The 53,271-nt window shown below is 66.5% G+C and carries 58 protein-coding genes, 3 tRNA genes and 1 riboswitch (2 of these 62 running past the window's edge); of the genes, 31 read left to right on the top strand and 30 right to left on the bottom strand.

The window, feature by feature from the left end; genetic code table 11:
• Positions 1-122, bottom strand: partial view of a tetratricopeptide repeat protein gene (locus PKE80_RS07595; RefSeq protein ID WP_271182147.1) — the beginning only. Its footprint begins 781 nt before the window's first position; the window shows 122 of its 903 coding nt (coding positions 1-122); it begins with the start codon at positions 120-122; the stop codon falls past the left edge of the window.
• A gap of 214 nt (positions 123-336) precedes the next feature.
• Here PKE80_RS07595 and PKE80_RS07590 point away from each other — a divergent pair.
• The 3 genes from PKE80_RS07590 to PKE80_RS07580 all read left to right on the top strand — a co-directional run bounded on the left by PKE80_RS07590 (position 337) and on the right by PKE80_RS07580 (position 1,071).
• Positions 337-411, top strand: a tRNA-Gly gene (locus PKE80_RS07590).
• Between the two features lie 125 nt (positions 412-536).
• Positions 537-881: a VanZ family protein gene (locus PKE80_RS07585; RefSeq protein WP_271181959.1), complete on the top strand. Its 345-nt coding sequence runs from the start codon at positions 537-539 to the stop codon at positions 879-881.
• A 115-nt stretch (positions 882-996) separates the two neighbouring features.
• Positions 997-1,071, top strand: a tRNA-Gly gene (locus PKE80_RS07580).
• 166 nt (positions 1,072-1,237) lie between these two features.
• Here the strand turns inward: PKE80_RS07580 and PKE80_RS07575 are convergent.
• A complete protein-coding gene (locus tag PKE80_RS07575; protein WP_271181958.1) occupies positions 1,238-2,584 on the bottom strand; it encodes a TldD/PmbA family protein in 1,347 nt (448 codons plus the stop codon).
• A gap of 197 nt (positions 2,585-2,781) precedes the next feature.
• Positions 2,782-3,090: a hypothetical protein gene (locus PKE80_RS07570; RefSeq protein ID WP_172705148.1), complete on the bottom strand. Its 309-nt coding sequence runs from the start codon at positions 3,088-3,090 to the stop codon at positions 2,782-2,784.
• Positions 3,091-3,433: 343 nt separating this feature from the next.
• On the opposite strand from PKE80_RS07570, the gene lptB reads away from it, so the two are divergent.
• The 3 genes from lptB to PKE80_RS07555 all read left to right on the top strand — a co-directional run bounded on the left by lptB (position 3,434) and on the right by PKE80_RS07555 (position 6,727).
• Positions 3,434-4,219, top strand: coding sequence for an LPS export ABC transporter ATP-binding protein (gene lptB, locus PKE80_RS07565; protein ID WP_271181957.1), 786 nt, complete (start codon positions 3,434-3,436; stop codon positions 4,217-4,219).
• Positions 4,220-4,350: 131 nt separating this feature from the next.
• The gene (rpoN, locus tag PKE80_RS07560) at positions 4,351-5,859 is read left to right on the top strand and encodes an RNA polymerase factor sigma-54 (protein ID WP_271181956.1); all 1,509 of its coding nucleotides are present in this window, start codon (positions 4,351-4,353) and stop codon (positions 5,857-5,859) included.
• Between the two features lie 181 nt (positions 5,860-6,040).
• The gene (locus PKE80_RS07555; protein ID WP_271181955.1) at positions 6,041-6,727 is read left to right on the top strand and encodes an energy transducer TonB; all 687 of its coding nucleotides are present in this window, start codon (positions 6,041-6,043) and stop codon (positions 6,725-6,727) included.
• Positions 6,728-7,025: 298 nt separating this feature from the next.
• On the opposite strand, the gene dinB is transcribed toward PKE80_RS07555, so the two are convergent.
• Positions 7,026-8,153 (bottom strand): DNA polymerase IV, encoded by a 1,128-nt coding sequence (dinB, locus tag PKE80_RS07550; RefSeq protein WP_271181954.1) that lies wholly within the window; start codon positions 8,151-8,153, stop codon positions 7,026-7,028.
• Between the two features lie 91 nt (positions 8,154-8,244).
• On the opposite strand from dinB, the gene PKE80_RS07545 reads away from it, so the two are divergent.
• The gene (locus tag PKE80_RS07545) at positions 8,245-9,510 is read left to right on the top strand and encodes a multidrug effflux MFS transporter (RefSeq protein WP_271181953.1); all 1,266 of its coding nucleotides are present in this window, start codon (positions 8,245-8,247) and stop codon (positions 9,508-9,510) included.
• Positions 9,511-9,528: 18 nt separating this feature from the next.
• Here PKE80_RS07545 and PKE80_RS07540 read toward each other — a convergent pair whose 3' ends face one another.
• From PKE80_RS07540 to crtY, 6 genes are all read right to left on the bottom strand, one after another.
• Entirely contained in the window at positions 9,529-9,675 is a 147-nt protein-coding gene (locus PKE80_RS07540) for a lmo0937 family membrane protein (protein WP_008829807.1), read from the bottom strand.
• A 79-nt stretch (positions 9,676-9,754) separates the two neighbouring features.
• Complete coding sequence (locus tag PKE80_RS07535; RefSeq protein WP_271181952.1) at positions 9,755-10,711, bottom strand: phytoene/squalene synthase family protein; 957 nt, start codon at positions 10,709-10,711, stop codon at positions 9,755-9,757.
• 156 nt (positions 10,712-10,867) lie between these two features.
• The gene (locus PKE80_RS07530; RefSeq protein WP_008829805.1) at positions 10,868-11,461 is read right to left on the bottom strand and encodes an LOG family protein; all 594 of its coding nucleotides are present in this window, start codon (positions 11,459-11,461) and stop codon (positions 10,868-10,870) included.
• A 1-nt stretch (position 11,462) separates the two neighbouring features.
• Positions 11,463-11,900 carry a hypothetical protein gene (locus PKE80_RS07525; RefSeq protein WP_271181951.1) on the bottom strand — a complete coding sequence of 146 codons (438 nt, stop codon included), beginning with the start codon at positions 11,898-11,900 and terminating at the stop codon, positions 11,463-11,465.
• A complete protein-coding gene (locus tag PKE80_RS07520; protein ID WP_008829803.1) occupies positions 11,897-13,375 on the bottom strand; it encodes a phytoene desaturase in 1,479 nt (492 codons plus the stop codon). Before PKE80_RS07520 ends, PKE80_RS07525 begins: the two co-directional genes overlap by 4 nt.
• Positions 13,372-14,571 carry a lycopene beta-cyclase CrtY gene (crtY, locus tag PKE80_RS07515; RefSeq protein ID WP_271181950.1) on the bottom strand — a complete coding sequence of 400 codons (1,200 nt, stop codon included), beginning with the start codon at positions 14,569-14,571 and terminating at the stop codon, positions 13,372-13,374. Before crtY ends, PKE80_RS07520 begins: the two co-directional genes overlap by 4 nt.
• A gap of 74 nt (positions 14,572-14,645) precedes the next feature.
• Between crtY and PKE80_RS07510 the strand changes: the two genes are divergently transcribed.
• From PKE80_RS07510 to PKE80_RS07500, 3 genes are all read left to right on the top strand, one after another.
• A complete protein-coding gene (locus tag PKE80_RS07510) occupies positions 14,646-15,203 on the top strand; it encodes a GNAT family N-acetyltransferase (protein WP_271181949.1) in 558 nt (185 codons plus the stop codon).
• Between the two features lie 23 nt (positions 15,204-15,226).
• The gene (locus PKE80_RS07505; RefSeq protein WP_370424428.1) at positions 15,227-15,802 is read left to right on the top strand and encodes a DUF2585 family protein; all 576 of its coding nucleotides are present in this window, start codon (positions 15,227-15,229) and stop codon (positions 15,800-15,802) included.
• Between the two features lie 120 nt (positions 15,803-15,922).
• On the top strand, positions 15,923-16,726 hold the full coding sequence (locus PKE80_RS07500; RefSeq protein ID WP_271181948.1) for a MipA/OmpV family protein: 804 nt from the start codon (positions 15,923-15,925) through the stop codon (positions 16,724-16,726).
• Here PKE80_RS07500 and PKE80_RS07495 read toward each other — a convergent pair.
• From PKE80_RS07495 to PKE80_RS07485, 3 genes are all read right to left on the bottom strand, one after another.
• Positions 16,714-17,322 carry a uracil-DNA glycosylase family protein gene (locus tag PKE80_RS07495; RefSeq protein ID WP_271181947.1) on the bottom strand — a complete coding sequence of 203 codons (609 nt, stop codon included), beginning with the start codon at positions 17,320-17,322 and terminating at the stop codon, positions 16,714-16,716. The genes PKE80_RS07500 and PKE80_RS07495 overlap by 13 nt on opposite strands.
• Before the next feature lie 46 nt (positions 17,323-17,368).
• Positions 17,369-18,238: a DUF1838 family protein gene (locus PKE80_RS07490; protein WP_271181946.1), complete on the bottom strand. Its 870-nt coding sequence runs from the start codon at positions 18,236-18,238 to the stop codon at positions 17,369-17,371.
• Positions 18,239-18,335: 97 nt separating this feature from the next.
• Positions 18,336-18,962, bottom strand: a complete 627-nt coding sequence (locus PKE80_RS07485; RefSeq protein WP_271181945.1) for an SOS response-associated peptidase family protein — start codon at positions 18,960-18,962, stop codon at positions 18,336-18,338.
• A 43-nt stretch (positions 18,963-19,005) separates the two neighbouring features.
• Positions 19,006-19,116, top strand: a riboswitch (TPP riboswitch).
• A gap of 63 nt (positions 19,117-19,179) precedes the next feature.
• Between PKE80_RS07485 and thiC the strand changes: the two genes are divergently transcribed.
• Complete coding sequence (gene thiC, locus PKE80_RS07480) at positions 19,180-21,039, top strand: phosphomethylpyrimidine synthase ThiC (protein ID WP_271181944.1); 1,860 nt, start codon at positions 19,180-19,182, stop codon at positions 21,037-21,039.
• A 138-nt stretch (positions 21,040-21,177) separates the two neighbouring features.
• Here the strand turns inward: thiC and PKE80_RS07475 are convergent, their stop codons facing one another.
• A complete protein-coding gene (locus PKE80_RS07475; protein ID WP_271181943.1) occupies positions 21,178-21,486 on the bottom strand; it encodes an alkylphosphonate utilization protein in 309 nt (102 codons plus the stop codon).
• 120 nt (positions 21,487-21,606) lie between these two features.
• On the opposite strand from PKE80_RS07475, the gene PKE80_RS07470 reads away from it, so the two are divergent.
• From PKE80_RS07470 to PKE80_RS07445, 6 genes are all read left to right on the top strand, one after another.
• Complete coding sequence (locus tag PKE80_RS07470) at positions 21,607-21,891, top strand: hypothetical protein (RefSeq protein ID WP_008829356.1); 285 nt, start codon at positions 21,607-21,609, stop codon at positions 21,889-21,891.
• Positions 21,888-22,631 (top strand): DUF72 domain-containing protein, encoded by a 744-nt coding sequence (locus PKE80_RS07465; protein WP_271181942.1) that lies wholly within the window; start codon positions 21,888-21,890, stop codon positions 22,629-22,631. Before PKE80_RS07470 ends, PKE80_RS07465 begins: the two co-directional genes overlap by 4 nt.
• Positions 22,632-22,758: 127 nt before the next feature.
• Complete coding sequence (locus tag PKE80_RS07460) at positions 22,759-23,352, top strand: hypothetical protein (RefSeq protein WP_211149765.1); 594 nt, start codon at positions 22,759-22,761, stop codon at positions 23,350-23,352.
• 39 nt (positions 23,353-23,391) lie between these two features.
• Positions 23,392-23,694, top strand: a complete 303-nt coding sequence (locus PKE80_RS07455) for a YciI-like protein (protein ID WP_271181941.1) — start codon at positions 23,392-23,394, stop codon at positions 23,692-23,694.
• Positions 23,691-24,071 carry a DUF4440 domain-containing protein gene (locus PKE80_RS07450; RefSeq protein WP_271181940.1) on the top strand — a complete coding sequence of 127 codons (381 nt, stop codon included), beginning with the start codon at positions 23,691-23,693 and terminating at the stop codon, positions 24,069-24,071. The genes PKE80_RS07455 and PKE80_RS07450 overlap by 4 nt, the downstream gene beginning before the upstream one ends.
• 183 nt (positions 24,072-24,254) lie before the next feature.
• Positions 24,255-24,551: a hypothetical protein gene (locus PKE80_RS07445; protein ID WP_036529573.1), complete on the top strand. Its 297-nt coding sequence runs from the start codon at positions 24,255-24,257 to the stop codon at positions 24,549-24,551.
• Positions 24,552-24,579: 28 nt separating this feature from the next.
• Here PKE80_RS07445 and PKE80_RS07440 read toward each other — a convergent pair whose 3' ends face one another.
• Entirely contained in the window at positions 24,580-25,074 is a 495-nt protein-coding gene (locus PKE80_RS07440; RefSeq protein ID WP_271181939.1) for a hypothetical protein, read from the bottom strand.
• 203 nt (positions 25,075-25,277) lie between these two features.
• Positions 25,278-25,550, bottom strand: coding sequence for a hypothetical protein (locus PKE80_RS07435; RefSeq protein ID WP_036529531.1), 273 nt, complete (start codon positions 25,548-25,550; stop codon positions 25,278-25,280).
• 140 nt (positions 25,551-25,690) lie between these two features.
• Here PKE80_RS07435 and PKE80_RS07430 point away from each other — a divergent pair, with 140 nt between their 5' ends.
• A complete protein-coding gene (locus tag PKE80_RS07430) occupies positions 25,691-26,299 on the top strand; it encodes a COG3650 family protein (protein WP_271181938.1) in 609 nt (202 codons plus the stop codon).
• On the opposite strand, the gene PKE80_RS07425 is transcribed toward PKE80_RS07430, so the two are convergent.
• Positions 26,296-26,724, bottom strand: coding sequence for an OsmC family protein (locus PKE80_RS07425; RefSeq protein WP_008832148.1), 429 nt, complete (start codon positions 26,722-26,724; stop codon positions 26,296-26,298). The genes PKE80_RS07430 and PKE80_RS07425 overlap by 4 nt on opposite strands.
• A 453-nt stretch (positions 26,725-27,177) precedes the next feature.
• On the opposite strand from PKE80_RS07425, the gene PKE80_RS07420 reads away from it, so the two are divergent.
• Positions 27,178-27,483, top strand: a complete 306-nt coding sequence (locus PKE80_RS07420) for a hypothetical protein (RefSeq protein WP_271181937.1) — start codon at positions 27,178-27,180, stop codon at positions 27,481-27,483.
• A 130-nt stretch (positions 27,484-27,613) separates the two neighbouring features.
• Here PKE80_RS07420 and PKE80_RS07415 read toward each other — a convergent pair whose 3' ends face one another.
• The 3 genes from PKE80_RS07415 to PKE80_RS07405 form a co-directional block, all read right to left on the bottom strand.
• On the bottom strand, positions 27,614-28,765 hold the full coding sequence (locus tag PKE80_RS07415) for a glycosyltransferase family 4 protein (protein WP_271181936.1): 1,152 nt from the start codon (positions 28,763-28,765) through the stop codon (positions 27,614-27,616).
• A 147-nt stretch (positions 28,766-28,912) separates the two neighbouring features.
• Entirely contained in the window at positions 28,913-29,443 is a 531-nt protein-coding gene (locus PKE80_RS07410; RefSeq protein ID WP_271181935.1) for a hypothetical protein, read from the bottom strand.
• 387 nt (positions 29,444-29,830) lie between these two features.
• A complete protein-coding gene (locus tag PKE80_RS07405; protein WP_008832144.1) occupies positions 29,831-30,205 on the bottom strand; it encodes a hypothetical protein in 375 nt (124 codons plus the stop codon).
• A 268-nt stretch (positions 30,206-30,473) separates the two neighbouring features.
• Between PKE80_RS07405 and PKE80_RS07400 the strand changes: the two genes are divergently transcribed.
• From PKE80_RS07400 to PKE80_RS07375, 6 genes are all read left to right on the top strand, one after another.
• Positions 30,474-30,737, top strand: coding sequence for a hypothetical protein (locus tag PKE80_RS07400; RefSeq protein WP_271181934.1), 264 nt, complete (start codon positions 30,474-30,476; stop codon positions 30,735-30,737).
• A 164-nt stretch (positions 30,738-30,901) separates the two neighbouring features.
• Positions 30,902-31,630: a response regulator transcription factor gene (locus tag PKE80_RS07395; protein ID WP_008832142.1), complete on the top strand. Its 729-nt coding sequence runs from the start codon at positions 30,902-30,904 to the stop codon at positions 31,628-31,630.
• A complete protein-coding gene (locus tag PKE80_RS07390) occupies positions 31,630-32,955 on the top strand; it encodes an ATP-binding protein (RefSeq protein ID WP_271181933.1) in 1,326 nt (441 codons plus the stop codon). Before PKE80_RS07395 ends, PKE80_RS07390 begins: the two co-directional genes overlap by 1 nt.
• 137 nt (positions 32,956-33,092) lie before the next feature.
• Positions 33,093-33,782 carry a carbonic anhydrase gene (locus PKE80_RS07385; RefSeq protein ID WP_008832140.1) on the top strand — a complete coding sequence of 230 codons (690 nt, stop codon included), beginning with the start codon at positions 33,093-33,095 and terminating at the stop codon, positions 33,780-33,782.
• A complete protein-coding gene (locus PKE80_RS07380; RefSeq protein WP_008832139.1) occupies positions 33,779-35,320 on the top strand; it encodes a SulP family inorganic anion transporter in 1,542 nt (513 codons plus the stop codon). The genes PKE80_RS07385 and PKE80_RS07380 overlap by 4 nt, the downstream gene beginning before the upstream one ends.
• Before the next feature lie 360 nt (positions 35,321-35,680).
• Positions 35,681-36,526: a TorF family putative porin gene (locus tag PKE80_RS07375; RefSeq protein ID WP_008832138.1), complete on the top strand. Its 846-nt coding sequence runs from the start codon at positions 35,681-35,683 to the stop codon at positions 36,524-36,526.
• A gap of 58 nt (positions 36,527-36,584) precedes the next feature.
• On the opposite strand, the gene PKE80_RS07370 is transcribed toward PKE80_RS07375, so the two are convergent.
• Both PKE80_RS07370 and typA read right to left on the bottom strand, forming a co-directional pair.
• Positions 36,585-37,211 carry a YitT family protein gene (locus PKE80_RS07370; RefSeq protein ID WP_271181932.1) on the bottom strand — a complete coding sequence of 209 codons (627 nt, stop codon included), beginning with the start codon at positions 37,209-37,211 and terminating at the stop codon, positions 36,585-36,587.
• 124 nt (positions 37,212-37,335) lie between these two features.
• Positions 37,336-39,168 carry a translational GTPase TypA gene (gene typA, locus PKE80_RS07365; RefSeq protein WP_271181931.1) on the bottom strand — a complete coding sequence of 611 codons (1,833 nt, stop codon included), beginning with the start codon at positions 39,166-39,168 and terminating at the stop codon, positions 37,336-37,338.
• Positions 39,169-39,482: 314 nt separating this feature from the next.
• On the opposite strand from typA, the gene PKE80_RS07360 reads away from it, so the two are divergent.
• Both PKE80_RS07360 and PKE80_RS07355 read left to right on the top strand, forming a co-directional pair.
• Entirely contained in the window at positions 39,483-42,182 is a 2,700-nt protein-coding gene (locus PKE80_RS07360) for a TonB-dependent receptor (RefSeq protein ID WP_271181930.1), read from the top strand.
• 283 nt (positions 42,183-42,465) lie between these two features.
• Positions 42,466-42,948, top strand: a complete 483-nt coding sequence (locus tag PKE80_RS07355) for an RDD family protein (protein WP_008832133.1) — start codon at positions 42,466-42,468, stop codon at positions 42,946-42,948.
• A 124-nt stretch (positions 42,949-43,072) separates the two neighbouring features.
• On the opposite strand, the gene PKE80_RS07350 is transcribed toward PKE80_RS07355, so the two are convergent.
• Together PKE80_RS07350 and PKE80_RS07345 are read right to left on the bottom strand one after the other, a co-directional pair.
• Complete coding sequence (locus PKE80_RS07350; RefSeq protein WP_271181929.1) at positions 43,073-45,598, bottom strand: ABC transporter permease; 2,526 nt, start codon at positions 45,596-45,598, stop codon at positions 43,073-43,075.
• Positions 45,591-46,349: an ABC transporter ATP-binding protein gene (locus PKE80_RS07345; protein WP_211149782.1), complete on the bottom strand. Its 759-nt coding sequence runs from the start codon at positions 46,347-46,349 to the stop codon at positions 45,591-45,593. Before PKE80_RS07345 ends, PKE80_RS07350 begins: the two co-directional genes overlap by 8 nt.
• 50 nt (positions 46,350-46,399) lie before the next feature.
• Here PKE80_RS07345 and PKE80_RS07340 point away from each other — a divergent pair, with 50 nt between their 5' ends.
• A complete protein-coding gene (locus PKE80_RS07340; RefSeq protein WP_211149776.1) occupies positions 46,400-47,095 on the top strand; it encodes an arylesterase in 696 nt (231 codons plus the stop codon).
• 102 nt (positions 47,096-47,197) lie between these two features.
• Here PKE80_RS07340 and recF read toward each other — a convergent pair whose 3' ends face one another.
• A complete protein-coding gene (gene recF, locus PKE80_RS07335; protein WP_271181928.1) occupies positions 47,198-48,298 on the bottom strand; it encodes a DNA replication/repair protein RecF in 1,101 nt (366 codons plus the stop codon).
• Between the two features lie 105 nt (positions 48,299-48,403).
• Positions 48,404-49,156, bottom strand: a complete 753-nt coding sequence (locus tag PKE80_RS07330) for a queuosine precursor transporter (RefSeq protein ID WP_008832128.1) — start codon at positions 49,154-49,156, stop codon at positions 48,404-48,406.
• Positions 49,157-49,254: 98 nt separating this feature from the next.
• Here PKE80_RS07330 and PKE80_RS07325 point away from each other — a divergent pair.
• From PKE80_RS07325 to PKE80_RS07315, 3 genes are all read left to right on the top strand, one after another.
• Positions 49,255-49,331: transfer RNA gene (locus PKE80_RS07325), tRNA-Arg, on the top strand.
• A 111-nt stretch (positions 49,332-49,442) separates the two neighbouring features.
• Entirely contained in the window at positions 49,443-49,757 is a 315-nt protein-coding gene (locus tag PKE80_RS07320; RefSeq protein ID WP_211149779.1) for a PilZ domain-containing protein, read from the top strand.
• Positions 49,758-49,905: 148 nt separating this feature from the next.
• Complete coding sequence (locus PKE80_RS07315) at positions 49,906-51,159, top strand: MFS transporter (RefSeq protein WP_271181927.1); 1,254 nt, start codon at positions 49,906-49,908, stop codon at positions 51,157-51,159.
• Position 51,160: 1 nt separating this feature from the next.
• Here PKE80_RS07315 and PKE80_RS07310 read toward each other — a convergent pair whose 3' ends face one another.
• From PKE80_RS07310 to PKE80_RS07295, 4 genes are all read right to left on the bottom strand, one after another.
• Complete coding sequence (locus PKE80_RS07310) at positions 51,161-51,955, bottom strand: NUDIX hydrolase (RefSeq protein ID WP_271181926.1); 795 nt, start codon at positions 51,953-51,955, stop codon at positions 51,161-51,163.
• A 442-nt stretch (positions 51,956-52,397) separates the two neighbouring features.
• Positions 52,398-52,727, bottom strand: coding sequence for a Grx4 family monothiol glutaredoxin (gene grxD, locus PKE80_RS07305; protein WP_271181925.1), 330 nt, complete (start codon positions 52,725-52,727; stop codon positions 52,398-52,400).
• 31 nt (positions 52,728-52,758) lie between these two features.
• Positions 52,759-52,992 (bottom strand): BolA/IbaG family iron-sulfur metabolism protein, encoded by a 234-nt coding sequence (locus PKE80_RS07300; protein ID WP_008832123.1) that lies wholly within the window; start codon positions 52,990-52,992, stop codon positions 52,759-52,761.
• 10 nt (positions 52,993-53,002) lie between these two features.
• On the bottom strand, positions 53,003-53,271 hold the 3' portion of the coding sequence (locus PKE80_RS07295) for a DUF1476 domain-containing protein (protein ID WP_036529513.1). The gene runs 49 nt beyond the window's last position; 269 of the gene's 318 nt are visible here — the last part of the coding sequence; the start codon falls outside the window, past its right edge — the gene reads right to left on this strand; its stop codon occupies positions 53,003-53,005.

Here is a 53,271-nt window from a genome sequence, read left to right as displayed (position 1 = left end):
GCCTTGCAGGGGCCGCACCACTCGGCCCAGAAGTCCAGGATCACGAGCTGGGTCATCGAAGGTTCGGCGACCGCCTTGCGGAACCGGTCCACGGCCTTCTGCTCGTCGAGGTTGAGACCCATGCTGGCCAAGATTCGTGCTCCAATTACGAAAAATCAGTTCCCTAGATTGGCCTTTCGCGCGCGTTTGTGAAGGGAGAATGCGCCAATTCGGCCCGTTTCCGAGGCTGTCGCAAAAACTTTGTCTTTTATGCTTGCCGACCTTTCGAACCGCTGCTAGTGGGCCGCCTCCACACCGGACGGGCCGCTTTCCAGCAGGCCTTTTCGAAACGCCAGAGCGGGCGTAGCTCAGTGGTAGAGCACAACCTTGCCAAGGTTGGGGTCGAGGGTTCGAATCCCTTCGCCCGCTCCAGTTTTCCCACATCGCAAAACTACCTCCTGCAAAGGACCGGCCTCAAGGGACCGACGGTGTTCTGCGCGTCCGGGATCGGGCAAGTTCAGTTTGAATTTGCTGCGCCGCACCACGATAGTGGTGCCATGCAGAACCTCTTCCGAATCCTTTTCTGGCTGGCGCTGGTCTTTGCGGTGACGATGGCCGTGCTGCCGCATCCACCGCACTTTCCCGGTGAGCCCAGCGACAAGTTCCAGCATATGATGGCTTTCGCAACGCTCGCGGTGCTGGGCGTGCTCGGCTATCCGCGCGTGCCCAAGCTGGCAATCGCGGCAGGACTGGTGCTGCTCGGCGCGGGGATCGAGGTGGTGCAGATGATCCCCGCGCTCCACCGCGATGCGGAACTGATGGACCTCGTCGCCGACACTTTCGCGATCCTCGTCATGCTCGGCGCGATCAGCCTTGTGTTGGGGCTGCGCAAGGCTCGGTAAAATTTGTGACGCATTTTTTGTGACGTGGGGCTCTTGCAGAGGTCGCGAACCGCTGCTAGTGGCCCCTCCACCCGGACGGAAGCGGTCTTCATCGCACTGTCCGTCAAACGCCAGAGCGGGCGTAGCTCAGTGGTAGAGCACAACCTTGCCAAGGTTGGGGTCGAGGGTTCGAATCCCTTCGCCCGCTCCAGTTTGACCTTCCAGCCATCGCTATCCCGCCGGATCCGAAATCGCGCGTGCCCGGCTGTTTTCGGCCAGACTTCGTCATTGCGAGCGCAGCGAAGCACTCCAGGGCGGCTTGCGCGACTCTGGATTGCTTCGCTGCGCTCGCAATGACGAAGTGCAAGGCGAGGGAATCAATCCCCCGCCACGGTCATCCCGTCCACGCGCAGCGTCGGCACGTTGATCGCGCGGTGCCATTCGAGGTCGTTCGCCGCCGTCAGCTGAGCGAACATGCGCAGGAGGTTGCCCGCCACGGTGAACTCCGCCACCGGCCCGGCCAACTCGCCATCGACGATGCGGAAGCCCGCGGCGCCGCGGCTGTAGTCGCCGGTGACGCCGTTGACGCCCTGGCCGATCAGTTCGGTCACGTAGACCCCGTCCTTCACGTCCGCCATCAGTTCTTTGGGCGACAGCGTCCCCGCCGCGAGGTGGACGTTGCCGGTCGATACGCCCGGGGCGCCGCCGCCGTTGCGCGCGGCGTGGCCGGTCGGCGCAAGGTTCAACTGCCGCGCTGAGGCCGAATCGAGCAGCCAGCCGGTCAGGCGCCCGTCCTCGACAATATTGCGCGCCGAGGTGGCGAGGCCCTCGCCATCGAACGGGCGCGAGCGCAGGCCGCGCGGGGTGTGCGGATCGTCGGCGATCAGGATGCCGGGGGCGAAGATTTGTTCGCCCAGCTTTTCCAGCAGGAAGCTGGAGCGGCGCGTGATGGCGCTGCCTGTGATCGCGCCGAGCAGGTGGCCGACCAGCGAACTGGACACGCGCGGGTCGAAGATCACCGGCATGGCGCCGCTCTTGAGCTTTCCGGAGCCGAGCTTGGCGACGGTGCGCTCCCCGGCAAGGCGGCCGATTTCGGCGGGGGAGGGCAAGTCTGCATGGTGGTGCGTGCTGCGCCAGGCATTGTCGCGCTGCTTGTCCGAGCCGTCGCCGCCGACGACCGAAGCGCTCAGCGAATGGCTGGTCGAGCCGTAGGCGCCGGAAAAGCCGTGGCTGGTGGCGAGCGCGAAGACGCCGTGCCCGAAGCTGGCGGTGCCGCCGTCGGAATTGGTGATGCCGGATACCGCGCGCGCGGCGTCCTCGGCCTCCAGTGCGGCTTCGCGCAGGGCCTCGGGGCTGGGTTCGTGCGCGTCGATCAGGTCGAGCTCGGGCCAGGGGCCGCGCGTCAGCAGTTCATCGGGGGCTAGGCCGGCATAGGCGTCCTCGGGCGCGGCGCGGGCCATGTCGATGGCGCGGGCGGCCAGTTCGTCGAGCGCGGCGGGGGAGAGGTCGGACGAGCCGATGCTGGCCGAGCGCTTGCCCACGAAGACGCGCAGCGCGATGTGCTCGCTTTCGGAGCGTTCAACTTCCTCCAGCTTGCCGAGGCGGACCTGTATGCCTTCGGAGGAACTGGCGCCATAGACCGCGTCGGCGGTCTCGGCCCCGGCGCGGCGGGCGCGCTCCACGAGGTCAAGCGCGCGGTCCCTTGCCTGATCCGGACTGAGCATGACCTGTGAAACTCCCGATAAAAAGCCGAACTTGCGGCCTTGCCCTAGTCGCGGTGCAGGCGAAGGGCAAACGGGAGTTATCCGCGCTCTCGTCATTGCGAGCGCAGCGAAGCAAGCCAGAGCGGCTCAAGACTGCCCGGGATTGCTTCGCTGCGCTCGCAATGACGAAGAGGTGGGGCAGGGGGGAGGTCAGGAATTCAGGCGAAGAGCAGAGCCAGTCCCTTGAACAGCGCGGTGAGGGCGAAAGGCAGGCCGATCGCCAGAAGCCACAGCGCCAGCCGGTCCCGCCGGTAATAAGGTGCGAGGGCCGGGTCGTGCGCCTGTTCGTCGGTCAGCCCGTTCCAGCGCGCTTCGAAGCGGCGGCATGCCGGGATGATGGCGACGACGAGGATCACCAGCGCGAAGTACGGCAACAGCGAGCCGCCATGCGCCTTGAGCGCGCCGATGGTAACGAAGATCTGCAGCGCCGTGTAGACCAGCAGCGCATAAGCGATGTGGTCGCTCATCTTGCGGCGCCAGTCGCTGACCTGAGCGCCTGCAATTGGCGAATCCGTCACGGGTCCGCCGTATGATCCCGAGTGCGACTGCTCGGGGTGGGAACTGGAACCTCGCACCGGCTGGTGCGCTGCATGGTCCGTCATCCTGTCCATAAGGGCGATTCTCCTCGACCTCTTGATGCTGAGTACATCACCGAAAGGCGTTCATGACAAGTTCAGTTCCAGATTCCGCAAGTGCGAAGGGCTCCGCAGTCCGATTTCCCCCGAGTCATGCACGAATCCTGCCAGTCGCGTCGCCTAAGCGGAAATGCCGTCTTGCGGGGGCGTGCCTGCCTGCGGTAAGTGCCCGGCGATGACGGCAGAATTTCAGCAGGATCACGGCCCCGCAGCCACCGACTCCGCACTTCTGGCGGAGCGTGGCGGGCTGGAGGTCATCTCGATCGCCAAGAGCTACGACAAGCGCGCGGTGCTCACCGACATTTCGCTTTCGGTCGCGAAGGGCGAAGTGCTGGGCCTGCTCGGGCCGAACGGCGCGGGCAAGACGACGTGCTTCTACTCGATCATGGGGCTGGTCCGGCCCGACTCCGGGCGTATCCTGATGGACGGCGTCGATGTGACCCGCCTGCCGATGTACCGCCGTGCGATCCTGGGTCTGGGCTATCTGCCCCAGGAAACCTCGATCTTCCGAGGCATGACGGTGGAGCAGAACATCGGCGCGGTGCTTGAACTCAACGAGCCCGACCGCGACGTGCGTCAGGCCGAACTTGACCGCCTGCTCGACGAATTCGGCCTGACCCGCCTGCGCACCAGCCCGGCGATGGCGCTCTCGGGCGGTGAACGCCGCCGCTGCGAAATTGCCCGCGCGCTGGCCGCCAAGCCCTCGATCATGCTGCTCGACGAGCCGTTCGCGGGCATCGACCCGCTTTCGATCTCGGACATCCGCGACCTCGTGCGCGATCTCAAGACGCGCGGCATCGGCGTGCTGATCACCGACCACAACGTGCGCGAGACCCTCGACATCGTCGACCGCGCCTGCATCATCTACGGCGGCCAGGTGCTCTTCGCCGGCAGCCCGGAAGCGCTGGTGGCGGACGAGAACGTGCGGCGCCTTTATCTGGGCGAAGGCTTCACGTTGTGATTCTTCGGCGTGCCGGGGCCAATCGTGGTGCAGGTGCTTCGACAAGCTCAGCACGAGCGGGGGTGGGGGTGGATTTCCTTTTCCCGCTCATCCTGAGCTTGTCGAAGGATCACAGCACGGACCTCTGATCGATGGCGCTGGGGCCGCGCCTCGATCTCAGGCAGAGCCAGTCGCTGGTCATGACGCCGCAGCTTCAGCAGGCGATCAAGCTGCTGGCGCTGTCCAACCTCGAGATCGAGACTTTCATCGGAGAGGCGCTCGACGCCAACCCGCTCCTCGATGTGGGCGCGCAGGCGCCTGCCGCCGAGACGGTGGAGGCACCCGCCGAGGCGCGCGTAACGGCGCTGGAGACGTCCGGCGTGGATCGCCTGATCGGCGAGGGCCGCGCTGCCGACGATCGCCCGCTCGACATCGATACCGGCGCTCTCGACCGTGACCGCGACACCGGCGACGGCGCCGTCCGCGACGAGACATGGGGCGCGGACCTGCGGCTCAGCGGAGCATCGGGCGGCGAGGAAGGCCCCGGCATCGACGAACGCGCGGCCCTCGGCGGCACGCTGGCCGAACACCTCGAAGCGCAAGTCGGCGCGGTCGCGCGCGATCCCTTCACCGAGGGCGTCGCGCGCTACATCATCGGCCAGCTCGACGAGGCGGGCTACCTGCCGGTGAGCCTGTCCGAACTTGCGGGCGACCTCGGCGTCGATCCCGGCGAGATGGAGGAAGGGCTGGCGCTGGTCCAGGCGCTCGACCCCACCGGCGTCGGTGCGCGCAGCCTGTCCGAATGCATTGCCCTGCAGGCGCGCGAGGCGGATCGCTACGACCCGCTCATGGCCAAGATGATCGACAATCTCGACCTTCTGGCCAAGGGCGAATTGCCCCGCCTCAAGCGCATCTGCGGCGTGGACGACGAGGATTTCGCCGACATGCTCGCCGAACTGCGCGGCTACGACCCCAAGCCAGGCCTGCGCTTCGGCGGCGAGCCGAGCGGCGCGGTGACGCCCGATATTCTGGTGACGGCGCGCAGCGATGGCGGCTGGGACATCGCGCTCAACCAGGCGACGCTGCCGCGGCTGATCGTCAATCGCGGCTATTACGTGGAAATGAAAGGCGAGTGCGACGACAAGGCGTCGCGCGCGTGGCTGTCGGACAAGCTGGCGGATGCGAACTGGCTGATCAAGGCGCTCGACCAGCGGCAGAAGACCATCCTCAAGGTTGCGGCCGAACTTGTGAAGCAGCAGGACGGCTTCTTCCGCAAGGGTGTCGCGCACCTTCGGCCGCTGACCCTGCGCGCGGTGGCGGAAGCGATCGGCATGCACGAATCGACCGTCAGCCGCGTGACCTCGAACAAGTTCCTCAACTGCCCGCGCGGGACTTACGAGCTGAAGTACTTCTTCAGTTCGGGCGTCGCCTCGGCGGACGGCGAGGGCGGGGCCTCGGCCGAGGCGGTCAAGGCGGCGATCCGTCAGCTCATCGATGCCGAGGATGCGAAGGCGATCCTGTCCGACGACGCGCTGGTGGACCTGCTGAAGGGCAAGGGCTTCGAACTCGCCCGGCGTACCGTCGCCAAGTACCGCGAGGCGATCGGGCTCGGCAGTTCGGTGCAGCGTCGCCGCCAGAAGGCACTCGCAGGCGCGCGTTGATTTCGCACGCTATTGCAATGCAGCGCATGCTAACCACGCTGATCATGTGGGCGCCCTGTTAAATACTTGGCATGTTTAGTAAAAAGTAATTTGCAAGAATTATGACTGTGTTATCTTCTCGCTGACCGGTGCCGTACCTGCGGTGAACGGCAGGATACGGGCCGCTGTTGAGGAGAAGCCCATGTCTTATGTCGACGGGAATTCCGGAAGTACACGCAAGGCCCTGACTGGTGGTGTCGTCGTCCTGATCCAGGGCGGTCTGGCACTGGCGCTGATCAACGGTTTCGCGGTGACCTTCTTCGAGAAGGAGAAGCCGCCGCACCTTGCCAGCGAGTTCTTCCCCACCAAGCCCGTCACCCCGGACCTGCCGCCACCTCCGACCGCAGAGCCGGACCAGAAGCTGGTGCGCGACATGCCGATCAGCGCGCCGCTGCCGCGCTTGGACATCACGCCCAAGGCCGCGATCACCGGCGTCACCGTCGATCCGATGCCGGTAAGCGGCGCAACCGAGTTCAGCAGCGACTTCGTGCTGCCCTCCACCGCGCCGAGCGAACCGGCGGCCCGTTTCACGCCCAAGGTCGCCCGGCCGCGTGGAAATGTCGCGGGCTGGGTCACCACTGCCGACTACCCGACCGCCGACATTCGTGCAGGGAATACCGGGACGGTGCGCTTCCGCCTCGCCATCGATGCCGATGGCCGCGTGTCGGGCTGCACGGTCACGCAGTCGAGCGGCTTTCCCGGCCTCGATGCGGCGACCTGCCGCAACGTGACCCGGCGCGCCCGCTTCGATGCGGCGAGCGATGCCACCGGCGGCAGGGCTGCAGGGACTTACGACGGGACCATCCGCTGGGTGATCCCGAACGACTGAAGCGCCCTTGGCGGCCTTCGGGTCGCCCGGCCGGGGTGTGGCTCGTTCCGCCAACCAGAGCCCGCTCCGGCCGTCAATTATGGCGGGAACTTGTGGGGCGGACGCGGGTTTAGTGATTGTGTCCCCGGTCAAGGGCGGTCCTCAGGGGCCGCCCTTCCATTTTTTGGGGCCGCTTATCCTCCCTGTCGCGCAGCGATGGGGAGGTGGCAGCCCGCAGGGCTGACGGAGGGGTTCTCCCCCTCCACCACTCGCTACGCGAGCGGTCCCCCTCCCCATTCCTTCGGGACAGGGAGGATTCCTACAACAGCGATAACTGCCCGTCCTTCGCGGGCCGCGCGTCTTCCTCGCGCTGCTCCAGCGCCGAAAGCGTCAGGCCCATCAGGCGGATCGGCTGGGGCAGGGGCAAGTGGTCCTCCAGCAAGGCATGGCCGATCGTCGAGAACTCCGCCTTGTCCGCCACGAAATGATGCAGCGAGCGGGCGCGGGTGAGGGTCTGGAAGTCGGCGTAGCGCAGTTTCATCGTCACCGTCCGCCCGCGCGCGCCGGAGCGTTCGATGCGCTCCCACACCGTATCGACGATGTGGTCCATGGTTTCGCGCAGGGCCCCCGGGTCCTCGATGTTCTCGAAGAAGGTGCGCTCGCCGCCTACCGACTTGCGCGGGCGATCGGCACGTACCTGGCGCAAGTCGACGCCCCGTGCGGCGCGGAACAGGTACTCGGCGAAGCTGCCGAAGTTGGCGCGCAGGAAGGCGAGGTCCTTGCCCGCAAGGTCGGCGCCGGTCTCGATGCCGAGGCGCGCCATCTTCTCCGCCCCGCGCGGGCCGACGCCGTGGAAGCGGCGCACCGGTAGCCCGGCGACGAACTGCGCGCCCTCGCCGGGGCGGATGACGCAGAGGCCATCGGGCTTGTTCTGGTCGCTGGCGAGCTTGGCGAGAAACTTGTTGTAGGACACCCCGGCGCTGGCGGTCAGCTGGGTATCGGCCCTGATCCGGCGACGGATCTCCTGCGCGATGCGGGTGGCCGAGCCGATGCCCTTGAGGTCGGCGGTGACGTCGAGATAGGCCTCGTCGAGCGAGAGCGGTTCGACATGGGGGGTATAGTCGAGGAAGATCGCGCGGATCTGCTGGCTGACCTCGCGGTAGACCTCGAAGCGCGGCTTGCGGAACACGAGGTCCGGGCAAAGGCGAACGGCGCGGGCCGAGGGCATTGCCGAGCGGACGCCGAACTTGCGCGCCTCATAGCTCGCCGCCGCCACCACGCCGCGCCCGGACGAGCCGCCGACCGCTACGGGAAGCCCCCGGATCGAGGGATCGTCCCGCTGCTCGACGCTGGCGTAGAAGGCGTCCATGTCGACGTGAATGATCTTGCGCAGGCCGTCGGCCTCGTCCTCTCCCGATCCGGGGCGATGATCGTCCTGCGAAAACATGTGATATCATATAGCGCTGTTCGGGCCGAATGCGCCATCCGGAGCGGGATTTCACTGGCCATCCAATGCCAAGTGCGGCATGCGCCAGCGCATGACCTCCCCCGCACCACGCTCCGAGAAGTTCCCGATGGGGGAGCTGGAATTCGTCGTCATGATGGCCTCTTTCCAGGCCCTGCAAGCGCTGGCGATCGACGTCATGCTGCCCGCGCTCGGCGCGATCAGCACCGACCTGCATCTTGCCGATCCCAACCAGCGGCAGTTGATCGTCGGCGTGTTCCTGATCTGCTCGGGGCTGGGCTCGCTGTTTCCCGGGGCGCTGGCCGACCGCTTCGGGCGGCGCCCGGTGGTGCTGACGGCGATCACGACTTACGTGCTGCTCTCCATGGTCTGCGCGGTTTCGGCCAGTTTCGAGCTGCTGCTGATCGCGCGCGGGGTGATGGGCTTCGTGACCTCGGCGATGATCGTCATGCCGATGACCATCCTGCGCGACCGGTTCGAGGGCGACCGCATGGCGCGCAGCCAGTCGCTGATCGCGATGACCTTCATGGTGGTGCCGATGATCGCGCCGATGCTGGGGCAGACGGTGCTGCTGTTCGCGGGATGGCGCTGGATATTCGGGATCATGGGCGTTCTGGCGGCCTGCGTCTTCACCTGGGCGTGGATGCGCCTGCCCGAGACACTGCACCCCGATTTCCGCCAGCCGGTAAGGCTCAGCGTGATCGCGGGCAACATGGGGCTGGCGCTGAAGGAGCGGGCGGCCTTCGGCTATTTCCTCGGCGCGGCCTTCGTGCAGGGGGCGCTGTTCGGCTATATCAACAGCGCGCAGCAGCTGGTGGGCGAGCACTTCGGAGCGGGGACGATGTTCCCGGTGATCTTCGGCTGCATGGCGCTGGTCATGGCCTGCACCAACTTCGCCAACGCGCGCATCGTCGAACGCTTCGGCGCGCGGCGCGTGTCGCACGCGGCGCTGCTGGGGTATATCGTGCTGGGGAGCATCCACCTCGTGCTGGCGATGCGGGGCGAGGGGCTGTGGACCTTCCTGCCGCTGATGACGCTGTCGATGTGCATGCTCAGCTTCATCGGCTCGAACTTCCAGGCGATCTCGCTGCAGCCCTTCGCGCGGATCGCGGGGGCGGCGGCCTCGGTCATGGCGTTCGTGCGGATGGTGCTGGGGGCGACGCTGGGGTCGCTGATCGGACAGGCTTACGACGGCACCGCGCGGCCGATCATGGCGGCCATGGTGATCTGCGGGCTCATCGCGCTGGTGCTGGTGCTCTATTCGGAGGGCGGACGGCTGTTCCGCCGTCTCAACCCGCCGGAGTATTACCGCAATGCGCCTCCGCCAGTCGGTCACTGACGGGGCGCACGCGCTTTTTTATACCCTGCGGCCGCGGAACAGCTGCACGAGACCCACGACGATGGCGATCACCAGCAGCACGTGGATCAGCGCGCTGGAAACATGGAACACGACGAAGCCGAGCAGCCAGAGCACGATGAGGATGGCGGCGATGGTGAATAGCATGGACGTAGCTCCCAACAGTTGTGTGCGTGGGTAACGCCGGGTCCTACGGATTTGTTTCCGGTCTATTGCTTAGAGGGTTTCACGTCGTCCGGGACGACGAAAGGCGTGCCAGTTCGCGGCGCGATGGCCGGGGTATCGGCGCGGGTACGGGCTCACGCTTGGCCTCGAAGAAGGCGCCTGCGATCAGCCGCAGCTTCTGGAGCATGCTCACCCTTGCGCGGTGGTCCCATGCATGGGCGCCGAGGCGTTCGACCTCCCGCGCGATGCCGCCGTAGATGCCCGCTGCCGAGAGCACGGCCCAGCGCTGCCGGAACGCCAGCTTCGCCGCGCCGACGCGGGCGGACGCCTCGTATTCGCGTGCCATCGCGCAGGCGCGCGCGACTTGCGGGACGAGGGCGTGGCGATAGTGCGGCTTGGTGATCTCGCCGGGGGGGATGTCGGCCTCCACCAGCCATTCGACCGGCAGGTAACAGCGGCCGTTGGCGTCGTCTTCCCACACGTCGCGCACGATGTTGGCGAGCTGAAAGGCGATGCCGAGGTCGCAGGCGCGGTCGAGCGTGTTCTCGTCGTCGGCGGGCACGCCCATGACGGCGGCCATCATCACCCCCACCGCGCCCGCTACGTGGTAGCAGTAGCGCAGCATGTCGGTTTCGGAGCGCGGGCGCCATTCGGCGGCGTCGAGCGCGAAGCCGGCGAGCACGTCCTCGACCATGGCGGGGGTGATCGGCGTCTCGCGCATGAGCTGGCCGAGTGCGTCGAAGGCGGGCGAGCCGGTCGCTTCCCCGGCCATCGCCAGTTCGGTGAGGGTGCGGATCGTGGCGAGGCGCGATTCGGGGTCGAGCTTGCCGGGGGTGGAGGCGCCTCCGTGATCCTGCTCGTCGGCGATGTCGTCGCAGGCGCGGCACCAGGCGTAGAGCAGCCAGACCCGCTCGCGCGTTTCGCGGTCGAACAGGCGGCTGGCGGCGGCGAAGCTCTTCGACCCGAGGCGGATGGATTCGCGCGCCTCGGCGACGAGGGCGGCGCGGTTAAACGGCATTGCCGCTGGTCTTCCGTTCACCCCACCCGTCGTCATTGCGAGCGTAGCGAAGCAATCCAGGGCAGTGCCACGCCGCCCTGGATTGCTTCGCTACGCTCGCAATGACGAACGAGGGGGGGACAAGCCCTCCCTCGCCCGAACGGCAGGCCACGCGCATCACAGCGTGTTCGGGTCCATGTTCACGATCGGCACGATCGGCTGGTGCGCGTGCATCCGGTCGAGCAGCGGCGCCAGTTCGGTATCGGCCAGCAGGATACCCTGGTGCGCCGGGCGTACGAAGCCGACTTCGGCCATGTGGCGGTTGAACGCCAGCAGCCCGTCGTAGAACCCGAAGGCATTGAGCACGCCGACCGGCTTGTTGTGATAGCCCAGCTGCGCCCAGCTCACCGCTTCCCACAGCTCGTCCATGGTGCCGACGCCGCCGGGCAGGACCAGGAAGCCGTCGGACAGTTCGGTGAACTTGGCCTTGCGTTCGTGCATGGTCTTCACGATCGTGAGTTCGCAATCGTAGTTGGCCACTTCGCCGCCCTTGCCGTCCTTGCCGGTGAGCGCTTCGGGGATGACGCCGATGCACTCGCCGCCTGCTGCCAGCGCGGCACCGGCGACGGCGCCCATGAGGCCGAGGCGACCGCCGCCGTAGACGACGCCGATGCCTTGCGTGGCAAGCGCGGTGCCGACGTCCGCGGCAAGCTGGACGTAGCGGGGATCGGCGGGAGTGGCGGAGCCGCAATAGACGGCGAGACGCTTCATGTCAGTCAACTACCTTGATATTAACCAGCGCGCCCTCCGGAAGATCGCGCGTCTGCCGGGCGAGGTCACCCGTGATTTGGATGAGGCGGACGAAATCGATCCGCACCAGATGTTCGTGGGCATAGTCCCCGGCGACGAGCGCCTGCGGGGTGAGGCTGTAGACCTCGCCCGATGCGGGAGGCCCTAGCCGCTTTACCGCCGCATCGACAAGGGCGTCCGCGCGCCAGATCGCCTTCGTCTCGTCCAGGGCCATGTGCGCCCTGGCCTCCGCCTCGGTGCCGAGCGGGGTGACTTCGCCGAGATCGGGATCGACGTAATGGAACGCGCCCGCATCGTCGGTGACGAGCATGTGCCCCATCAGGCTGTGCGCGACGACCTCGGCGAAGTGCACGCCGGTCCAGCCCCATGCGGCATTGAGCGCGTGGACTTCCCGGCTCACCTGAGGTCTTCCAGCATAAGCTTGGCGGTGGCCTTGGCGCTGCCGACGACGCCGGGAATTCCCGCGCCCGGATGCGTGCCCGCGCCGACGAGGTAAAGGTTCTTCAGCTTGTCGTCGCGGTTATGGCCGCGGAAGAAGGCGCTCTGCGTCAGGATCGGCGAGAGGCTGAAGGCATTGCCCTTCCACGCGCCGAGGTCCGCCTCGAAATCGGGCGGGGCGTAGTGGAAGCGGGTGACGATGCGGTCCTCGATGTCGGGGATCAGGCGGCGGCCGACTTCGCGGATCACGCGCTGTTCCAGCACCGGGCCGACTTCCGCCCAGTCGATCGGCAGCTTGCCCATGTGGGCGACGGGGACGAGCGCGTAGAAGGTGCTCTTGCCCGGCGGCGCCATCGAGGGATCGGTGACGGTCGGGTGATGGAGATAGATCGAGAAATCGCGCGGCAGCACGCCATGCTCGAAGATGTCGTCGAGCAGGCCCTTGTAGCGGGGGCCGAACAGGATCGTATGGTGCGGGATGCCGGGCCAGGTGCCCTCCAGCCCGAAGTGCACGACGAACAGGCTGGGCGAGAAGCTCTTCTTGGTCAGGCTCCTGGCCATCTCCTTGCCGCGCACCGTGTCGCCGAGGAGGCTGGCGTACGTATGCATGAGGTCGCCGTTGGAGGCGACCGCGTCGAAGCGTTCGCGCCAGCCGCTCTCGCATTCGACTTCGGTGACCTGATCGCCGATGGTGTGGACCTGCCGGACCTTGTCGCCGACGCGCAGCGTGCCCCCGAGCCGCTCGAACAGGTTCGCCATGCCCTGCGCCAGCTTGTTGGTGCCGCCCTTGGTCCACCACACGCCGCCGTCCTTTTCCAACTTGTGGATCAGGGCGTAGATCGCGCTGGTGCTCATCGGGTTGCCGCCGACCAGCAGGGTGTGGAACGACAGCGCCTGGCGCAGATGCTCGTCCTTCACGTAGTGCGAGACCATCGAATAAACCGAGCGCCACGCCTGATAGCGCATCATCGCCGGTGCGGCCTTGATCATGCTGGAGAAGTCGAGGAACGCCTCGTGCCCCAGCTTGACGTAGCCTTCCTGCCAGACCCCGGCGGCGTAGCGTTCGAACTCCTCGTACCCGGCAAGGTCGCCGGGGGCGACGCGGGCGATCTCGCGGCGCAGGGAACCTTCGTCGTTCGAGTAGTCGAAAGTGACACCATCGGTCCAGTTGAGGCGATAGAACGGCATGACCGGCATCAGCGTCACGTCGTCGGCGATGTCGTGGCCGGAGAGCTTCCACAACTCGCGCAGGCATTCCGGATCGGTGACGACGGTGGGGCCGGCATCGAAAGTGAAGCCCTCGCGCTGCCAGGAGTAGGCGCGGCCGCCGACCTTGTCGCGCGCTTCGATCAGGGTGGTGGCGATGCCGCTGCTCTGGAGCCGGATCGCGAGGGCAAGGCCGCCGAAACCGGCGCCGATGACGCAGGCCTTCTTCACGATACGGCTCCCAGATCAGCCAGCGGACGCCCGCGTCCGGTCAGGCTGGCGAGCGCCGCGCCCACCGGCACCGGCGGCTTTCCGGCCAGCACCCGCGCCATGTCGAGCGGGGTCGAGCGGCCTGCGTAGAATCTCTCGATCAGCCCTTCGGGCAGCGTGTAGAAGCGCGCCAGCATGCGCCAGCGGTCCGGGCCGTGTGCGGCGCCAAAGAGCATCTTGCTCAACATTCGATAGAAGCGCCCTTGGCGCCAGTGCTGTGCGGCCCTGTCATGACTGGTCCTCAATAGGGCGGACCCGGAGAGATTGTCGAGGCTGGTCAGGTAAAGCGCGAATCTTGTCGCATCGGGAATCGAGTAGGATGTCAGCGGATGGCACAAGGCGGCGCGGGTTCCGGCACGCGGCAGGGGGCTTCCGGCGCGCCAGAACGCCTCGAAATCCCCCTCGGCGATGACGGGAAGGACGCCGGTTTCCTCGTAGGCAACGCTCTCGACCTGCCAGCCTTGCGCGCGGGCATAGTCGGCGATGCGGGTGCGCAGGGCCGGGAGGTCGAGGTCGGAGGTATCGGAATAGTACGTATCCTCGACGAAGACCTCGGTATCGGAGAAGGGCAGGCAGTAGACGAAGCGGTAGCCGTCGATCTGCGCGACGGTGGCATCCATCACCACCGGCCGCGCCAGCCCATGCGGCGCGGCGAGGCGCAGGGACTGGCCGACGAACTTCTGCCAGCCGCCTGTCATGTGCGGCAGGCCCCGGCTCCCCCGCGCGTCGATCACCGCCCCGGCGGCGAAGCGGCGACCATCGGACAGGGTGACGCTGGTGGCGTCGGCGTGCTCGACTTCGAAGCCGGTGACGATGGCGTCGGCGGGCAGCGCCGCGCGCACCGCCGCGTCGAGCTTTGTGCCCGTTGCGCTCCGGTAGGGTGTCGTTAGGTGCCGCCTGGTGCCGGGAAAACGCACCTCGTAATCGTCCCAACGGGCAACGACGATGGGGTCCAGCAGCGCCTCGCCGCCTTCGGGCAGGTCGCTGGCGAAGAAGGACCAGACGTGGTCCCCGCCAAGTCGCTGATCACGCTCGAATATCGCCACACGAAGGTCCGGTCGCCGCGCCGCGAAGGCAAGCGCGATCAGCCCGCCGGCAAGGCCGCCGCCTAGTATCGCGAGGTCACAGAACGCCGGATCGGCCGATTTTTGCTGCATCGCGGCGTTGTTTAGGCACTGCGAACGATTGCTGCAACTTGGCAGACCCCTCGCTTTACTGCATGTTCGTGACGATGACAGGGCAACTCACAGGCCAACTGGCCGTTTGCGACGCCGCATCGGGGGATGCGGCCGCAATAGCCGAGATTTACGCGCACTACGTGCTGGAAAGCACCGCGACGTTCGAGACCGAACCACCTGACGAGGCGGAATCGGAACGGCGGATGCGCGAACTGATCAAGGGCGGCTATCCCTTCCTCGTCATGCGCGACGACGACGACCGCGTGCTCGGCTTCGGCTTCGCCCAGCGCTACGGCCCGCGCATCGGCTATCGCTACAGCGTCGAGACGACGATATACGTGTGCCAGGACAGCCTGAACCGCGGGATCGGCAGCGCGCTGCTTCAGGAACTGCTCACCGAGTGCGAGAAGCGCGGTTTCCGGCAGGCTTTCGCGGTGATCGCAGCCTCGGAACCGGCTTCGGTCGTGCTCCACGCGCGGGCGGGGTTCCTGCCGGTCGGTACGCTGACGGCGGCGGGCTGGAAGCACGGTCAGTGGATCGACGTGTTCCTCATGCAGCGCCGCCTCGGCGACGGCAATGAGACGCTGCCCGAAGGCGCCGCCGCATCCTGAACCTCGCGGGACGCTCGCCCCTGCTGCCGCATCGTCCGGCGGCGTGGCTGGCGCTTTGTCTTGGCCTTGCGCTGCTTCTGGTTGAGCTTTCGATGGGCCGCCCGGGCATCTGCCCTTGCGGCGTCGTGCGATTCTGGGCTGGGGACGTACAGTCCGACCAGAATAGCCAGCAGATCGCTGACTGGTACAGTTTCAGCCACGTCATCCACGGGCTCATCTTCTACGGAATCGCGCGTGCGCTCTGGCGGTGGACTGCGCTGGGCCGCGTCCTGTCGCCGCGCTGGGCCTTGCCGCTGGCGGTGGCTTTCGAGGGAGGCTGGGAATTGCTGGAGAACTCGCCCCTGATCATCGATCGCTACCGTTCAGTCACTATCAGCTACGGTTACAGCGGCGACAGCGTGCTCAACTCGCTGAGCGACGTGGGGTGGATGGCGCTGGGTTTCATTGTCGCCGCGCGCCTCCCGCCCCGAGCCAGCGTAGCTCTGGCGCTGGTGTTCGAGGCGTTCACGCTGTTCATGATCCGGGACAACCTGACCCTCAACGTCCTGATGCTGGTGCACCCGATCGAGGCGGTGCGTGACTGGCAGTCGTCGGCCTGAAAGCCAAGCGAGGCAACTGTTAGGTCCCGCAAAGCGTTGGTCTCTCAAGATCTTCAGGGGACCGTCATGAATTCACGCCTTGTCTTACGGATTTGCACGGCATCTGCCGCCCTTCTTTCGATGCCCGCCATCGCGCAGGAGGCGCCGCAGCAACAGCCGACCGAGAACGTCCTCGACGGCGATTACCTGACGGTCGGCGTCGGTGCGGTCTATGTTCCCAGCTATCGCGGCTCGGATGACTACATCCTCTCGCCGGTGCCGCTGGTGCGCGGCCATTTCAAGGGCGTGGACATCAATCCGCGCGTTGCGGGCGTGGCGCTGGACTTCATTCCCGACGACAAGGATTCGGGCATCGGCTTTTCGCTGGGGCCGGTGGTCACGGCCTCGTTCAATCGCAACCGGCGCGTGCGGGACGAGGTCGTGCGGGCGGCAGGCAAGCTCGATCCGGTTATCGAGGTCGGCGTCAGCGCGGGCGTGACCAAGTACCGCGTGCTGCACGACTACGATACGCTCACGCTGTCGAGCGACGTGAAGTGGGATGTGAACGGCGCCTACAAGGGCATGGTCTGGTCCCCCGCGATCAGCTACACGACGCCCCTGAGCCCGGCGGTCGTCACGGTGCTGGCGGTCAGCGCCCGCCGTGTCGATGACAAGTTCGCGCGCTACTATTACTCGGTGAATCCGGGGCAAAGCCTTGCGAGCGGGCTGCCGGTCTACAATGCCAAGGGCGGCTGGGACAGCGTCAACACCTCGCTGCTGATGGCCTATGATCTCTCCGGCGACGTGCGCGACGGTGGGCTTTCGGTGTTCGGGGTGGCGAACTATTCGCGCATGCTGAACGACGGCAAGGACACGCCGTTCACCTCGCTGCGGGGCAGCGCGAACCAGTGGGTCCTGGGCGCGGGCGTGGCCTATACGTTCTGATGCGGGGAGCCTTCGACGGCTTCGATCACCTTTCGGCGCAAGTCAGGCAGCACTTCCGCTTCGAACCACGGGTGCTTCGCCATCCACAGCCGGCTGCGCCACGCCGGATGAGGGAGCGGGAACAGCCCATCCGGCGCCTCGCGCCACCGTCGCACCGTTTCGGTGAGGTTGGGCGCGAAGCCGCGCGGCAGGTAGCGTTTCTGGGCGTACTGCCCCACCAGCAGGGTCAGGCGCCGCTGCGGCAGTTCGGCCAGCAGCGGCGCGTGCCAGCGCGGGGCGCATTCGGGGCGAGGGGGCTTGTCGCCGCCGCTCGCCTTGCCCGGATAGCAGAAGCCGGAGGGCATCTGCGCGACTTTCGCGGTGTCGTAGAACATGGCCTTGTCGAGCCCCAGCCAGCCGCGCAGCCGGTCGCCGCTGTCGTCGTCCCAGCCTATGCCGCTGGCATGGACCTTGCTGCCCGGCGCCTGCCCGATAATGAGCAGGCGCGCGGACGGGCTGGCCGCGACGAACGGGCGCGGCTCGAAGCCCAGCGCCGTCTCGCACAGGCGGCAGGCGCGGATTTCGCCGAGCAGGGTGTCGAGGGTCGCGGAGGCCATCTACCGCAGATGGCCACCTTCCTTGCCTGAGACAAGGCGTGCCCTGTTACCCCGCCTTGTCGAGAGCGGCGATGGGGTCCTTGGCGATCTGCGGATAATACGTCTCGAGCATGGCGTGCCAGTCCGCCGGAAGGTCTTCGAAGCGCTTCACCTTGCCGCCGTTGCCGAACAGATTGAGCGTACCGGGGCGATCGCCCATCCGCAGCCATTCCGGCCAGCTGCGCACGTCGTTGGACTGCACCCGCGTGTCGACGTTGGTGACCGCCGGGTCCAGCACCAGCGCGCTCGGCGCGGACAGGGTGCTCACTTCGTTCAGATAGGACACCGAGCCGTCGGGAGCGGTCACTCTGGCGTGCGAGCGGTCGCGCACCGCGATCTCGCCGGTGCGCAAGGTGAAGGGCACGGCGGGGGTGTGGACGTGCTCGAAGCGGGGCGTACCCGGGACGTCGGGAATGTCGATCTCGTTGGTCGCCGAAACCCGCACGCGCGTGGGGATCGGGCCGCGACCGCCGACTTTCACGGTCTCTCCCGTGATCGGGTTGCGGAGGTCGGTGAGGCGACGGCCGGTGTCGATATCGACGCGGAAGCTGATCTCCAGGTCGATCAGCTCGAAACTGCCGTCGGCGTTGTGCGTGATGCGCTGGATCGATCCGAGATTGATCGCATAGACCGGGATCAGGTCGCCGCCCGTCGCGGCCATGTACGGACCCTTGATCCACGAGAAGACGAGGCCGTCGTCCGTGCGATAGCGCAGCTTGCGATAGATCAGCGAGGCATCGGCCGCATTGGCGGGATCGAGCAGGCGCTTCTTCGGCGTTGCGGCCGCCGCCGGAAGCGAGGCTGCGGCAAGCGCGGTGGCGCCCAGTCCCAAGGCGGTTCGTCGGTTCAGTTTTGCCGCGTCGTTCTGGTCGATCATTTTACACTCCCCTTACTGCGATCGAGAAAGTTGATCGTTATCGGAGGAGCAACAAGCATGCGGCATGGGATTGATCGCGTCTCGGATAGCGATGGGCTCAGCCCGCCACGCGCATCTCCATGAGGGACGAGGAGTAAGGCACGATGAGGCTCTTCGCGCGGTCCCAGGCGCCGCGCAGCCAGGTGTCCTGCACGGCCGGATCGGGTGGGAGGATCACCGGCATCGTCTCTCGCCCCTCTGCTCTCAGTGCCGCGTTCGCTTCGCAGGCGAGGAGGGCGAAGGAGGGAATCTCGCTGTCCTTCCATACCGCCGCCATGGCGAAGACCGGTAGGTCGGCGCAGGCGAACCAGCACTGGCGGCGCTTGCCATCCGTGGGCGAGGGGCGGCCCCACTCCATGAAGGCGGTGGCGGGCACCAGGCAGCGGAACTCGCTGTTGCGCAAGTTGCCGATCCAGAACGGGCTGTCGAGGTTGCGCACCGTCAGGATGCCGCGCTGCTCGTGCACCGAGGGCGGCGGCGGTACGCCCCAGAGGCGCGGGATCATCCGGCGCGGGGTGCGATAGTGCGGCCTCGGCCCGGCGATCGCCTCTCGCCCAGCCGTGATGACCGGCGCGAACTGCCCGGGCGCGACGTGGCCGCCGTCCCACGGGTCATTGCCGGATTCGGCCCCGAAGGAGCGTGCGACATGCGGCGCGGGCGCGTCGAGGCGATAGAGCATCGGCATGGGCTCAAGCCTCTAGACCCCGCCGATACGCGCGTCTATCACTGCGCCGTCCCCGGGGAGCCAGCAAGTGGCTGAGAGTTGTGGGTATGCTCCACAAGACCCGTCGAACCTGAACCCGTTAGTACGGGCGGAGGAAGTGGAGCGTCGGGTTTGAGCATGTTTCAACGCCCGCAATGCGTCTCTTTTTTCGTCCCATGGAGAAAAAGAGAGGCAATCCATGGCAGACATCAATTCCAAGCTCGAGATCGGCGTGACCACCGGCCCCATCCGTGGATCGAGGAAGATCCACGTCGGCCCGCTGGGCGTGGCGATGCGCGAAATCCACCTCGAACCCGGCAGCGGCGAGGCACCGGTGCGGGTCTACGACACCTCCGGCCCTTATACCGATCCCGATGTCACGATCGACATTTCGGCGGGCCTCGCCCCCAAGCGCCGCGAATGGATCACGGCGCGCGGCGACGTGGAGGATTACGCCGCGCGCGAGGTGAAGCCCGAGGACAACGGCCTCAAGGGGCCTGACCGTTCGGCAGGGGTTCCGGCCTTCCCCAACGTCGTCAGGCGGCCCTTGCGCGCGAAGGCGGGCATGAACGTCAGCCAGATGCACTACGCCCGGCGCGGGATCATCACGCCGGAGATGGAATATGTGGCCGAGCGCGAGAACCTCGGCCGCGCCATGCTCAGGGAATACGTGCGCGACGGGCAGGACTGGGGCGCATCGATCCCGGACTACGTGACGCCCGAGTTCGTGCGCGAGGAAGTCGCGCGCGGCCGCGCCATCATCCCCTCCAACATCAATCACCCCGAAAGCGAGCCGATGGCGATCGGGCGCAATTTCCTTGTCAAGATCAACGCCAACATCGGCAACTCTGCCGTCGCGTCGGACGTGGCGAACGAGGTCGACAAGATGGTCTGGTCGATCCGCTGGGGCGCCGACACCGTCATGGACCTTTCGACCGGGCGCAACATCCACGACACGCGCGAATGGATCATCCGAAACTCGCCCGTGCCGATCGGCACCGTGCCGATCTATCAGGCGCTGGAGAAAGTCGGCGGCATTGCCGAGGACCTGACCTGGGAAGTCTTCCGCGACACCCTGATCGAACAGGCCGAGCAGGGCGTCGATTACTTCACCATCCACGCCGGGGTTCGCCTGCCCTTCGTGCCGCTGGCGGCGAAGCGCGTCACCGGCATCGTCAGCCGCGGCGGCTCGATCATGGCCAAGTGGTGCCTGGCGCATCACAAGGAATCGTTCCTCTACGAACGCTTCGACGAAATCACCGAGATCATGAAGGCCTACGACGTCGCCTACTCGCTGGGCGATGGCCTGCGCCCCGGCTCGATCGCGGATGCCAACGACGAGGCGCAGTTCGCCGAACTCTACACGCTGGGGGAACTGACGAAGCGCGCCTGGGAGCAGGACGTGCAGGTCATGATCGAGGGGCCGGGCCATGTGCCGATGCACAAAGTCAAGGAGAACATGGAAAAGCAGCTGGCCGCCTGCGGCGAGGCGCCGTTCTATACCCTCGGTCCGCTCGTCACCGACATCGCTCCAGGCTACGATCACATCACCAGCGGCATCGGTGCCGCGATGATCGGCTGGTACGGCACGGCGATGCTCTGCTACGTGACGCCCAAGGAGCACCTCGGCCTGCCCGACCGCGATGACGTGAAAGTCGGCGTGGTTACTTACAAGCTGGCCGCCCATGCCGCCGATCTGGCGAAGGGCCACCCGGCGGCCAAGGTCCGCGACGATGCATTGTCCCGCGCCCGTTTCGAGTTCCGCTGGCGCGACCAGTTCAACCTGTCTCTCGATCCCGACACGGCGGAGCAGTACCACGACCAGACGCTGCCTGCGGAGGGCGCGAAGTCGGCGCATTTCTGCTCGATGTGCGGGCCGAAGTTCTGCTCGATGAAGATCAGCCAGGAAGTGCGCGAGTTCGCCGCGAAGCAGAACCAGCCGGTTGAAACCTTCGTCGCCGCCGAAGAGGCGGAGGCCGGCATGGCCGAGATGAGCAAGGTGTTCCGCGAAACCGGCAGCGAACTCTACATGGGGGCAGGCGGGCGCGAGCACGACTGACTCTGCGAACGAGTTGGATCTAAACCTTCTTTGTCATCCCCGCGAAGGCGGGGACCCATCTGACGGGCGTGCAACATGAAACGTCAGGAGATGGGTTCCCGCCTTCGCGGGAATGACGGAGGAGTGGGGAGGCACGGCTCACCGCTTGCGCACGAACTCCGCGCGCAGGACGAGGCCTTTGATGCCGGGGTAGCGGCAATCGATTTCCTGCGCGTCACCGGTCAGGCGGATCGCGGGGATCACCGTCCCGCGCTTCAGCGTCTGGCCTGCGCCCTTGACGTCGAGGTCCTTGATCAGCGTCACCGAATCGCCGTCGGCGAGCACATTGCCGACCGCGTCGCGGACTTCCACGGCATCGGCCGCCGCGCGCTTCGCCGTCAGTTCCGAGGCGGGCAGCCATTCACCGCTGTCCTCGTCGTAGACATAATCCTCGTCGTCGTCTGCCATGACCTATTTCTCCTGATGCCTCGCGCCCTTGGCAGCGCGACGCGCGTTTGACCAGCAGCATGCCGCCTTCGCAGCATCGAGCGCCGGTGCTACGCTGCCTCTTCCCAAGGAGGGCCACGCATGCGCAACCCGACCACCGACTGGATGAAACTCGCCCACGACAGCTACTGGCTCTGGGCGGAATCGCTCATGGTCATGGGCATGCGCACCAGCGACATGATGACCGGCAAGGGCAGCGACCGCGAGAACGCGCTGATGGTCTCGGAAAAGGTCAGGGCCGCCGCCGAAGTGGGCATGATGCTGGCGACGTCGAGTGCATCTCCGAAGACCGCCGGAAAGGCCGTGCGCCATTACCGCCGCAAGGTCACCGCAAACCGTAAACGCCTCGCCCGGAAGAAATCATGAGTGTTCACATCGGCATTGGCGGCTGGACTTATGAACCATGGCGCGGGCTGTTCTATCCCAAGGGCCTCACCCAGTCGCGCGAACTGGCCTACGTCGGCGAACACCTGACCGGCACCGAGATCAACGCCACCTTCTATCGCGGCCAAAGTGCCGCCAGCTTTGCCAAGTGGCGCGACGCGGTGCCCGGCGGCTTCCGCTTCGCGCTCAAGGGCAGCCGGTACTGCACCAACCGCAAGGACTTGTCCGAGGCGGGCGAGAGCGTGGCGCGGTTCATGGCGCAGGGGCTGGTCGAACTGGGCGACAAGCTCGGCCCGATCAACTGGCAGCTTGCCGCCACCAAGAAGTTCGATGCGGCCGAGATCGCCGCCTTCCTCGCCCTGCTGCCCGCCAGCCACGAGGGCCTGACGGTGCGCCACGCGATCGAGGCAAGGCACGAGAGTTTCGACGATTCGGCCTTCTTCGACTTGTGCCGCAAGGCCGGGGTAGCGGTGGTGCTGGCCGATTCGCCCAAATATGCAGTGCTGGATGCGACGGACTGCGCTCCGTTCGTCTACGCCCGCCTGCAGAACGCGCAAAGCGAACTGGAACAGGGCTATCCGGACGAAGACCTCGACACATGGGCAAAGCGTGTCGGCGACTGGACCGGACAAGGCCGCGAAGCATTTGTCTTTTTCATCAATGGCGCGAAGGAGCGGGCGCCTGCTGCGGCAATGAAGCTGATCGAGAAAGTCGGGCGCTGAGGATGCTGCAGGGTGCGACGCCGACAGTCCCGGGAGCGCGAGGGTAATAACCCTCGCATTTTCTTACCCTTGGCATCTTTGTCGATCGCCCCGGCAACCTGAGCGATTGCGATCCGTTTCGGCTATCATGAAACGGATTGCCGCGCTCGCCGCTCTCGTCCTGCTGCCCCTCGCCGCCTGCTCGTCCGGGCCGGAGGAGCCGAGTGTCACCGCTTCCGCGAGCGAGGAGGCTCTGGCCGGCGAGGCCGCGCCTTCGGAGGCTGCGCCCGCCGTCACTCCCGCGAGCGACCCTAAAGTGCTTGGCCTGGAGGGGCTGGGTGACCTGAAGATCGGTCAGCCGGTACCCAAGGGCAGTTCCTGGGCGTCACGCGGCGCACAGGAAAGCGACAGTTGCACAGCGATCAGCTCGCCTGACTACCCCGGTGTCTATGCCATCGTCACCGAGGGCAAGGTGCGCCGCATCACGCTGGGCGCGAATTCCACCGTCAAGCTGGCCGAGGGTATCGGCGTCGGCGCGACCGAGGGCGACGTGAAGAAGTGGTTCGCCGGTTTCCGCGAGGAACCGCACAAGTACGAGGCGGCGCCCGCCAAGTACCTGACCGCTCCCAATGCCCGCCCCGGAGAATCGGCGCTGCGCTTCGAGATCAAGTCTGACGGCAAGGTCGGCCTGATCCATGTCGGCGAGATGCCGGTGCTGGCCTATGTGGAAGGCTGTGGCTGAGGGGTTTCCCCGGGTCGTGCCGCCGGGCATGGTCGGGCGATGAACCACTACCTGCTTATCTATCATCTCGCGCCCGGTTACCTCGAGCGCCGGGCCGAATTTCGCGCCGCGCATCTGGACCTCGCATGGCAGGCGGCCGAGCGCGGCGAACTGTTGCTTGGCGGCGCGGTCGAGGATCCGCTCGATACGGCGATGCTGCTGTTCGCCGGCGAGGGGCCGGAAGCTGCGGAGGCTTTCGCCGAGGTCGACCCTTATGTGACCGAGGGCTTGGTCGAGCGCTGGAACGTCCGGCGCTGGGTGACCGTCGTGGGCAAAGAGCCTTCGGCTCCGGTGAGGCCGTGAGCGAACTGGCGATCCGCAGCCGCCGAGCCGCCTTCAACAGGGCCATTGCGGACGGTGATGCGGCGGCGATCGGGCCACTGCTGGCGCGCGACTGCGTCATGGTTACCGGCACCGACAGCGCCGTGATCGCGGGCCGGATGGCGCAAGTGAAAGTCTGGCGGCGTGAGTTCGGCCATTCCGGGCGGATGGTCTATGTTCGCACGTCCGAAAGCGTGGCCATTTCTTCCGCCGAGCCGATCGCCATGGAGCACGGACGCTGGTACGGAACGCAAGGTGGTTTGGAAATTCCCGGAGCCTCTGGCACTTACGCCGCCAAGTGGCGCGAAGTGGCGGGAGAATGGGTAATCGAAGCCGAAATCTTCGTGACGTTTTCGTGACGGGGTGTGACGCATGGCATGAAATCGTTTCCTAAGGCGGGTGAGTTCGATTAAGGAGCCGCCCGCAACCCGGCGCGCCGGTCGAGCGCTCCGGGCAATTCCCGAGGATGTTCGATGCCTGGCAGCCGGCTCTCCGGACCGTGCGCAATCCTTGCGTGCGGGCGGGGGCATAAGGACGTGTCGATGAAGCAGGATGTCGCCGGAGAAGCTCTGCTGCGTGATACCGGCAAGCTCTGGGTCGAGGCCGGATCGGTGATCGCGCTGCGCACTGCCCGCATCGGCTGGGGCGATCCTCTGGCGGGCGACGAGATGGTCCGCATGGTCACCGAAAAGGTCTGGGCGGGCTGGGAAGTCGGCATGGCGCTGGCGACCGGGCAGTTCGGGCACGATCCCGAGACGGTGTGCCGCCGCACGGTGAACCACTATCGCCGCGCCGTACGCAAGAACCTGCGCCGCCTTTCGGCGAACGATCAGGCCTGATCCAAATCCTTCCGTCGGCCTCTGTCCCTCAGGGCGTGTTCTCGGCCGACAGTACGTCCTGAGCTGCATCGGCGGCGCGCGCTGCTGCGTCGGCAGCGGCGTCTGCACGAGGGGCTGCCGGTGATGGGGCCGGTGACCGGTCGGGTGCCGGCTGGCTACCCTCCGCAGCGTAGCCCTCGCCTTGATAGGGAGCATGGCTGCCGTATTGGCGACGTTCCCAGGCACCATCGTCATAGTCGTCCGGCGGGCCGTAACCGTAAGGCGCGTAGTCCTGCTGCGGTTCGGGCGGCATCGGCGGTCCGGCGTCGTCGGAGCCCCGACCGAAGGGCCAGGCAGGAGAATTGAGGGCGGACAGGCCCTCGTCCAGCCACGAGCGCCCGGCAGGCGAGTTGTCTTCCAAAGTGGCGGAGCGATGCGATTGGGGCTGGGAGAATCGCGGCATCGCGCCGGTCGTTATGACGGCGAAGGCCGCGCCGGCGATACCGCCGACCACCAGCAACAGGGCGAACTTGGCTCCACTCATCGGTTCGGGCCGCGGCTGTCTTGCATGATGGCGGGGTATCCCGTCGCAGCTGTCGGCCTGCTGAACGCAAAGAAAAAGGCGCCGTCCCGCACGGAGGGGGACGGCGCCTGGTTCGGCGCTCAGCGGCTACCCGGGCGTTGGGAGAGGAGGACTGCCCGGAAGAAGCGCGAGCGCGCGATCAGTATGCCCGATCGGTAGCTCGATTACTCGCCGAGGTGCAGCTTGGCGGCTTCGGCGGTCGTGAACGAGACGTAACGGCTGTTGTAGGTGCCGGTCACGCGGCCGCCCTTGACGTAAAGGCGGAAGGGGATGCCCGCCGAGGTCGCGCCGTCGATCACGGTCACCTTGCCCTTCTGGGCAGTGGTGTAGTTGTAGTTGACGCCTTCGTGCGAGAACTCGCGGCTGTCGTCGGCCTGGGCGACGGCGGGAACGGCGAGGAGAGCAACGGCGGCAGAGGCGAGAACAGTCTTGAACATGGCAAAATCCTTAGATTCTGGATGAGGCTGGATCGCCTCGGGCGACGTTTATCTTGTGCGCTGCAGCAAAAGCGGATGTTGAACGGGAGTGCAATTTCAATACCCGAACCGGGTGTTGCAAGTTTTGCAACCATCAAACAATGTGCCTGATTTTTAAGCAAATCGGCGTTTCCAGGCGCGAAGAAAAAACAAGCATGACCGCAAATTTATCATCGTCGGGTCAGGGAATCAGCCGAATCACACCGGCGGCCTATCGAATCGCATGCGAAAGTTTGCCCGCCGGCCGGGAGAGGCGTACCGTGCAACTCATGTCGAGCATCAGACCGTACCGGGCGAGCGCACTGCTGGCCATTTTCGCAGTTGCAGCATGTCATTCCGCTTCGGACGGGTTGCCCGGTGATCCTGCCGATCATCGGCCGTGGAACGGCATTGCCGTCACGGAGACCGTGCACTTCGTCGGTACGGAGCCGTTCTGGGGCGGGCAGGTCGAGTCTTCGCGCCTGACGTATACAACCCCGGATAATGCCGAAGGCGAAACAGTCCCGGTCACCCGCTTCGCCGGTCGCGGCGGGGTTTCGTTCAGCGGAAAGCTGTCGGGCGGTGCGGCGACGCTGGCGGTCACGCCGTCGGCCTGCAGCGACGGCATGTCGGATACGCGCTATCCCTTTACTATCACATTGCAGATCGGCGAGGAAACGCGGCAGGGCTGCGGCTGGACCGACCGCAGCCCGCGCACGGGCAGTAATTAGTCGCCGAGCGACTTTTCGAGCGTGATCTCGCAATTCAGCAGCTTGGAGATCGGGCAGCCGGCCTTTGCTTCGTCGGCGATGCTGGCGAAGTCCTCGGGCGTGATGCCGGGGATGGACGCGGTGAGAGTCAGGGCCGACTTGGTGACGGAGAAGCCGTCGCCGTCCTTGTCGAGCGTGACCGTGCACTGGGTGTCGAGGGTGCCTTCGGCGTGCCCTGCGCGGGCGAGCGCGAAGCTGGTCGCCATGGTGAAGCAGGCGGCGTGCGCGGCGGCGATCAGTTCCTCGGGGTTGGTGCCGGGCTGGCCTTCGAAGCGGGTGCCGAAGCCGTAGGGCTGGTCTGACAACACGCCGGAGCGCGTGGTGATCGAGCCCTTGCCGTCCTTGCCGAGACCGACATAACGGGCGGAAGCGGTATTGGTGGTCATGTCGAGGTTCCCCTGGTGCTGATGCTACTGCTGGCGGGCCGAAGTGGCGCTGGCTGCAACGCCGGGGCTCTGTACAGGTTCCGAAAGTCTGCCGCGTGACGATGCCGCAACGGGTTTGGCGAGCCTCGCGTTGCAGCACGAGGCTACGCCCGGGCGATGCTTCCTGGAAGAGCCTTTTACGCCTTGGCACCGGGCAGGGGGCGCGGCGCCCTCACATCCCGCCGAAAGCAGGGCTGATGCCCGTGATACCATGCGGTACACCAATCGTTGCGCACCGCAAAAAGCGCAGAAATCCTAAGCTTCTTGAGGATTGTTCGCTTTGTCGCGGTGGGTGCGCATGGTACCTCTCGGCTTGTGAGATGACGGCCCGCGACGACGGTGCCGCACCGGAAGAGGATAGTTGTCATGAAGCGATTCCTGACAGCATTGCAGGTAGGGTTTGCCCTGTCGGCAATGGCTTTCCCGTCAGCAATGGCGATGACCGGAACCGGTCACGCTGCTGAAGTGTCCGTCGAGGCGGATGCGATGACCGGTGCGTACTACATGCGCGACAGCCTGGTTCCCCGAGCGGACGATCTCGCCCTGCTACAGCGCAAGCCCGCGCTCTACCTTGCCAGTTTCAACGACGGCATGGCGACGGTGGCCTATTCGCTGGAGAACGGGCGGATCGTCTACCGGGTGGTCACCGGCGAGATCGGGGATGGTGCCCGGGCCGAGATCGACCGCGCGCTGGTCCGTCTGCAGCGCAAGGTCGCATGACGGTATAAAAAGAGAAGACGCAGGGAGAACGCGCGCGAAGGTCGGCTGGGCCTTCGCGCAGAGCCGAGGGAAGGGGAGAAGCGCAAGGCGCGGCGGGTAGCCACCACCGCCGCGTCTTGTTGCTATGTGCTCAGGCGCGCGCCTTCTGGCGGATCAGGCGCACGTAGGTATCGGCGACGGCCTGGTTTATGCGGTCCCAGCTGAACTCGCCGGCACGCGCGACACCGGCGGCGCCATGGGTGCGCCGCAGTTCGGTATCCTCGATATAGCCTTTCAGCGCTTCGGCGAACTGGTGCACGGCGCCGGGCGGGATCAGGCGGCCCGAGACGCGGTCGTCGACGAGGCTCTGGCTGCCGGTGGCGGCCGCTGCGACGACGGGCAGCCCGCAGGCCATCGCCTCGAGCGTGACGTTGCCGAAAGTCTCGGTGACCGAGGGGTTGAACAGCACGTCCATCGAGGCGACTGCCCGGCCGAGGTCGGCGCCGCCCTGGAAGCCGACGAATGCGGCCCCGGGAAGACGTTCCTCGAACCAGTCGCGCGCAGGCCCCTGGCCGATCACCAGAACCTTGTGGGCGATGCCCTTGCGGCGCAGTTCGTCGAGCGTGTCCGAGAATACGTCGAGCCCCTTTTCCATCACCAGTCGGCCGAGGAAGCCGATGGCGACTTCATGGTCGGCGATGCCGTGGCTGCGGCGCCATTCGAGGTCGCGGCGGCCGGGGTTGAAGATCTCGTGATCGACGCCGCGCGACCAGATCGAGACGTCGTAGTTCATGCGCTGCTCGCGCAGGAGCTGAGCCATGCTTTCCGAAGGCGCGACAAGGGCGTTGCAGCGGCGATAGAAGCGGCGCAGGATCGCCTCGACCACCGGCTCGCCCCAGGCCATGTTGTAGTAGCGCAGGTAGGTTTCGAACCGGGTATGGACCGAGGACAGCACCGGAATGGTCCGGTTGCGTGCCCAGGTCACCGCCTGGTGGCCGACCGGGTCGGGCGAAGAGACGTGCACCACATTCGGCGCGAACTTCGCGAGGTCGCGGCGGGCCTTGCCCGAGATCGAGAACGGAACGCGGTATTCCGGACGTCCGGGAATCGCGAAGGAACGCACGCTGACGAGGTCGCCGGTCGGCTCGAACGCGGGCTCGGCCACCGTGGGCGCATAGACGCGCACTTGCGCGCCCTGGCGCAGGAGATAGCCGACGAGACGATTGAGCGCCTGGTTGGCGCCGTCGCGGACGTAGTTGTAGTTGCCCGAGAACAGGGCGATGCGCAGGTCAGCGGTGTCCATGATGGAGCGCCCCATAGCCGCCCCGGCCGCGCTTGGCGAGGGTGGATGACAGGGCGCTCCCCGATGGATTTCATGCCGGGATGCATCGGGGACAAAGGGATTGCCATCGACCGGGCAGCCTTCCCCGAAATGCATCGCGGCTATGTTTTAGCGACGATAATCGCGGTTACGCCAGCGGCGATCGTCTCGGCGGTCATCGCGGCGATCCCAACGGCCGTCACGGCGGTCCCAGCGGCGATCGTCACGACGGCCCCAATGGTCGCGGCGATCGTAGTGCCGATCCCGGCGCCAGTCGCGTCCGCGATCCCAGCGGTTGCCGCCGTCGCGCCAGCGATCACGCGACCACGGCGAATAGTACCGGTCGTAATAGCGATCGCGATAGTAGCGATTGGGGGAGCCATCGTAGTAGTAGTAATACCCGGGGCGATCGCGCACGGTGACGTAACGACGCGAGCCCCAGTAGCCGCGATCGTAGTAGTTCCGATCACCGCGGTCGGCGATTGCTGCGCCGAGGGCAAGGCCGATCACGCCGGCACCGATGGCGATGGCGGCGGTGTCGTCACCGCGCCCGTAGTAGCGGTCTCGCGCCTGGGCTGGCGATGTGGTCACCAGCACCGAGGCGGCGAGTGCGGCCCCCAGCGCGAGTTTTTTCCCGAAGGATTTCAACTTTATATTCATGACGTGACGTCTCCCTTTCCGGGCCGACCGGGTAACGGCGGTAGCGGTGGGCACGCTGGAAACATGGGCCGGATGGACTGAACCGGAAGTGAATTTGTCGCGAGGTGTATCGGGCGTGCGGCGAGCCGTGCGCCAGGGCGTGATCGTGTTCGACTAAAACACCGTTCGTGATCCCCGCGAAGGCGGGAACCCATCTGACGCTCATACAGCAGGCGCCGTCAGGAGATGGGTTCCCGCCTTCGCGGGAATGACAATGATACGGTTAAAGTCGATCTCGCTCTAACGGCACATGCGAAGACGCCCGGCCGAGGAGGAGGGGCCGGGCGTCTCGCGAAGTCGGGGAGGGGCCGAAAGGGGCGTCACCCGGCTTCGCTGGTATTCGATCGATCAGTAACCGCGGCGCCAGTCACCCCGGTCGCCGTAGTAGCCGCGGCGCTGATCGTCGCGGTGATCCCGGTTGTAGCGATCGTAGTCGCCGCGCGAGTAGCGGTTGCCGTCGCCATTCCAGTAGTAGCCGTCGCGATAGGACCAGCTCGAACCGTAGTAGCGGTCGTCGTAGCGGGCATTGTCGTAACGGTCGTGGTCGCGGCTGGACGAGGCGGCGATGGCGCCGACGGCAAGGCCCAGAATGCCCGCGCCGATGGCGACGGCGGCGGTGTTGTCGCCGCCCCGGTGCCAGTCGCGCGCCATCGCCGGCGTCGTAGTGGCAAGAGCGGTGGCGGCGAGGCCGACGGCCAGCGCGGTCTTCTTGAAAATGGTCATGGCTTCAACTCCTTGTTCGGGGTGGCGGATCAAGGAAGCCGTTGTCCCCGTGTGAAGTTTGGTATAAGCCCCGGCTCCTGAACCGGATCGAAGCGGATCTGGCAGAATCCATTCACGATTTTACGCAATTGTATGCGTAGCGGTACATGGGGCGATGCGGGGCTGCAGATGAAGCGGTTCCAGACATGTTTCGTCACGCGTCCGCCCGAAACGTGACACGCGGGCTCCCCAATCTGGCGTCATTGCATTGCCAGATTGGAGAATACCAATGATTTCCGCCGCTCTTCTTGCCCTTGTTTCGCTTTCCACGCCCGCTTCGGCATCGCTCGCTACTGCCTATGCCGGTGACAGCGTCGCCGCCTCGAAGGGCAATCCGACCATCGTGGCGCGCGCGCAGGGCAAGGCTTCGGCTCCGACCGTCTGCCATCCTGACCCGTCCAAGGGCCGCGCCTGCCGTCACGCCGTCGTCCAGGCCGAGCAGGCAGAGCGTCCGGTTCTGGCAGTCGCCGATGCGGCCGTAACCAAGGACTGACGCATCCGCCGCCTTGGCCTTTTGTGCAGATTTGCTGCGCGAAAGAGCGCGGCAGGACAATTTCCGACCGGCGCGGTTTGCCTGACCGCGCCGGTTGCCTATAGACAGCAGAGACAACCAGCACGATGACGGTCGCCCCCCGCTACAGACACCCGCACGAGACTATGACAACCCCTTCCACCATTCTGCTCGTCGAGGACGATGGCGCGTTGCGCACCCTGACCGCGCGAGCGTTGCGCCAGAGCGGTTTCAACGTGCTCACCGCCGCCACCGGCGCGGAGATGTGGGTGACCCTGCGCGAGGCGACGGTCAGCCTGGTCGTGCTCGACATCATGCTGCCGGGCACCAGCGGCTTCGACCTGTTCCGCCGCCTGCGCCGCGAAAGCGACGTGCCGATCATCTTCGTCAGCGCGCGCGGCAGCGAGGAAGACCGCGTGCTCGGCCTTGAGCTGGGCGCCGACGATTACCTCGCCAAGCCGTTCAGCACCCGCGAACTGGCTGCGCGCGTCAGCGCCGTCCTGCGTCGCGGTGGCGGGCTCGATTCGACCAGCGAGCCGGTGCCAGAGATGCGGTCCGCCGATTCGATCCGGTTCGACGGCTGGGAAGTCTCGATGGCGCGGCGCGAACTGCGCTCACCCAGCGGTGCGATCGTCGATCTGACCGGTGCCGAGTTCGATCTGCTCTCCACTTTTCTGGGATACCCGCAGCGAGTGCTCGGGCGTGAACGCCTGATGGAGCTTTCGCGCTCGCGCATCGGCGACAGTTCGGATCGCTCGATCGACGTGCTCGTCAGCCGCCTGCGCCGCAAGCTGCAGGCCGAGGGCTCCGAATCTCCGATCGTCACCGTTCGCGGCGTCGGCTACATGTTCAAGGCGGAAGTGATCCGCACCTGATGGCAGGCAGGTTCGTCGCCCTGTTCAGGCGGATGGGCCTGCCCGAGCGGCTGCTCGCGGTGCTGCTGGTCGTCGTCATTATCGACTTCGTGGCGAACTCCTTCCTGTTCGAGCGTGTCGATTCCTTCATGCTGCGGCGCGACGATGCCGAGCGCATCGCCGAGAACCTCGTCCTCGCGCGCCGGACGATGGAACATGCCGAGGCGGGCGAGCGCGACCAGATCGCCCACGTCCTCAGTACCGACCGCTTCCAGCTGCACTGGTTCGCGCCCGGCACCCGCCGCCGCGGTAGCCTAGGGCTGACCAACCTGCGCGCGCAGGTCGTCGCCCTTCAGCCCGAACTCGCCATGGCCGATCTCGAGCTTCACCTCGAGGAACTGCCGGGCAAGGGGAACATCGGCGGTTCGATCCGGCTTTCCGACAACAGCCTCGTGAAGTTCCATACGCATGCGAAGTCGGCGTGGAAGCTGACGCTGGGCCGGATCGCCGGGCTGGTGCTGCCCACGCTGCTGCTCTTCGCGCTTGCCTGGGTGCTGGTACGCACCACGCTCAAGCCCCTGCGCACCCTGATCGGCGCGACCCGCCATCTCGGCTCCGGTCCGCCGCGTCCGGTGCCCGAACGCGGACCGGACGAGCTGCGCGAACTGATCCGCGCACTGAACGAGATGCAGGAACGCATCCACCAGTCGCTGGTGGATCGCACCCAGACGATGCTGGCGATCGGACATGATCTCAAGACCCCGCTCGCGCGCATGAGGCTGCGGCTCGACGACGAGAGCGTCGATCCCGAAGTGCGCGACGGCCTGAACCACGACATCGACGAGATGCGCATGCTGCTCGATTCGATCCAGGCTTATGTCGACAGCGACGGCCGCTCGATCCCGGCGGAGCGCATCGACATCGCGGTCATGGCCGAAACACTGGTCGATACCGCTGCCGATCATGGCGCCGACGCGACCTATTCCGGCGTGTCCAGCCTCGAAGTCAAAGTGCGCCCCGTCCCGATCCGCCGCGCCTTGTCGAACCTCATCGAGAACGCGCTGCATTACGGCGGCAATGTTCGCGTCAGCGTGCGCCGGGACGGAGGAGCGGTGGAGATCACCGTCGACGATGACGGGCCCGGCATCCCCGACGATCGCATCACCGACGCGCTCCAGCCTTTCGTCCGCCTCGACACGGCGCGGGCGCGGGACACCGCCGGAATGGGCCTCGGCCTGCCGATCGTGCGCAAGGCCGTGCGCACGGAAAACGGCACGCTGGACTTGCGCAACCGGCCCGAAGGCGGACTGCGGGCGACCATCCGCCTGCCCATGGGTGCGGACTGACCCGGAGTTCACACACGCTGCATCGCAGCAAACTTTCGTAACGTTCGCGCACGCTCAGCGACAAGCGCGGCACCTAGCTTTCCACAGTGAGCCGCAGTGCGTGCGCTGACGGCAGTGGATAAAAGAAAGGTGTTCCAGTGAACGAACTGATCGGTCGCGTCTTCAACTTCGAGAAGACCCTCTTCCCCGCCAGCAGCGAGCTGTTCGGCAAGCTGACCACGCACGGCCAGTCGCCCAAGGCGCTGATGATCTCGTGCGCCGATTCGCGCATCGTGCCCGAGCAGATCATGCAGGCCGAGCCCGGCGATCTGTTTGTCTGCCGCAACGCCGGAAACATCGTGCCGCCTTACGCGACGCTCAACGGCGGCGTTACCTCGACCGTCGAATATGCGGTCATGGCGCTCGGCGTGCGCGACATCATCGTCTGCGGCCACTCGGACTGCGGCGCGATGAAGGCGCTTTCCGATCCCACCGGCCTCGAGGCGATGCCGAACGTCGCCGCCTGGCTCAAGCACGGCGCCGCGGCCGAGAATATCGTCAGCGCCTGCCATTCCGACCTTCAGGGCAAGGACCGCGTCCGCGCGATCACGCTGGAGAACATCATCGCCCAGATCAGCCACTTGCGCACGCATCCGGCCGTTGCTGCGGGCATCGCGCGCGGCGAGATCACGCTGCATGGCTGGATGGTCGATATTCACGCCGGTCAGGTCCTTGGCCTCAACGGCGACACCGGCGAGTTCGTGCCGCTGCGCGAAGACCGTGACCTGCCGGTTGCTCTCGCCGCCCGCAGCCGTTTTGCCACCGAATACGCAGAAGCGGCAGAATGACCTCGGTTTCCTCTGGCGTGGGAGACGGCCGCCAAGGCCTCTTCTCCCACTTCGGCCGCGATTTCACGGCGTCGATCGTCGTGTTCCTGGTCGCCATGCCGCTGTGCATGGGCATCGCCATCGCTTCGGGCGTGCCGCCTGAAAGGGGCCTCGTCACCGGCATCATCGGCGGCGTGGTCGTCGGCCTGCTGGCGGGTTCGCCGCTGCAGGTCAGCGGCCCGGCGGCCGGCCTTGCGGTCATCGTCTTCGAGTTCGTTCGCGAGAACGGACTCGAGGCGCTTGGCCCGGTCCTGCTTCTGGCAGGCGTGCTCCAGCTGATTGCCGGTGCGCTCAGGCTCGGCGGGCTGTTCCGCGCGATCAGCCCGGCTGTCGTTCACGGGATGCTGGCGGGTATCGGCGCGCTGATCGTCATCGGCCAGTTCCACATCCTGTTCGACGCCAAGCCGCTGTCGAGCGGCCTCCAGAACCTCGCGGCGATGCCCGCGCGCGTCTTTGGCCTCGATTTCACCAATGCGGCTGCAACCGAAATGGCGCTGCTGATCGGCGTGCTGACGATCACCGTCATGCTTGCGTGGGAAAAGCTGCGTCCCAAGTCGATGGGTCTGGTTCCCGGCGCGCTGCTCGGCGTGGTTTCCGCCACGGCGGTTGCCTGGGGCATGGGCTTGGACGTCGCCCGCATCGAGGTGCCTGCCTCGATCGCCTCGGCTTTCAGTCTGCCGACCAGCGCCGCCTGGTTCGCGCCGCTGAGCCAGCCCGCGCTGCTCGTCGCAGCCGTCGCCATCGCCTTCATCGCCAGCGCCGAAACGCTGCTCTCGGCGGCTGCCGTCGATCGCATGCATGACGGCGTGCGTACCCACTACGACAAGGAACTGCGCGCGCAGGGCATCGGCAACTTCCTGTGCGGCGTCTTCGGCGCATTGCCGATGACGGGCGTGATCGTGCGCTCCTCGGCGAACGTGCAGGCAGGTGCAAAGACCCGCCTTTCGACGATCTTCCATGGCGTGTGGATCCTCGGTTTCGTCGCGCTGCTGCCCTGGCTGCTGCGCGAAGTGCCGATGGCCGCGCTCGGCGGCGTTCTGGTCGTCACCGGCTGGAAGCTCGTCAGCCTCAAGCACGTCACGCACCTGTTCAAGGCGCATGGCCCGCTGCCCGCAGCGATCTGGGCCGCGACCTTCGTGCTGGTAGTGACCACCGACCTGCTGACCGGCGTGCTCGTCGGCCTGGCGCTCTCGGTCGTCGAGCTGCTGCCGCATTACAAGCACCTGCGGCTCAAGGTTGCGGAGCATGACGAGGGTGAAGCGACCCGCGTGGAACTGAACGGTGCGGCCACCTTCGTCGGGCTCACCCGCCTAAACGCGGTGCTGGAGAAGCAGCCGGCGAACCGTCCGGTCCACCTCGACCTCGGCTTGGTCAAGGCGATGGACCACACCACGGCGGAAACGCTGTCGGAATGGATCAGCCGCCGCCGCCAGGGTGGCCAGCGTGACCGGATCACCGGTCCCGATGCCATCCTGCGCCCGCTGCCGCTGGCCAGCTGACGATCTGATCGAACACCTGGCGGGCCGGGAACCCTCACACCCGGCCCTCTAACCTACGGGCGGAGCGCGTAAGCGTTTCCGCCCGCTTTCTTTTGGACGGTGCCGTTTTCTGATCGCAGAGCGAATTGGCCTGCATAGATACTCGGCAATATCGTGACGGCGTGCTTGTGTTGCTACGCAACCACACTTGTTGCGCTGCAGAATTCAGCAACAGTTCGTTACGATAACGCAAGAATAGAGACAGGTCGGCGCCATATCCATGAACCTGCCGGCATGAAACGGGCTCGCCACGCAGCGGAGCCCGGCTTGCAGGCCGCAGGACGGAACATGCTACAACAGTAACATGAGGGTGTTCCGACTATGAAGTTTCGTCTCTTTGCCGGCGTCGCCGGCCTCGCAGCCGCGTTTGCTGCGACTCCCGCGATGGCGCAGGAGGAAGCCCCCAGCGAATTCACCATCGCGGGCAGCGTCGGGCTCGTCACCGACTACCGTTTTCGCGGTGTGTCGCAGTCCGACAAGGAACTCGCGGTGCAGGGCGGCGTCTCGGTTACGCATGAAAGCGGGCTCTACGTCGGCACCTGGGGTTCGAACCTTTCGGGCTGGGGCACTTTCGGCGGCTCGAACACCGAACTCGACATCTACGGCGGTTTCGCGGCCGAAGTGACGCCGGGCGTGAAGGTGGACGTCGGCGTGACCTGGTACATGTACCCGGGCGGCTCGGACATCACCGATTTTGCTGAACCCTACGTCAAGGTTTCGGGCTCGGTCGGCCCGGCGAACCTGCTCGTCGGCGCGGCCTATGCGCCCAAGCAGGAAGCGCTCGGTCGCTGGTATCTGGACGCCGATTCCTACGCGACCGGCATTCCCGATGCACCCGGCGCCAAGTCGGACAACTTCTACCTCTGGGGCGATGCCAGCACCGGCATTCCCAACACGCCGCTGACCCTGAAGGCACACCTGGGCTATTCGAACGGCAACTCCGGCCTTGGCCCCAACGGCACCAGCGTGGCGCCGACGGGCAGCTATCTCGACTGGATGCTCGGCGCGGACCTCGCGGTCGGCCCGGTCGTGCTGGGCGTGGCTTACATCGATACCGACATCTCGAAGGCGGAATCGGCTTACCTGAAGCCGAACTTCTCCTCCTCCAAGAACGGTTCGCAGATCTCCGGCTCGACCGTGGTGTTCTCGCTGTCCGCGGCGTTCTGATCACTCGGCCTTGTGGGGCAAACGGGGGGAGGGCCGGCCGGGCAGGGCCGGCCCTCTTTCAGTATCCGGTATAGCGGCCCGGGCGGTGCCAGGCCCAGAGGATGCCCGCCGTCGCCGCGACGCCCAGCAGCGACCAGGCCATGCGCACCGCATCGAGCCGTGAGGCGGCGAACAGCAGCACCGTACCGTCGATGATGAGCTGGGTGCGGCCGGCATTCCATCCACGCGTGCGATAAAGCCATAGCACCAGCGCTCCCGAGCCGCCCGTTGCGGCCCCATGGCGGGCGAGGGCGAGCGCGCCCATGCCGATGACGCTGCCGCCGACGACCGCTGCAACCGGGTCGCTCACCCGGGCGATGTCGATGCCCATCGGGGCCAGGGCGGTCATCGCGAACAGGCCGAGCGTCACCACGGCGGTCTTTATCAGGAACCGCCAGCTCATCGAGCGCAAGGTGATCGCCATCAGCGGCGCCGAGATCAGCGCATAGAGCAGGCCCACCGGCCATCCCGTTGCATAACTCAGCACCAGCGCGACACCCGCCACACCGCCTGTCGCGAGCCCTGCCGCGCGCAGCAGCACGAGCCCGACCGCCAGATGGATCGTGCCCACGAACATCGCGTAGATATCCTCGCCGTGCCCGTGCGGGGTGGGCGAGGGTGCGTTGGAACTCGTCATTGCAGTCATGCCCCCTGCTTCAAAAACACGAAAGGCCGGAAAGCGCCCTTCGGCGCCCCGACCTTTCATTCAACCGGTAATGCATCCCCCCGCGATCGCTCTTTTCAAAGCCCGACCACAGGGGAGGGCAAAATCAGGCGTTTTCCTTCTTGCGGCTCTGCTTCTTGCGCTCGTTCGGGTCCAAGTGGACCTTGCGCAGGCGGATCGACTGCGGGGTGACTTCGACCATCTCGTCGTCGTCGATGTAGGCGATCGCCTGCTCCAGCGTCATCACGCGCGGCGGGGTGAGGCGGATGGCGTCGTCCTTGCCGGTCGAACGGAAGTTCGTCAGCTGCTTCGACTTCATCGGGTTCACTTCGAGGTCGTCGGTCTTGGCGTTCTCGCCGATCAGCATGCCCTCGTAGATCTTTTCCTGGGGCTTGATGAACAGCACGCCGCGATCTTCGAGCGAGTTCAGCGCGTAGCCGACCGCTTCACCGGTGCAGTTCGAGATCAGCACGCCGTTCTGGCGGCCCTCGATCGGACCCTTGTGGGCGTCGTACTTCTCGAACAGGCGGTTCATGATGCCGGTGCCGCGCGTGTCCGAAAGGAACTCGCCGTGGTAGCCGATCAGGCCGCGCGAAGGGGCCGAGAAGGTGATGCGGGTCTTGCCCGAGCCCGACGGACGCATGTCGGTCAGCTCTGCCTTGCGGCGCTGCATCTTCTCGACGACCGTGCCCGAGTGCTCGTCGTCCACGTCGATCACGACGGTTTCGTAAGGCTCGGTGCGGCCGCCCTTTTCGTCGGTGCCGAACAGCACGCGCGGACGGCTGATGCCCAGTTCGAAGCCTTCGCGGCGCATGGTTTCGATCACGACGCCCAGCTGGAGTTCGCCGCGACCGGCGACTTCGAAGCTGTCCTTGTCGGCCGACTCGGTGACGCGGATGGCGACGTTGGTTTCCGCTTCACGCATCAGGCGGTCGCGGATCATGCGGCTGGTGACCTTGTCGCCTTCACGGCCCGCGAGCGGCGAGTCGTTGACGGCGAAGCGCATCGCCAGGGTCGGCGGATCGATCGGCTGCGCCTGGATCGCCTCGGTGACCGAAGGATCGGCGATGGTGTTCGACACGGTCGCCTTTTCGAGACCGGCGAGCGCGATGATGTCACCGGCGCGGGCTTCTTCCACGGGCACGCGGTCGAGGCCACGGAACGAGAGCACCTTGGTGGCGCGGCCCACTTCGACGACCTTGCCGTCCATGTCGATGGCGCGGATCGGGTCGTTGACCTTCAGCGTGCCCGACTGGACGCGGCCGGTCAGGACGCGGCCCATGAAGTTGTCGCGGTCAAGCAGGGTGGCGAGGAACGAGAACGGCGCGTCGACGTCGAGGTTCGGCGCGGGGACGTGCTCGACGATCTTCTCGAACAGCGGGGTCAGGTCGCCTTCGCGGCGGTCCGCATCGTAGCTGGCGTAGCCGTTGCGGCCCGAAGCGTAGAGGGTCGGGAAGTCCAGCTGCTCGTCGTTGGCGTCGAGGCTGACGAAGAGGTCGAACACTTCGTCCAGCACTTCGGCGTGGCGGCCGTCGGGACGGTCGATCTTGTTGACGACGACGATCGGCTTCAGGCCGAGGCCCAGCGCCTTGCCGGTGACGAACTTGGTCTGCGGCATCGCGCCTTCCGACGAGTCCACCAGCAGGACGACGCCGTCCACCATCGAGAGGATGCGCTCCACTTCGGCGCCGAAGTCGGCGTGTCCGGGCGTGTCGACGATGTTGATGCGATAGCCGTTCCACTCGATCGAGGTCGGCTTCGCCAGAATGGTGATGCCGCGCTCCTTTTCGAGGTCGTTGCTGTCCATCGCGCGCTCTTCGATGCGCTGGTTGTCACGGAACGTGCCGGACTGGCGAAACAGCTGGTCGACAAGGGTGGTCTTGCCATGGTCGACGTGCGCAATGATCGCGATATTGCGCAAGGGAAGCGGGGCGGACATTGTTGTTCTCTCTGTACGAGGGCCGGAGGCGGGCAGCCATCGTGTGCTGCACCGCAAAATTGCCGCGCCCTTAGCCGATGGCGGGCATTTCGGCAAGCGCAGTGAGATGAGGCAGACTGCTGGGGGTAATGGCGCCCGACATACTTCGTCACATCCTGTGTCGATAGTACAACAATGGTGCAGAATGTCCGCAGCTATGCACAGGTCCCGATTGTGAGCGCTCGTAGAACGACATAAGCTGCCCCTCTTACCAATTGCGACCAGCTTTGCGCACCACGACGCGGGCAGTCGTGCAGGAAGGGACAGGGGATCCGATGAAGGGTGTTTTGGCGGGCATCTGCGCGCGGGGTACGCGCATCTTCAACGAACGCAGGATCATGGCGCACAAGTCCGCGCTGCTGGCGGGGGCTTCCGCGGTACTGTGGGCGCCGGCGGCTCTGGCGCAGGATGCGGCGCCTCAGGCGGCCGACGAGCAGTACACCGATACCATCATCGTCACCGCGACCAAGCGCGAGCAGACGCTGCAGGACGTGCCAGTCGCCGTCTCGGTGACCAGCGGAGCGACGCTGGAACGCGCGCAGATGCGCGATCTCAAGGACTTGCAGACTTTGGTGCCGTCGCTGCGCGTCAACCAGTTGCAGTCGAGCGCCAATACCAACTTCTATATCCGCGGCTTCGGTAACGGCGCCAACAACGCGGGTATCGAGCCTTCGGTGGGCCTGTTCATCGACGGCGTCTACCGCTCGCGCTCGGCCTCGATGATCGCGGACTTCCCCGATGTGGAGCGCATCGAGGTGCTGCGTGGGCCGCAGTCCACGCTGTTCGGCAAGAATGCCTCGGCGGGCGTGATCTCGATTGTTACCAAGAAGCCGCAGTTCCAGTTCGGCGGCAATGTCGAGGCCAGCTACGGCAACTACGACGCCGTAGTCGTCAAGGGCACGGTAACCGGGCCGCTAAGCGAGAACGTCGCATTCAGCCTCGCGGGCGGGCTCAACAAGCGCGACGGCATCGTCAGGGACCTTGCCACCGGCGAGCGCACCAACGAGCGTGATCGCTGGTTCGGGCGCGGGCAGCTGCTGTTCGACAACCATGACGGCCTCGAACTGCGGCTGATCGGCGATTACGGCAAGATCGACGAGAACTGCTGCGCGGTGGTCAACCTGCGCCAGGCGACCCCCACGGCGGCGATCTTCGCGCTGGGCGGGGCGGTCAACCAGCCGGGCGAGAAGTACGACAACTTCGTCTACAACAACTTCGAATCGTCCAATAGAATCGAGAACTGGGGCGTTTCGGGCCAGCTGGACTATGATCTGGGCGCCACCAAGCTGACCTCGATCACCTCGTACCGCCGCACCAATGCGCTCACCAACCAGGATTCGGACTTCTCCAGCGCCGACCTGCTGGGCCGCAACTGGCAGGACCTGCGGATCAAGACCTTCACGCAGGAACTGCGCGCCAACTTCGAGGTGGGCGAGAAGATCACCGGCCTCATCGGCGGCTACTATTTCAACGAGAAGATCGACCAGAACAACGAGGTGTTCTGGGGCGACGATGCGCGGCCTTACGCCAACCTCCTCGTCCAGAGCCTGTCGGGCGGGGCGCTCAGCGTGCCTGCGCTGGAGACGGCCTTCGGCGCCTACGAAGGCAATCCGGCCAAGTACGCCGGGCAGTTCTTCGCTTCCGGCACCGGCCTGACCGAGGCCTACAAGCTGAAGAACGAGGCGTGGTCCATCTTCGGCCAGCTCGACTTCGAGGTGGCGCCGGGACTGACGGTGACCGGCGGTCTCAACTACACGCACGACAAGAAGCGCTTCGCCACCAACACGACGTCGGATGACGTGTTCTCGTCGATCAATTTCGACGATCCGCGCTATTCGGCGTTCCGCCAGCAACTGCTGCTTGGCGGGGCGCTGCGTTCGGTGGGTGTGGACCCGACCAACCCGGCGGCGATCTTCGCCTTCGCGACGAACCCGCAGACCGCGCCGATCTATCAGCAGCTGGTCGGCTTCGCGAACGGCAATGCCAACAATCCGGCGGCAAACCCGCTCAATCCGCTGCGCGCGCTGCAGTATTTCCCGCAGTTCATGAACGTGCCCAACGCGGTCGAGCCGGGCAGGGTGAGCGACGGCGACTTCAGCTACACCGCGCGCGTGGCCTGGGACGTGACGCCCACGGTCAACCTCTATGCGGCCTGGGCGACCGGCTACAAGGCGGCGTCGATCAACCTGTCGCGTGATAGCCGCCCGACGCCTGCCGACCTCGTCGAACTGCGCGCGCAGGGCCTGGCGGTGACCAATCTGACCTCCGGCAGCCGCTTCGCCAATGCGGAGAATTCGACGGTCTACGAGGCCGGGATCAAGGGCAACTGGGGGATCGTCTCGGCCAACGTCGCGGTGTTCAAGCAGGAGATCAAGAACTTCCAGTCGAACATCTTCACCGGCTCGGGCTTCTTTCTGGCGAACGCGGGCAAGCAGTCGGCGTTCGGCATCGAGTTCGAGGGTTCGGCCAAGCCGATCGACCAGCTGACCCTGACGATGGCCTGGACGTACCTGAACCCGAAGTACGACACTTTTCAGCTTTCGGCCTTCGGCGACCTTTCGGGGACGACCCCGGCGGGCGTCCCGCCGCTCTCGGCGACGTTCTCGGCCGAGTTCGTGCAGCCCGTGGGAACGCGCGGGGACCGGATCATCCTGCGCGGTGACTATCACTACGAATCGCAGTTCCGTCTGGTCGAGGGCCTGCCGGGCCTCGTCGTGCGCGACAGCGCGGGCAACGTCACCGACGTATCCGCAGCGCTCGCCGCCGCGCGGGAGTTCAAGCAGGACATCAACGACATGAACGCCTCGCTGACTTACGTGATGGCGAACGGGCTGGAACTGACGGTCTGGGGCCGCAACCTGCTGAACGACCGCACCATTCTGCAGATATTCGACAGCCCGGCACAGCCCGGCTCGATCTCGGGCTATCCGAACCAGCCACGCACTTACGGCGTGGCGGCGCGCTACCGGTTTTGAAGCATTTTCAAGCCGGCCGTGCGCGGTCGGCGGCTCGGAAAATGCGGCATGATAAAGCCCGGAGCGTGTGAAGCGCGTACCCGCCGTGTCGTCTCTGGGAGGAGGTACGGCAAGAGAAGCGGGACGCGGACCTGAAAAGGGGCGCGGGAGGCTCGGCCTCCTGCGCCCCTCTTTCTTTACGGCTTCGGAAGGCGGAACAGAAAGTCTTTGTAATTTCCCGATTTAAATGTGAACTTGCGTCGCATTGTCAGGCTGGGCAGGCCGCAAAAATAAGGGGGAATGCATGATTCCGTATGGTGGCTTCTGGTGGCGCGTGCTCGCCTACATCCTTGACGCGATCATCCTGCAGATCGCGACTTCGATCATCGGCGGCATCTTCGGCGTCGGCCTCGCGCTGCCGCTGACGGGGCTGGGCGCGGGCGAGAACGCGGCGTTCGGGATGATGATGTTCGGCATGATCGGCGCGTCGCTGGTGATCAACTGGCTCTACTTCGCGATCATGGAAAGCTCGAAGCTGCAGGCGACCGTCGGCAAGCTGGCCGTCGGCGTGGTCGTTACCGACCTGCGGGGCGAACGGCTGACTTTCGCGCGTGCGACCGGGCGCTACTTCGCCAAGATCCTGTCGAGCCTGATCCTGTGCATCGGCTACATCATGGTCGCCTTCACCGAGCGCAAGCAGGGCTTGCACGACATCGTCGCCAGCACGCTCGTCTACAAGACGCGCGATCCCAGCGTGCTGTTCGACAACCGCGAGGTCTTCGCCTGATTTCCAATCCCGTCATCCCCGCGAAGGCGGGGACCCATCTGATGATCGCGAACAGGAAGCGTCAGCAGATGGGTTCCCGCCTTCGCGGGAATGACCAATGAGTGGTGAGGGTAGAGATCGGCTTCTAAAGTTCGCGCAGCGCCCTTGCCGGTTTCGCCCGCAGCAGCGGCAGCGTTCCGGCTAGGGCGAAGCCGAGGATCAGCAGCAGCCCGGCGGCCAGAACCGCCAGCACGCGCGGCCAGTCGGGCAGCCAGGCGAACTCGAACAGCTTGACGATCACCGCCCAAGCCATCGCGCTGCCCGCGCCCAACGCGACGAGGGCGAGCACCACGGCGAGCAGCCCGTATTCCGCCATCTGCGCCGCGAGCAGCTGCCCGCGACTGGCGCCCAGCACGCGCAGGATCACGGTGTCGTACGTCCGGCTCGCCCGCGCCGCCGCGATAGCGCCCAGCAGCACCGCGAGCCCCGCCAGCACTGCAACCGAGGATGCCGCGAGGATCGCCGCCGACATCTGGTCGAGCAGCGCGCGGGCATCGCGCAGCAGGCTCCCCGTCTCGATCACCGAGGTCGAGGGGAAGGCGCGCACCAGCCGGGGCAGCAGGCCCGCCGTGGACGCGCCCTTGGGCACCTCGATCGTCGCGGCGAGGTTGTGCGGGGCGTCGGCCAGCGCATTGGGCGAGAACACCAGCACGTAGTTGAAGCCCAGACTGTCCCAGTCGATCCGGCGCAGCGCCGCGATGCGCGCGGTCTTCTCGACGCCCAGCACGCCCACGGTCACGTAGTCGCCGACCTTCAGGCCGATCGCCTCGGCCAGCCTCTCATCGACCGAGACAAGCGGCTCGCCCCGGTAGAACTCGGGCCACCACTGGCCGGAGGTGACGCTGCTGCCCTCGGGCACGCCGACCGAGTAGGTCAGACCGCGCTCCCCGCGCAGCGCCCAGGCGCCATCGGGCAGGTCCTTGCCGAGGCTGGCCACGCGGGTCATCCGGTCCTTCGGCCCATAGGCAAGGATGCGGCCGCGCATGTTCGGCACCAGCTTGAGGGTGGAACCGGGGATCGTCCGCTCGACCGCGTCGGCGAAGGCATCGGCCTTGTCCTTCGGCACGTCGAGCACGAAGAAGTCGGGCGCGCGCTCGGGCACGGTGCGGCGGATGTTGGCGTCGAGGCTCGTCTGCACAGCCGCGATCAGCACGAAGGCGGAAAGTCCGAAGCCGAGCGCCGTGACCAGCGCCCCGGTCTGCGCGCCCGGGCGGTGGAGGTTCGCCAGTCCCGCGCGCAGCATCGGCCCGCGCGGTCTCGGCAGGCGGGCGGCGAGCTTGCGGATGCCGAGGCCGACGAGCGCCAGCAGGCCGAGCATCGCGGCCGAGGCCCCGAGGAAGCCCAGCGTCACCAGCGGCTGCGCGGCGTTGAGCAGCGCCAGCGCGACGATGGCGGCAAGGCCGAGGCCGACCGGCAGGGCGAGCGCCTTGCGGTCGGCCGTGAGCGGCGCCACGCGGGCGCGCATCAGCGCCATCGCGGGCCAGCTGCGCGCCCGCACCAGCGGCGGCGCGGAGAATATCAGCGCGACCAGCAGGCCATAGGCCGCCGCCGTCGCGAGCGCCGCGGGGGAGACGGTGAACCCGGGCTCGACCGGCAGCAGGCTCTGCAGCGCCGAGGCGAGGAGCGGGGTCACGAGCACGCCTGCGGCAAGCCCTGCCAGGCTGCCGACCAGGGCGGCCGCGCCGACCTGCAGGAGATAGATGCGCGCGATGTCGCCGCTGGTGGCGCCGAGCACCTTCAGGGTTGCGATCGAACTGCGCCGTGCCTCCAAATAGGACGAGACGCCGCCGCCGATGCCGATCCCGGCGATCACCAGCGCGGCAAGCCCGACCAGCACGAGAAACTCGCCCATGCGGGTGACGAAGCGCTCGGTCGAAGGCGAGGCTGCCAGCCGGGTGCGGGTGTCGAAGCCGTCGCCGAAGCGGGACTTGAGGGCGTCGATCACCGCTTCGGGATCGCGCGCGGGGTCGGCGAAGCGCACCCGTACGACGCTGCGGTACATGGCGCCCGGCGCGGTCAGCCCGGCGCTCGCGGGAAGGTCGAGCGGCACCACGGCGGTGTCGCCCAGCGCGAAGCCCTCGCTCATCTGCTCGGGGTCGGTCGCGATGATGCCGCCCACGATCACTGGCACGCCGCCGATGGCGATGCGCTGGCCCTTCCCGGCACCGAGGCGGGCGGCGGTGCCCTTGGCGATCCATGCCGTGCCGGGGGCTGGGGCGCCGACGCGGCGGCCGTCGGTCAGTTCGAGGCGGCCGTAGAGCGGCCAGTTCCCGTCCACCGCCTTGAGCGCGACGGGCGCGGTGGCATCTCCCTTCGTGGCGATGGCCTGCATGCGTTGCCCGCGCGAAACCCGGCCGAGGCGGGAGAGCGCCGCATCCTCGTCCTTGCCGAAGGCGCGCTGCCAGACCCTCAGTTCGATGTCGCCGCCAAGGATTTCGCGCCCCCGCGTTCCCAGTTCGCGCTCGATCGAGCCGGTCAGCGTCCCGATCGCGGCGATCGCGCCGACGCCGAGGAACAGGCACACGAGCAGCAGCCGCAGCCCCTTGAACCGGGCCGAGAGGTCACGGCGGGCGAGTGTCCAGGCGGTCCGCCACGGGAGGGCGTCAGCCAAGGTGTTCGCCTGCCCGTATGTCGCTGGCGATCTGGCCGTCGCCGATGGTCACTACGCGCTCGCAGCAGTGGGCGAGGCTTTCGTCGTGAGTGATGATGAGCAGGGTCGCGCCGGTCTCGGCCCGGCGGGCGAAAAGCAGGTCGATTATTGCCGCGCCGGTGGCGGCGTCGAGGTTGCCGGTCGGCTCGTCGGCGAAGACCAGCGCCGGGCGGGGAGCGAGGGCGCGGGCGATGGCGACGCGCTGCTGCTCGCCGCCGGAAAGCTGCGCGGGATAGTGCGACAGGCGATGGCCCAGCCCGACCGCCGTGAGTTCCGCTTCGGCCCGCGCGCGGGCATCGGGCATTCCCGCGAGTTCCAGCGGCGTGGCGACGTTTTCCAGCGCGGTCATCGTCGGCAGCAGGTGGAACGCCTGGAGGACGATGCCGATCCTGCCGCGCCGCGCCCGGGCAAGGGCGTCCTCGTCCATCCCCACGAAGTCCTGTCCGGCGACCTCCAGCGTGCCCGAACTGGCGCGCTCCAGCCCGCAGAGCACCGCCATCAGCGACGACTTGCCCGATCCCGAAGGACCGAGCAGCGCCAGCGTCTGGCCCCGGGGCACGGAAAGGTCGATCCCCTTGAGGATTTCGACCGCACTGTCCCCGGAACCCAGCGTCAGGCGCAGGTCGCGGGCCAGAATAGTGTCGTCGGAAGCGGGGGAAGGAGTGCCGGAAAGGGCGGAGCGGGCTTGGGCAGGGCTTGTCACCATCCCCATATGGGATAGCACCAGTGCATCCGACAAGTCGGTCCCTTCAGGAGAATGCCTTGCGCCTCGTTTCCCTCGCTCTCCTTGCCGCCTCCACCCTGGCGCTTTCCGCCTGCGACAAGGCCCCGGCGCCGCCCGTGCAGGAGAGCCGGTCGGCCGTCGATGCGCCGCCGCAGATACCGGTCATGGGGCCGGAGCGCAGGATACTCGCCTTCGGGGATTCGCTGCTGGCGGGCTACGGACTGGAGGATGGCGAAAGCTACCCCGACCGGCTCGAACAGGCCCTGCGCGCGCGGGGTGTCAACGCGCGCATCGCCAATGCCGGGGTCTCGGGCGACACCACGGCGGCGGGGCTGCAGCGGCTCGACTTCACGCTGAAAAGCCAGCCGGCCAAGCCCGAACTGGTGATCATCAGCCTCGGCGGCAACGACATGCTGCGCTCATTGCCCCCGGCCGAGACGCGCGCGAACCTGGAGAAGATCCTCCAGCGGTTGCGGCAGGAGAAGATCGGCGTGGTGCTGCTCGGAATGCTGGCGGCGCCGAACCTGGGCAGGGACTATGCCTCGGGTTTCAACCCGATCTATCCGCAGCTGGCGGAGAAGTACGGCGCGGTGCTGGTGCCGTTCTTCCTCCAGCCGGTGATCGACAAGCCGGATCTTATGCAGGGCGATCACGTGCATCCTACGGCTATCGGCATAGACGCGATCGTGGCGGCGACGGTGGACGATGTGGCGGATGCTTTGCCGAAGAGGTGAGGTCCCCTCTTCACTTCGTCATTGCGAGCGTAGCGAAGCAATCCAAGGCGGCTCAAGACTGCCCTGGATTGCTTCGCTACGCTCGCAATGACAACCGAGTGGTCAGACCCGCCGCACCGTCCCCGCGCTGACCTCCCATACCGCCGCTTCCGCCGCGATTGCCTCGAACGGGGCGATCTCGGTCCCCGTCAGCCAGACTTGCGCGGAGCCTGCCCGCAGCCGGTCGAACAGCGCCTCGCGCCGCAGCGGGTCGAGATGCGCGGCGACCTCGTCCAGCAGCAGCAGGCGCGGGCGGTTCTCCCCATCTGCCTCCAGCAGCTGCGAATGCGCGAGAGTGATGGCGATGAGCATCGCCTTCTGCTCGCCGGTCGAGCATTCCGCTGCCGCTTGCCCTTTGCCCGCCATCGTCACCCCCAGTTCGTCGCGGTGGGGGCCGGTAAGGGTGCGCTGGGCCGCCCGCTCGCGCGGCCGCCCGTCGCGCAGGGCGATGGCAAGCGCACCGGCCTCGACCGGGCCGCCGGGCTGGTAGGTCAGCGAAGGGCGCGCGAAAGGCGTGTCGGGAAGCCGAGCCAGCGCCGCCTCCAGCCGGGTGACGAGGCGCGCGCGGGCCGTCGCCACCAGCGCCCCGGCCTCGGCGATCTGCACCTCGATGGCGTCGAGCCAGTGCGGATCGGGCGAACGTTCGTCGGACAGCAGGCGGTTGCGCTCGCGCAGTGCCGTCTCCAGGCGCGCCGCATGGCCGGCATGGGCGGGCTCGATCGCCAGCACCAGCCGGTCGAGGAACCGCCGCCGCGCGCCCGCGCTCTCGACGAAAAGGCGGTCCATCGCCGGGGTCAGCCAGCCGATCGAGAGCCACTCGGCCAGGCTCAGGGCGGATGCCTGCGCGCCGTTCACCTGCACAAGCCGCCGCCCGGGACGCTCCGCCGCGACGCCGGTGCCGAGGCGGACGGGCTCGCTCCCTTCCCCTTGGCCGGGCATGCGCAGTGCAGCGTTCACCGCGAACCCGCCGTCGCCGTCCTGCGCGGGCACGTCCACCAGCTGCGCCCGGCGGAGGCCGCGTCCGGGCGCGAGCAGGCTGATCGCCTCCAGCACGTTGGTTTTACCGGCGCCGTTCTCGCCGACCAGCAGGTTGAACTGCGCCGTGCCTTCCACCGCGGTCTCGTGGTGGTTGCGGAAACGGGACAGGAGGATGCGGTCGAGCATGGTCGGCGCGGCCTAGAGCATTTTCAAGTCAGGTGGAAACAGCTGACGACTCGGAAAATGCGGCAGCCCTGTAAAAAGCGCGGCTCAGCGCCCTGCTCACAACGTTCAGACCGATTTTGCCTTGGCGAAAGGCGAGAAATCGAGATTGTCGTCGAACACCTCGACGCCCTCGCGCTTCTTTAGCCAGCCGACGACGACGTAAGTTACCGGCGTCAGCACCGCTTCCCACAGCACCTTCATGCCCCAGTTGGTGACCATGACGGTCAGCACCTGCTCGTGCGTCCAGGTGCCGAGGAAGGCGATGGGATAGAACAGGGCGCTGTCGGCGGCCTGTCCCACCACCGTCGAGCCGATGGTACGCATCCACAAGTGCTTGCCGCCGGTCATCAGCTTCATCTTGGCGAGGACGAAGGAATTGACGAACTCACCCGCCCAGAACGCGGTCAGCGAGGCGAGGACGATGCGCCAGGTCGAGCCGAATACCGCTTCGTAGGCGGCCTGTCCGGTCCAGCCGGAATCCGGCGGCATGGCGACGACGACGAAGCTCATGAAGGCCATGAAGATCATCGCGAAGAAGCCCGCCCAGACGCAGCGGCGGGCATTGGCATAGCCGTACACTTCGGTCAGCACGTCGCCGATGACGTAGCTGACGGGGAAGAACAGGATGCCCGCGCCGAACGTCACGCCGCCGATATTCGCCAGCTTGGACGCACCGATCAGGTTCGACAGCAGCAGGATCGCGACGAAGGCCGCCATCACGTAGTCGAAATAGCGGAAGTGCCGACGGGCGCCGGTAAGGCCGTCGATGCGTGACAAGGGGCGGGACAGAGGCGATGGAGCGTCGGTAGCGGCGGTCATTGCCTGTGCGTAACGTGGCTTTGCTGCAGCGCAAAGCACAAGTTTGCGCTGCCAGCGGTTTGCGCCGCGCGGTAACCACGCTATGGGAAATCCGGCGCGCGCCCGTAGCTCAGCTGGATAGAGCACGAGCCTTCTAAGCTTGGGGTCACAGGTTCGAACCCTGTCGGGCGCGCCATTGTCTTCGGAAATGGTCGCCCTGCTTCCCGGATTGAGTTCGAACCGTGTTCGAACGGGCGCGCGATGAAGTTTAAGCGATCATAAACCGATCGGTTGTATTCTCCCGCTCATGACCCGCACCGTTCTTCCCCGGCGATCGCAGCGACGCTCCGTCGCGCTGGCCGTTCAGTGCCGCACGCAGAGCGGTCTGCGGGATGACGGCGAGATTTCCGACATCTCGGTGGAGGGCTGCTGCCTGCGCATGCGCGGCATCTATTTCCGCGTCGGCGCGCGCCTGATCGTGCGGCCCAAGGGGATGGAAGGCATGTCGGGCGTGGTGCGCTGGGTCAGCAGCGACCTTGCCGGGGTCGAGTTTGACCGTCCGCTCTACGGCCCGGTGCTCGAGCACATCGCCGCAACGCACGGATCGCACGCCAGCGTCTGAGCGATAACGTCGCCCCGGCGAATTCTCGTTCATCCGGCCGGAAAGTTCTGGCCAAGCCGAGCGGCAGCCCCGCACTCTCTTGCGAACAGACCGGCATGCAATCGCCGGCACGCCAGGAACATTGGGTTCAGGCATCGGGAGAGAGCGCTTGGCAGCACCTGTCGGAACGGGGAGCGATGCTCCCAACCATCCGCTTGCGGTACGCATGGGCGTGATCGCGGGCGTGTCGCACAACATGGTGATCGGCACCGTCATGGGCTCGTTCGGGCTGATGCTGGCCTCGGTCGAGCAACGCCTCGGCGTCAGTGCGGAAGAGGCGGCGGCGGGCATCCCGCTGGTGCTGGTGGGCTCGTCGGTGCTCGCGCCTTTCGTGGGCGTGCTGATCGCGAAGGTTTCGCTCCGCCTGTTGTTGCTCGTCGGTGCGCTGCTGACGGTGGCGGGCTATCTCACGCTGGCATGGACGCAGAGTTATGCGCTTTACCTGCTGGCTTACGGGCTTTGCTTCGGCCCTGCGCTGAGCCTCGCCGGATCGATCGGCCCGGCGACGCTGGTGGGACGCTGGTTCAACCGCAATCGCGGGTTGGCGCTGGGTATCGTCCACTTGCCGGTGGTGATCGCGGTGGTGCCGTGGACACTGGAGCGGGCGCTTTCCGTCGTCTCGCCCAGCGTGATCTACCTGTCCATCGGCCTGATCGCGGCGGCGCTGCTGCTGCCGCTGGCGCTGCTGGCGATCGATCACCCGCCGGGGCATACCGAGACGCTGGCGCCCGAACCCGATGCGAAGCGCACCGCCGACGGATCGTTCAGCGTCGCGCAACTGCTCGCGCGGCCGCGCTTCTGGGCGATCTCGCTGGCGGCGGTGGCCAGCATGACGAGTTCGGTGCTGCTGGGCTCGCTGCTGGTGCCTATGGGGCTTTCCTGGGGCTTCACCCGGCCCGAGGCGGCGCTGCTGCAGTCGATCATGTCGCTGGTCGGGATTGCCGGCTCGATACTGTTCGGCTGGATCGCCGACCGCATCGGCGGGGCGAGGGCGCTGGCGCTCATCGGTTTCGACTGTGCAGTGCTGTGGACTCTGCTGTTGCAGCACCCGCCGTTCTGGATGGCGGCCCTGTTGATCGGCCTCATCGGCATGCACGGCGCGGGCGCGATCCCGACGCTGGGCAAGGGGCTGACCGATTCGTTCGGACAGGCGAGCTACAGCCGGGGCTTTGGGCTCAACACGCTGATCGGGCTGCCGTTCATCGCGGTCGCCGTCGTGGGAGCGGCGCGGGTCCATTCGGTCACCGGCAGTTACGACGGTGCGATCGTGGCGATAGCCGTGTTCTTTGCGGCAGCGGTCGCGCTCGGTCTTTACGCCGCGGGTGGTGCGAAAGGGCAGGAGCCGACCGCCGTACCGGCCTGACCTAACCGCGCCGCACCGTCGCCTTGAGCTGGCCCAGCACCGGATAACCGAGCCCGGCAGGGATGACGAGCCATTCGCCGTCCTCGCGCATTTCCAACTCGGGGTGGATGCGGACGACGGGGTGGGCGGCGATGTCGGCCAGCGCTTCGGTATGATCGGCGTACTGCGCAAGGCGGTCGAGATTGCGGCGGGTCGGAAAGATCACCGAAATCTCGCCCCGATCGGCCATCGCCAGAGCATCGGCGGCGCTCGCCCAGAACAGGCGCGAGTTCTCGGTGGCATCGACCGTGACGTCCACCGCGCCGGTGCCGATGTCGGCGACGAAGAAGCGCGTGTCGAAGGCCTTCTCCCACAAGGGGCACCAGTGCGCGAAGAAGGTCAGCGCCTGCGGGTCCAGTTCCCAGCCGAAGCGCTCCAGCACGGTGTCGAGCCGGCCGACCTCCAGCAGCATCGCCCGCGCTTCTGCGGCTTCGCGGGCGGTGACGGGGGCGCGGGTGGCGATCATGAGGCCCGCTTCCTCCAGCGTCTCGCGGATCGCGGCGATGCGGGCGGAGGCGATCTCCTCCGATTCGCCGGGCAGCAGGCGGCGGGCGAGTTCGCGGTCTGCGGGATCGACGCGGCCGCCGGGAAACACCGCCGCTCCGCCCGCGAAGCGCATGCCGTCCGAGCGCTGGAGCATCAGCAGTTCGGGCGGTCCGCCGTCGGCGGCGTGGCGGAACACCACCACGGTGGCGGCAGGGACGACGGCGGGGCCGTCTGTCGGCATCGGCTGGTCGGAGGGAGCGGTCTGGATCATTGCCGCCGATCTTGCCGCTGGGGAAGGGGCACGCAAGCGGAAAAGCGCCAGGCGACTCAGGTGGCAGTGTCGGCAGAATTTACAAGGCATGACGCACGCGCTGACACGTGAACCGAAGAAATGGCTGATTTTCGGGAAAAATCAGAACTGGCACAGGCCATGCTTATGAAGTATCGTACCCCGAGAGAAGCAGTCTCGATAGAGGCGGGGCCGGACAGTCTCCCGGCCCCGCCTCCCCGGGGTTCCCCATACATCCAGGCATTCGTCGTCCCAGCTTTGTCCGGTACCGGTGGCTGTCTTTAGCCCGGTGCAGGCCGCGAGGCGCCTTGACGCAGGCGCCGCTGTTCACGGCCAGCGATCCCGGATCAGGTCCGCGATGACGGGCGATGAAAAGGCCCGGGAATCGCTTCCCGAGCCTTCGTAATCCGGTGCTGTCGGCAGATCAGCCCTGCGCAGCGATCCCGCTGTCGGTCATGAGCTGGTGCAGTTCGCCGGCCTCGTACATCTCCATCATGATGTCGCTGCCGCCGAGGAACTCGCCCTTGACGTAGAGCTGGGGGATCGTCGGCCAGTCCGAGTAGGACTTGATGCCCTGGCGGATTTCCATGTCCTGTAGCACATCGACGGTCTCGTAAGGCACGCCGAGGTGTTCGAGGATGGCGATCGCGCGGCTGGAGAAGCCGCACTGCGGGAACAGCGGGGTGCCCTTCATGAAGAGGACCACGTCGTTGCTCTTTACGATATCGCCGATACGGGCATTGACGTCGGACATTTCAGTAAAACCCTTGAGTAGTATGCTTGCGTCAGTTGGGGACGGCGGTGGTGAGTTGCAAGGCGTGAAGGACGCCGCCCATGCGGCCGCCCAGCGCTTCGTAGACCATCTTGTGCTGCGCGACGCGGGGGCGGCCCGTGAAGGCGGCCGAGACGACGTGCGCGGCGTAGTGGTCGTTGTCCCCGGCGAGGTCGGTGATCGTGACTTCCGCGTCCGGCAGCGCGGCGCGGATCATGGTCTCGATTTCGGTAGCGGTCATGCCCATCGGATAGTCCTCAGCCCAGGAAAGCGCGGCGCGCTTCGACCTGCTTGGCGGCCAGTGCGGCGCGCACTTCCGCTTCGGTGGTATCGACGCCGGCGGCGGTCAGGTCGCCCAGCAGCTTGCGGATGACGTCCTCGTCGCCCGCTTCCTCGAAGTCGGCCTGGACGACGGCCTTGGCATAGGCATCGGTTTCGGCCTGCGACAAGTCCATGCGTTCGGCCGCCCATTCACCGACGAGGCGGTTGCGGCGGGCCTGGATGCGGAACAGCGTGTCGGCGTCGT

Origin of the sequence: Novosphingobium resinovorum (genome assembly GCF_027922145.1) — a bacterium.
GTDB lineage: Bacteria > Pseudomonadota > Alphaproteobacteria > Sphingomonadales > Sphingomonadaceae > Novosphingobium > Novosphingobium resinovorum.
The sequence above is the reverse complement of the archived record's forward strand: the minus strand, read 5'-3'. Positions and strand labels throughout refer to the sequence as shown.

What these genes read in the sequence shown, in the direction of transcription:
- PKE80_RS07585 (WP_271181959.1), top strand. Translation starts at nt 537, where the DNA reads ATGCAGAACCTCTTCCGAATCCTTTTCTGGCTGGCGCTGGTCTTTGCG.
- PKE80_RS07575 (WP_271181958.1), bottom strand. Translation starts at nt 2,584, where the DNA reads ATGCTCAGTCCGGATCAGGCAAGGGACCGCGCGCTTGACCTCGTGGAG.
- PKE80_RS07570 (WP_172705148.1), bottom strand. Translation starts at nt 3,090, where the DNA reads ATGAGCGACCACATCGCTTATGCGCTGCTGGTCTACACGGCGCTGCAG.
- lptB (WP_271181957.1), top strand. Translation starts at nt 3,434, where the DNA reads ATGACGGCAGAATTTCAGCAGGATCACGGCCCCGCAGCCACCGACTCC.
- rpoN (WP_271181956.1), top strand. Translation starts at nt 4,351, where the DNA reads ATGGCGCTGGGGCCGCGCCTCGATCTCAGGCAGAGCCAGTCGCTGGTC.
- PKE80_RS07555 (WP_271181955.1), top strand. Translation starts at nt 6,041, where the DNA reads ATGTCTTATGTCGACGGGAATTCCGGAAGTACACGCAAGGCCCTGACT.
- dinB (WP_271181954.1), bottom strand. Translation starts at nt 8,153, where the DNA reads ATGTTTTCGCAGGACGATCATCGCCCCGGATCGGGAGAGGACGAGGCC.
- PKE80_RS07545 (WP_271181953.1), top strand. Translation starts at nt 8,245, where the DNA reads ATGACCTCCCCCGCACCACGCTCCGAGAAGTTCCCGATGGGGGAGCTG.
- PKE80_RS07540 (WP_008829807.1), bottom strand. Translation starts at nt 9,675, where the DNA reads ATGCTATTCACCATCGCCGCCATCCTCATCGTGCTCTGGCTGCTCGGC.
- PKE80_RS07535 (WP_271181952.1), bottom strand. Translation starts at nt 10,711, where the DNA reads ATGCCGTTTAACCGCGCCGCCCTCGTCGCCGAGGCGCGCGAATCCATC.
- PKE80_RS07530 (WP_008829805.1), bottom strand. Translation starts at nt 11,461, where the DNA reads ATGAAGCGTCTCGCCGTCTATTGCGGCTCCGCCACTCCCGCCGATCCC.
- crtY (WP_271181950.1), bottom strand. Translation starts at nt 14,571, where the DNA reads ATGCAGCAAAAATCGGCCGATCCGGCGTTCTGTGACCTCGCGATACTA.
- PKE80_RS07510 (WP_271181949.1), top strand. Translation starts at nt 14,646, where the DNA reads ATGACAGGGCAACTCACAGGCCAACTGGCCGTTTGCGACGCCGCATCG.
- PKE80_RS07500 (WP_271181948.1), top strand. Translation starts at nt 15,923, where the DNA reads ATGCCCGCCATCGCGCAGGAGGCGCCGCAGCAACAGCCGACCGAGAAC.
- PKE80_RS07495 (WP_271181947.1), bottom strand. Translation starts at nt 17,322, where the DNA reads ATGGCCTCCGCGACCCTCGACACCCTGCTCGGCGAAATCCGCGCCTGC.
- PKE80_RS07490 (WP_271181946.1), bottom strand. Translation starts at nt 18,238, where the DNA reads ATGATCGACCAGAACGACGCGGCAAAACTGAACCGACGAACCGCCTTG.
- PKE80_RS07485 (WP_271181945.1), bottom strand. Translation starts at nt 18,962, where the DNA reads ATGCCGATGCTCTATCGCCTCGACGCGCCCGCGCCGCATGTCGCACGC.
- thiC (WP_271181944.1), top strand. Translation starts at nt 19,180, where the DNA reads ATGGCAGACATCAATTCCAAGCTCGAGATCGGCGTGACCACCGGCCCC.
- PKE80_RS07475 (WP_271181943.1), bottom strand. Translation starts at nt 21,486, where the DNA reads ATGGCAGACGACGACGAGGATTATGTCTACGACGAGGACAGCGGTGAA.
- PKE80_RS07470 (WP_008829356.1), top strand. Translation starts at nt 21,607, where the DNA reads ATGCGCAACCCGACCACCGACTGGATGAAACTCGCCCACGACAGCTAC.
- PKE80_RS07465 (WP_271181942.1), top strand. Translation starts at nt 21,888, where the DNA reads ATGAGTGTTCACATCGGCATTGGCGGCTGGACTTATGAACCATGGCGC.
- PKE80_RS07460 (WP_211149765.1), top strand. Translation starts at nt 22,759, where the DNA reads ATGAAACGGATTGCCGCGCTCGCCGCTCTCGTCCTGCTGCCCCTCGCC.
- PKE80_RS07455 (WP_271181941.1), top strand. Translation starts at nt 23,392, where the DNA reads ATGAACCACTACCTGCTTATCTATCATCTCGCGCCCGGTTACCTCGAG.
- PKE80_RS07445 (WP_036529573.1), top strand. Translation starts at nt 24,255, where the DNA reads ATGAAGCAGGATGTCGCCGGAGAAGCTCTGCTGCGTGATACCGGCAAG.
- PKE80_RS07440 (WP_271181939.1), bottom strand. Translation starts at nt 25,074, where the DNA reads ATGAGTGGAGCCAAGTTCGCCCTGTTGCTGGTGGTCGGCGGTATCGCC.
- PKE80_RS07435 (WP_036529531.1), bottom strand. Translation starts at nt 25,550, where the DNA reads ATGTTCAAGACTGTTCTCGCCTCTGCCGCCGTTGCTCTCCTCGCCGTT.
- PKE80_RS07430 (WP_271181938.1), top strand. Translation starts at nt 25,691, where the DNA reads ATGTGCCTGATTTTTAAGCAAATCGGCGTTTCCAGGCGCGAAGAAAAA.
- PKE80_RS07425 (WP_008832148.1), bottom strand. Translation starts at nt 26,724, where the DNA reads ATGACCACCAATACCGCTTCCGCCCGTTATGTCGGTCTCGGCAAGGAC.
- PKE80_RS07420 (WP_271181937.1), top strand. Translation starts at nt 27,178, where the DNA reads ATGGCTTTCCCGTCAGCAATGGCGATGACCGGAACCGGTCACGCTGCT.
- PKE80_RS07415 (WP_271181936.1), bottom strand. Translation starts at nt 28,765, where the DNA reads ATGGACACCGCTGACCTGCGCATCGCCCTGTTCTCGGGCAACTACAAC.
- PKE80_RS07410 (WP_271181935.1), bottom strand. Translation starts at nt 29,443, where the DNA reads ATGAATATAAAGTTGAAATCCTTCGGGAAAAAACTCGCGCTGGGGGCC.
- PKE80_RS07405 (WP_008832144.1), bottom strand. Translation starts at nt 30,205, where the DNA reads ATGACCATTTTCAAGAAGACCGCGCTGGCCGTCGGCCTCGCCGCCACC.
- PKE80_RS07400 (WP_271181934.1), top strand. Translation starts at nt 30,474, where the DNA reads ATGATTTCCGCCGCTCTTCTTGCCCTTGTTTCGCTTTCCACGCCCGCT.
- PKE80_RS07395 (WP_008832142.1), top strand. Translation starts at nt 30,902, where the DNA reads ATGACAACCCCTTCCACCATTCTGCTCGTCGAGGACGATGGCGCGTTG.
- PKE80_RS07390 (WP_271181933.1), top strand. Translation starts at nt 31,630, where the DNA reads ATGGCAGGCAGGTTCGTCGCCCTGTTCAGGCGGATGGGCCTGCCCGAG.
- PKE80_RS07380 (WP_008832139.1), top strand. Translation starts at nt 33,779, where the DNA reads ATGACCTCGGTTTCCTCTGGCGTGGGAGACGGCCGCCAAGGCCTCTTC.
- PKE80_RS07375 (WP_008832138.1), top strand. Translation starts at nt 35,681, where the DNA reads ATGAAGTTTCGTCTCTTTGCCGGCGTCGCCGGCCTCGCAGCCGCGTTT.
- PKE80_RS07370 (WP_271181932.1), bottom strand. Translation starts at nt 37,211, where the DNA reads ATGACTGCAATGACGAGTTCCAACGCACCCTCGCCCACCCCGCACGGG.
- typA (WP_271181931.1), bottom strand. Translation starts at nt 39,168, where the DNA reads ATGTCCGCCCCGCTTCCCTTGCGCAATATCGCGATCATTGCGCACGTC.
- PKE80_RS07360 (WP_271181930.1), top strand. Translation starts at nt 39,483, where the DNA reads ATGAAGGGTGTTTTGGCGGGCATCTGCGCGCGGGGTACGCGCATCTTC.
- PKE80_RS07355 (WP_008832133.1), top strand. Translation starts at nt 42,466, where the DNA reads ATGATTCCGTATGGTGGCTTCTGGTGGCGCGTGCTCGCCTACATCCTT.
- PKE80_RS07345 (WP_211149782.1), bottom strand. Translation starts at nt 46,349, where the DNA reads ATGGGGATGGTGACAAGCCCTGCCCAAGCCCGCTCCGCCCTTTCCGGC.
- recF (WP_271181928.1), bottom strand. Translation starts at nt 48,298, where the DNA reads ATGCTCGACCGCATCCTCCTGTCCCGTTTCCGCAACCACCACGAGACC.
- PKE80_RS07330 (WP_008832128.1), bottom strand. Translation starts at nt 49,156, where the DNA reads ATGACCGCCGCTACCGACGCTCCATCGCCTCTGTCCCGCCCCTTGTCA.
- PKE80_RS07320 (WP_211149779.1), top strand. Translation starts at nt 49,443, where the DNA reads ATGACCCGCACCGTTCTTCCCCGGCGATCGCAGCGACGCTCCGTCGCG.
- PKE80_RS07310 (WP_271181926.1), bottom strand. Translation starts at nt 51,955, where the DNA reads ATGATCCAGACCGCTCCCTCCGACCAGCCGATGCCGACAGACGGCCCC.
- grxD (WP_271181925.1), bottom strand. Translation starts at nt 52,727, where the DNA reads ATGTCCGACGTCAATGCCCGTATCGGCGATATCGTAAAGAGCAACGAC.
- PKE80_RS07300 (WP_008832123.1), bottom strand. Translation starts at nt 52,992, where the DNA reads ATGGGCATGACCGCTACCGAAATCGAGACCATGATCCGCGCCGCGCTG.